Origin of the sequence: Mycobacterium paraseoulense (genome assembly GCF_010731655.1) — a bacterium.
In the GTDB taxonomy this organism is placed as follows: Bacteria; Actinomycetota; Actinomycetes; order Mycobacteriales; family Mycobacteriaceae; genus Mycobacterium; species Mycobacterium paraseoulense.
This window is the reverse complement of the sequence record NZ_AP022619.1, coordinates 2346749-2404419: the sequence shown is the minus strand read 5'-3', so window position 1 is coordinate 2404419 and position 57671 is coordinate 2346749. Positions and strand designations below refer to the sequence as shown.

Here is a 57671-nt window from a genome sequence, read left to right as displayed (position 1 = left end):
CCGTCACGCGCGGCGACATCGGCGAGCCCTACGCCATCGACGCCAGCGGCCCGGTGTACGACGCCGCGCGGGCGGCGTTCCGCCAGGCCTGGGGTACCGAGCCGATCGACATGGGCATGGGCGGCTCCATCCCGTTCATCGCCGAGTTCGCCGCCGCGTTCCCGCAGGCAAAGATTCTGGTGACCGGTGTCGAGGACCCAGGGACCCAGGCGCACAGCGTCAACGAGAGCCTGCACCTGGGTGTGCTGGAACGTGCCGCTGTCGCCGAGGCGCTGCTGCTGGCCAATCTGGCCTGACGTTGGCCTATATCGACAGGTCGCGGCGCAGCTTGGCGACGTGCCCGGTGGCCTTGACGTTGTACTGCGCGACGGCGATCGCCGTGAGTGTACGGTCAGCGCGGGGGGCCAAGAATGACCTGTCCGAACTTATCCGCTCCCTCAACCAAACGCGAGGGCGAAATTTCAAAACCTTCCGGACGTGGCATCGCCTTGTCCCGGCCGGAGTAGCGGAACATTCCTTCAATTCCTGCCGGTGTGTTGATCATCAGTAGATCTGCTGTCTTCGACGTGATGCGATAGGCGTGTGGAATGTTCTTGGGCAAGAACACAATCCCGCCTTCCGACAACTCCGTCTCCTGGTCGTCTACCCAGACCAACGCGGTTCCTTTTATCAACATGAACACTTCGTCTTCCCGCGTATGTTTGTGGTACGGCGGAGCTTCGCCTTCGCTCACATCGAAGCGCCCGATCATCAACTGGCCAGCTGTGGCCGCGCCGTCGAGCAAGATTGCCAGTGTGCCGCCGTCGAGCCATTCCAGTTGCTGCTGCTGCTCCGGTTGCGCCAGGTACGCCATACTCATGAGTCATCCCTCTTCGTCATCGGCGGGAGCACCAACTTCCTCCGGAGGGTCAGTTGGGTGACTTCAATGTCGAATGGTCAGAATAACGCGCTTGCGGGTCGGCACGGCAGTGGTGGAAACGCTCCCCTTAGCCCGTGGATTCACTCGGCAGATGTTCCTAGCTGGGCAATGATTTGCTGAATCTTTGTTGTCGTATGTGCAGCCTTGACGTTGTACTGCGCGAGGGCGATCTTGCCCTTTTCGTCGACCACAAAGGTCGAGCGGATCACGCCCCGCACGGTCTTGCCGTACATCTGCTTCTCGCCGTAGGCGCCCCAGGCCGTCAGGACCTTGCGGTCGGGATCCGACAGCAGGGGGAACGTCAGCTTTTCGGCGTCGCGGAACTTGGCCAGCTTCTCCGGCTTGTCGGGGGAGATGCCGATGACGTCGAGGCCGGCCTCGCCGAGTTCGTGCAGGTTGTCGCGGAAATCGCAGGCCTGTTTGGTGCAGCCCGGTGTGGACGCCGCCGGGTAGAAGTACACGATGACGCGACGCCCCTGGTAATCGGCCAGCGACACCGTGTTGCCTTCGGCGTCGGGCAGGCGGAAGGAGGGCGCTGTGTCGCCCGGCGCAAGCCGCGTGGTCTCGGCCAATTCGGGCCCCTTTCTGTTCACCGGAGCGTTGGGGTTATCGCCAGCTGATCTAGGGTAGTGCGTCAGGTGTATGAGGCCGACTGGGAGGACAGACACGTGGCGGACCGGGACCCCGAGGCGATCAAGCGGGATATCGATGTCGCCCGTGACCAGCTGGCGGCCACCGTCGACTCGCTCGCCGTGCGCGCCAACCCGCGCCGCCTGGCCGACGACCTCAAGGCGAAGGTGGTGGACTTCGTCAAGAAGCCCGCGGTGACGGTGACCCTGGCCGGCGTCGGCGTCCTCGTGGTCGTTGTGGTGGTGCACCGGGTGCGCAACCGCTGACGCGTCACGTCATGCCGGCGCCCGTGCCGCTCTGGACGTGCACCGGAATGTCGTCGGCCCAGGGCTGCGACGTGACCATGTCGTCGACGTCGACATAGCCGCGCTCGAATTCGCCGGTCGCGGCGTCGACGAGCCGGTACTCCTGGCGCTGGATGTGGATCGGCTGGGCGTCCAGAATGACCACCCGCACGTCGCCGGGCTGAAAATCGCAGCGCTGCTGTAGCGCCTCGATGAGGGATTCGTTGTGCATGTGCCCGTCGCCGAAGTTCCACCCGAGCACCATCGAGCACAGGACCTCGCCTTCGCACAGGTTGTAGTCGTCCTCGTCGTAGCCGGCCAGCGCGCGGTGCACCAGGGTGAACAGCGCGCGGCCGTGGGTGTTCATCCCGCGGAACGCCATCGCGAGGTGAAGGGGGACCAGGGTCGCCTCTTTGGAGCCGTAGAGGCGCTCGAGCTGCAGGTGTTGCATCGGACCGAGCGCGCGGGAGCCGGTGCGGAACTTCTCGTCGACCGAGGGCTTGACGCACCACACCGTGGTGTCCCAGTTGCCCGCGTAGTACCGCATGCCCGGCAGGAAGGACACCTTGCGCGGGTAGAGGTTTCCGACGACGACGATCCCGGCGATGACCGCGAACAGGATTACGACCGGCAACGGGTTGGCCAGATCGGACAATCCGAGGCGGGCATGCGCGACGAACAGCGACAAGACCCCGAAGATCATGAACACGTTCCACTCCAGGGGCACCCCCATCGGGAAGGCCAGCAGGATGTTCAGGTGGAAGACGATCATCACGAACGCGGCGATTGCCGTTGGCCAGCCGCCGTGGGAGAACAGCAGCGCCAGCGGCACCAGGCCTTCCACGGCGGTGGAGAAGTGGGCGATGAAACCCGCCAGCGCGCTGGGGCGCAGGTCGTCGGGATAACGCTTGAACATCGACCGTTTGAGCGGCCCGGACGGGATGAACGGGTTGTTCGCCAACATTGTCGAGATCACGAACGGAAAGTGCCTGTTGAGTTTCGAGGTGGCCGCCCCCAGCCAGATCACCATGAAGACCACCTTGGCCCCGATGATGCAGTCCGCCCCGGCGAACAGGAAGACCAGCGCCAACGGCGCGTAGACCTCGCCGCGAGCGGCCAGGAAGATCACCTTGTCGCGCAGGCCGACGACGGCCAGCACCGCCAGGATCGCGACGGTGTGCCAGGGCGCCAGCACACCAATCTCGGTGTGCAGGGCGGGAATTGGGCCGGCTCCGTCCGAGACCAGCGCGATCGCGAGCAACACCAGCAGCGCGGCGTAGAGCGCCGCGTCGATCGGGCTGCGGACGCTACCCCGGGTCAGCGGCACCCGATCGGACCATGGTGGCAACCGGATGGTGCCCGGCCGCAACCAGTACAGGATCGAGCCCATCGGCGGGAAGTACCGGCCGGCCAGTGGCCCGAAGCAGCAGCCCAGGCCGACGACTTCGAACAGCATCGTGTAGAGCACGGCCTTTTCGAACACGATCGGTTCCGACCACCACGCGGCGACGCCCGTGAAGCTGCCGATGCCGGTCGTGCACCAGCCGAACACCCAGCCGCCGAGGATGTACAGAGCGATCTTCACGCCGTACATCACGTGCATCACAAGCGGCGTGCCGAACCCGTTCTCGGCGATGTGGCGCACCATCGGCACGATCCGCTCGGCGCGGCTCTGCTTGCTCCATTCGGCAACGTCGACGACGGGCAGATTCGGCTGGATGAACCCCATGGCAGCTCCTTCGACGCAGCTTGTTTCAATGGGCGCCGGTGGGCCGTTGCGCCAACCGGTGCCAGCAAAAAGTACCTGGAAAAACAGCTACCGCGTGAGGATACGACGTCAACAATTTCCCGGTTTCCTGTTGCCCGGCCGTTGGCCTCGGTTCACCGCCTCCGTCATCGGGCGTCTCAGCATCAACGCCTCGAATTTTCAGCCCGGGCAAGCTGATCGCGATGGCGCGGTCGTTCGCCAGCAATGAAATCCGGCTCGCGCAGTGGCAAACGCCATTGTTCAGATGCAGCTAAGCGCCGCAAATCTCCTGTCCAGCTTGGGTTTCGGTCCCGGCCGTCCGGTTCGATGAAGGCGGCAACCCCCATCCGACTTTGATCGTTTTCACAGTTATCTGTGGGCTACCGCTCAAGTCTCGTCTTGTACAGTGCTGCCACTGTGGGCCTTGAGAGCGCTCTCGAGACTCGACGATGGCAGTCCATCGTCGCGGTCGTCGCCGCGCTGAGTCTGTTCACCGCCTTAATCGCGGGGTCCTCTCTGCGTCCGCAGCTCTCGGCGAGCGCACTCCCGGAGCCGGCGGCGTGGACCCACGAAACCCACAGTGGCCAAGCGCATGCCGGCCAGGTGCGGGATGCGGACCACATCATCAGCCACCTCAGCCATGGCCGATCGGCGGGCTCCACACCGACGGACGCAAAACCGTTCCACAGCATGTGGATGACGCGAGACCGACCGGCCAGTTGGCCTTCCATATCGCCGCAATCCGGCTGGTTCCTGCTGCCGACTTCGTTGGCCGCGCCATGCCATTGGCCGGACGGCGCCCACCCGGCGGTCCCTCTGGTCGCTCCCGCCGCCCGGGACATCTTGACCATGCTGTGCGTCATCCGTCGCTGAGGGGCCGGCGCCGCACTATCTGAGCAGGTTCCCGGGGAACCATCACCTCGCCTTGATGTTGCGCTTTCGGCGCGCTGCAGGCACTCACCGAGCGGTTCATGCCGTTCGGCCAGTTGCGACGCCACGCGCGTATGCCATTGATCCCTTCCCGTCCTTGAGGAAATTTCATGTTTGTAGGCATCCCCCTGCCCGCTCTCGCACATCGGGTGCGATGGCAATGAGTTCCCGTGCGCAAGAGCTTGGTTCACGGCGCATCCAACCGGATGGTCCGTTCGGCGGAGGCTCGTCCGGGAAGTTTCACCTACCGCGGTTAGAGCATTCGACGCTGCCGATGGCAGCTGATCGGGGTCTCGGATGGAAGACGTTGCGGGACTCCGGACCGGTCGTGTTCATGAACGGCGCCTACTACCTGACCCGTCGAGAAGACGTGCTGGCGGCGCTATGCCAACCCAACCTCTTCTCGGCGCAGTTGGCACTTCAACCTCCCGGCAGCCCGGTTCCGGTGCTGCCCTCGGGGTTCGACCCCCCTGAGCACACGCGCTACCGAAAGATTCTGCAGCCGCACTTCAGCCCGCATGCCTTGGCCAAATCCCGGCCGGTGATGGAGCGCCATGCCGTCGAGATGATCGGCGACCTCGCCTGCCGCGGTGAATGTGAGGTGATGGCTGATTTCGCGCGGCTCTATCCGTACCAGGTGTTCATGGACCTCTACGGGCTGCCGCTGGAGGACCGAGATCGCGTCATCGCCTGGAAGGACGCCGGGGTGGACGGCAAGCCTGCGGGCGGTGAGCTCTTCGCCTATCTCACCGACGCGATCTTGCGACGCCGGCAGAACCCAGGCTCGGACATGCTGTCACAAGTGATGACCGGTCCGGGCGAACTCACTGACCTGGAACTACTCGGGATGAGCCACCTGCTGGTTCTATCCGGACTGGACACCGTGGCCGCCGCGATCGGGTTCTCGCTGCTCGAATTGGCCCGCAGACCGCAGCTGCGCAAACAGCTTCGCGATGAACCGGAGCAGGTCAAGGTCTTCATAGAGGAGATCGTCCGACTCGAGCCGGCGGCCCCGCTAGCGGCGCGGGTTACCACCGACTTCGTCACCGTGGGGGGCATGACCCTTCCCCCAGGGACGCCGGTGCGGCTGTGCACCGCCGCCATCAACCGCGACGGGAGCGACGACATATCGACCGATGACTTGGTCATGGACGGAAAGGTGCACCGGCACTGGGGATTCGGCGGCGGGCCGCACCGATGCATAGGCTCACATATGGCGCGCATCGAACTGACGATCGTCATCGACGAGTGGCTCAAGCAGATCCCCGACTTCGAGCTGCCGCACGGGTACGTGCCGGAGATCAAGTTCCCTTCAAAGAGCTTTGCGCTCAAGTCGCTGGCTCTGAGCTGGGCCCTGCCGGGGGTCTCTGCGTCGTGACAGCCGGTCGCCGGCAGCCGAGACGGTCTCATCGCCGAGTTGCTCGAGAAACGACGCTTCTTCGTCCTTCAACGCAGTCCACTGTCGCTTCCCGTCGCCCCATCGCCTCATCGCTGTTTCGCCAGACGTCGACGGCGGTCTGGAGTTGCTGCTTGCACTCATCCAGCTCATCCAGCCGCGTCAGCGAGTCGCCACGGCGGCCGGCGGGTGCCGAAGCGAATAAGAAGCCGGCCCCGATCCGACCACCACAGGCAACCCGCCGCGAAACTGCGCGAGCGTGTATGACGGGGACCCGCAAAATCCCGATTGGCGACGATGCATGGGGATGCCGTCAGATTGAATTCGCTTGACGCTGAACTCATCCCGATTTCCGAGCGCGGCGGCGATGAATGGGCTAGCGCGAAATGCGCAGACGCAGTTCGCAAGTCGGATGTGCACATCGGGCGTTCGGGGTAGCGACCGGTCAAGAGATGACCGCGAGGGTTCGGTTGCGTTCGCACACGCCAGAAAGGGAATTTCACCAAGAACGCTCGGGTGATGTTCGCCTGGAAGTGGTCGGACCGCTTGGCCTGCGTCTGCCAGTACCGGCGTTCGCCGGGGTAAGGTCCGCGGATGTACGACCGGCGCCGGGATCGAAAGCCCGTTCGAGGCGGCGAGAACTCCACGTCGATGCGCTATTGCTCTCGCCGATCGTGAGGAATCTTCACCGAACAGTGCCCGGTATGGGAAAAACCGATGGTCAGAAAACTTCCTGACCATCGGTTTACAGGGTGTGCGCCGTCAGGGTTTCGAACCCCGGACCCGCTGATTAAGAGTCAGCTGCTCTACCAACTGAGCTAACGGCGCTTGCGACGGCCGAGACCGCGTACGCGACAATAACAGGCGTGCTGCCGCGGTGTGAAATCCCGGATTCCTTCCAGGATAGCTGCACCGGCCCCGGTGGGGAGGGACACCCGGCCGGTCGGCGGGCGCTTCAGACTCGGCGGTCACGGATCGGCCTGCAGCGCAGAGCACTCAGAACAGCGTCCCGCAGTACGGAGCCCGCTCGGTCTTGAAAGCGGCATCCAATTCGTGAAGCGCACCCGGCCGCTGTTCTGTTATCCGGCCCGCTCGGCGGAGTTCGGATGCGCTGTGCGCGCCCATGTAGATCGTGGCCAAGTCGGCCAGCCCGATCTCGACATCGGCGGGCCCGTCCTGCGGCGTGCACTTGCCTGCACCGTCGCGGGCCTGCAGCAAAAACCGTCCGCCGGCGAGACCAAGCGGGTCGGTGACGTCGAGTGCGATCTCGGCGTCCGCGGCGTATGCGCGGGCGCCGAGCACCTCGGGCACGTCGTTGATCCGCACCCAGAGAAAGTCGCTGACGCCGGTGGTTTCGGCGGCCCGCAGATCGGTGAGTTTGAGCGGCAGCGGATCGTCGACCGGCACGTCGATCTCTACGGTGTCGAACATCTCCAGGACCAATAACGTCTGCAGTAACTCGGTGTGCGCCTCGCCCGTAATGGGGCAGAAGTCGTCGACAACCACGGTGCCCAACGGTGGCCGGTAACCGTGAGTGGACCCACCGACCACGCGGTACGTCAGGTAGCCGTCCGGATGGATCGTGTAGTGCAACGCAGTTCCGTTGCCCCGCTGCGCCGGCCGGTCCTCGAGGTGGTCGGCCCACCAAGCGTCGCTGCGTGTTACGGCTCCCGGCGTTGCGGCGCACCAACGTTCGTAGAGCTCGGGCAAGTAAGACTTCGCCTCCGCGGCGTTGATCTCGCGCGCTCGGATGTCGCCCGGCGCGGCTTTTAGCTTTGCAAAGCGGCGGTCAATGGAGTAACTCCGCGTGTAACTCGCCACGCCCGCGCCAAAGCCGTCGTACATCGCGGTCTGGGTCGGTACACCGACGACGATGGGGTAACCCCGCTCGATGAGAATTCCCAGCCCCTGGGCGCTCAGCTGTCCCCATACGCCTTTGCCCTGATGCGTTGATGCGACGGCGATCATCGTCAGCCAGGCGGCTCGCAGGCTTTCGCTGTCCGGCACGGTCAGCTGGGTGGGATAGATGATCGAGGTTCCCACCATAAAGGGCCGTTGCGGGTAGGAGACGTCCTCGGCGACCAGGATGTCGTCGACCTTGACGCGACGTTTCCACGCTTCCACGCTGGGCGGGTCAGTCGGGTCCCCGAACGTTCGAGCCTGATTCTGGTAAACCGCCTGCAATTCGACCTCGGTTGGATGCCGCATGTTGATGGCGTTGTCCGTCGAGTTCATCGCTCATCCAATCCGCTTATCGCCCAGCCAAACCGGAGCCCCGCACTGCGAATGGCCCACTGATGGTGCCCCCTTCGTCCGGTACCCGGGTGGTGGATTGCCAAACGTCGCCGGCTGCCGTGTGGATGTGGGTCAGGCGAGCTGGCGCGGGTATAGGGCACAGCGGGGGTCTAGCGATGAAGGGACAACGATGCTGCAAGCACTTACCCGACTTGCCATCGCCGCGCCGCGACGCATCATCGCGATCGCCGTCCTGGTCCTGGTCGGGGCGGCGGTCTTCGGGCTGCCAGTGATCAACAGCCTGTCGGGCGGCGGCTTTCAGGACCCGACCTCGGAGTCCGCGCGGGCGACCACCGTGCTTCGCGACAAGTTCAACCAAACCGATCAGCAAATGCTGATCGTGGTAAGCGCCCCGGCAGGTGCCCAAAGTGGCCAGGCGCGCCGGGTCGGCACCGACATCGCTAACCGCCTGAAAACGTCGCCGTGGGTGTTGAATGTGTCGTCGGCGTGGACGTCACCGCCGCAGGCCGCCGCCCAGCTGCTCAGCAAAGACCGGAAATCCGGGATGATCGTGGCCGGCCTGAAGGGTGGGGAGAACGACGCCCAGAAATACGCGAGCCAGCTCACCGACGAACTGGTGCATGACCGCGACGGTGTGACCGTGCGCGCCGGGGGCATGGCGGTGGCCTATGCCCAGATCAACGACCAGAACGAACGCGACCTGCTGGTGATGGAGTCCATCGCGATCCCGCTGAGCTTCGCGGTGCTGGTCTGGGTGCTGGGTGGTGTGGTGGCGGCGGCGCTGCCGATCGTGCTCGGCACGCTCGCCATCGTGTGCACGATGTCGGTGTTGCGGCTGATCAGTTTCGCGACCGACGTGTCGACGTACGCGCTGGACCTGAGCATCGCGATGGGGCTTGCCCTGGCGATCGACTACAACCTGCTGATCATCAGCCGCTACCGCGAGGAGCTGGCCCGCACCGGCGACCGGGAGCGGGCGCTGGTGCGGACCATGGCGACCGCCGGCCGGACCGTGCTGTTCTCGGCGACCACCGTCGGACTGTCGATGGCCGTGATGGCGGTGTTCCCGATGTACTTCCTGAAATCGTCGGCCTACACCATCGTGGCCACCGCGGTCCTCGTGGCGGTGGCGGCGGTCGTGGTCACCCCCGCGGCGATCGCGCTGCTGGGACCCCGGCTGGACGCGCTGGACGCCCGTCCGCTGCTGCATCGCATCCTGCACGGGCAGCGGTCGTTCCGCGATCACGCGCACAGGCCGCTCGAGGAGCAGTTCTGGTACCGGTCGACCAGGTTCGTCTTGCGCCACGCGCTGCCGGTCGGCCTGAGCGTCGTGGCGTTCCTGCTGTTGCTGGGGGTTCCCTTCCTCGGAGTGAAGTGGGGCTTTCCCGACGAGCGCGTGCTGCCCCGGTCGGCGTCGGCGCGCCAAGTCGCCGACATGCTGGCTGGCGTCGCGGGGATCAACGCGGCGCGGTGCTTGCCAAGGAGGTCGCCGCCCGCCTCGGCGATGGCGGATGGGCGGTGATCCGGACCCCGGAGTTCTACGCCGCGATCCTGGTCATCGTGGGCGGTGTGGTGTGGAGCCAGTCGGCGTTCCGGGCCGGGCCCCTGACCGCGTCGATGCCCGCGCTACAGGTGTCGCAGCCGGTCGTCGGGGCCGTGCTGGGTGTCGTCGTGCTCGACGAGACGCTGGAGGCGGGTCGGGCCGGGACGGTCGCCTTGGCGGTGGCCGTTGTGGTGGTGGCGGCCGCGATCGTCAAGCTCGCCCGTGTCGAGGCCGTCACGACCCGCGATCGGGTGGAGGCGGAACTCCGCCACCCGGCCGGCCAACCGGCCTGACCGCGCTCCCCGAAACACCTGATCGCGGAGCGGCCGAGGTCGGCATGTAAGCGCCCAAAAACCCATTACAATGCATGCACTGTTTCTGGTCAGCGGTGACCAACTACATCGAGATTCATGGAAGGTCACTCGATGACGCCTTTGCGCAAACGACGGTTGTGGCTGGCTGCCGCGATCGCTTCGCTTGCTGTGTTCGGCGTTGCCTGCGGCGGCGGCCACACCGCCGCACCGGCGAAGGTCATCTTCGACAAAGGCACTCCGTTTGCCGATCTGCTCGTCCCCAAACTCACCTCCTCGGTGACCGACGGCGCCGTCGGCGTCACCGTGGATGCACCCGTGACGGTAAGCGTGGCCGACGGGGTCCTGGCGTCGGTCACCATGGTCAACGAGAACGGCAAGTCGATCAGCGGGCAGCTCAGCCCCGACGGATTGCGCTGGTCGACCACCGAGCAGCTCGGCTACAACAGGCGTTACACCTTGAGCGTCAAAGCGCTGGGCATGGGTGGCGCGGCGAATCGGCAGATGACCTTCCAGACCAGTTCCCCCGCCCACCTGACCATGCCCTACGTCTACCCGGGTGACGGCGAGGTTGTCGGCGTCGGCCAGCCGGTGGCGATCCGGTTCGACGAGAACATCGCGGACCGCGCCGCGGCGCAGAAAGCCATCACCATCACCACCAACCCGCCCGTCGAGGGTGCGTTCTACTGGCTCAACAACCGCGAAGTGCGCTGGCGCCCAGAGCATTTCTGGAAATCGGGAACGGCCGTCGATGTGGCGGTCAACACCTACGGCGTGGACCTCGGTGACGGAATGTTCGGCGAGGACAGCGTCAAGACGCGCTTCACCATTGGCGACGAGGTCATTTCGACGGCCGACGACACCACCAAGACGGTGACCGTGCGCGTCAACGGCGAAGTGGTCAAGACGATGCCGACGTCGATGGGCAAGGACAGCACACCGACCGACAACGGGTTCTACATCGTCGGCGGCCGGTTCAAGCACATCATCATGGATTCGTCGACCTACGGCGTTCCGGTCAACTCGCCCAACGGATATCGCACCGAAGTCGACTGGGCCACCCAGATGTCCTACAGCGGCGTCTTCGTGCACTCCGCGCCGTGGTCGGTCGGCGCCCAGGGCCACACCAACACCAGCCACGGGTGCCTGAACGTGAGCCCCAGCAACGCCGAGTGGTTCTACGACCACAGCAAGAGCGGCGACATCGTCGAGGTGATCAACACCGTGGGGCCGACGCTGCCGGGCACCGAGGGATTGGGCGACTGGAACATCCCCTGGCCGCAATGGAAAGCGGGCAACGCCAACACCTGACGCGCGGTCAGTCGACCTCCTGCCGGGCGGTCGGGAAGCGGCATGCGCCGTCCCGCCGATTGGGGTGGCTGACGGGACTCGAACCCGCGACACCCAGGATCACAACCTGGTGCTCTACCAACTGAACTACAGCCACCATTGCCGCCGGCGGCCTCGAGGCCATCGAGCGGCGACGTCGATACTAGCCGGTCGGTGGCTCGGGGGCCGAATCGATTTCGTCCGGGGCGCCGCCGTCGCCGTCCAGATCGGCGACGACGGTCTCGATCTCGCTGGTAGAGGGCCCCGGCGGCGCGACGAAGGCGGTACGGCGGTAGAAGCGCAGCTCGCGAATGGATTCGTGAATGTCGGCCAGGGCCCGGTGCGTGAGCCCCTTGACCGGCTGACCGAAGTAGATGCGCGGATACCAGCGCCGGCAGAGCTCCTTGATCGAGCTCACATCGATCATCCGGTAGTGCAGGAACGAGTCCAGCGCAGGCATGTCGCGGGCGATGAACGCGCGATCGGTGGCGATGGAATTGCCCGCCAGCGGCGCCGTCTTGGGTTGCTTGACGTGCTTGCCGACGTAATCGAGCACCATGGCCTCAGCGGTCGCCAGGTCGACGGTGGACGCCCTCACCTCGTCGATCAACCCTGAACGCGTGTGCATTTCGGTGACGACGTCGATCATCGACGACAGGGACGCGTCGTCGGCGTGAATCACCACGTCGACACCGTCGCCCAAAACGTTCAAATCGGCGTCGGTGACCAGGGCCGCGATCTCGATCAACTTGTCCGAGCCGAGGTCCAGCCCGGTCATCTCGCAGTCGATCCACACCAATTCGTCACGCACAGCGCTCAGAGTAGGCCCACGCGGCGTCGACGCCGTCCGTCGCCCCCGACTCCGCCGGAGAAGTAGTGTGAGCGTTGCCGGACCGCATGCCGAACCACTGGAACGGGGGCGCAGCACGATGAGCACCGAATCGGCGGAGACGCCCGCGCGCCGGATCGCGAACGGCTACGCCGTCGACGGGAAGGCACTCGAATTGGGCACCGTCGTCGTCGACGGGGTGGCCGACCCGACGGCCCAGATACGCATCCCGCTGGCCACGATCAACAGGCACGGTCTGGTGGCCGGTGCCACCGGAACCGGCAAGACCAAGACGCTGCAACTGATCGCCGAACAACTCAGCGCGGCGGGGGTTGCGGTGATGATGGCCGACGTCAAGGGCGACCTGTCGGGTCTGGCGCGGCCGGGCGAGGCCACCGACAAGACCGCCGCGCGCGCCAACGACACCGGCGACGACTGGGCGGCGACCGGGTTCCCGGTCGAGTTCTTGTCGCTGGGCACCGGGGGAGTGGGTGTACCGGTACGCGCGACCGTCGCCAGCTTTGGTCCGGTTCTGCTGTCGAAAGTATTGGGGCTCAATGCCACTCAGGAATCAACGCTGGGTTTGATCTTCCACTGGGCCAAGCAGGCCAGGCGCCCGCTGGTCACCCTGGAGGATCTGCGCGGCGTCATCGGCCACCTGGCCGGCGACGAGGGCAAGGCCGACCTGAAAGACCTGGGCGGGGTGTCGCCGACGACGGCCGGCGTCATTCTGCGTGCGCTGGTGAATCTCGCTGCCGAGGGCGGCGATACGTTCTTCGGCGAGCCCAAGCTCGATCCGCAGGATCTGCTGCGCGTCGACAACGCGGGGCGCGGCATCATTTCCCTGCTCGAGTTCAGCGGTCAGTCATTGCGTCCGGTCATCTTCTCCACGTTCCTGATGTGGGTGCTCGCCGATTTGTTCACGGTGCTGCCCGAAGTCGGTGACGTCGACAAGCCGAAGCTGGTCTTCTTCTTCGACGAGGCGCACCTGTTGTTCGCCGACGCGTCGAAAGCGTTCCTCGAGCAGGTCGAGCAAACCGTCAAGCTGATTCGTTCCAAGGGCGTGGGGGTGTTCTTCTGCACGCAGTTACCCACTGACCTGCCCAATGACGTGCTCTCCCAGCTGGGTGCCCGAATCCAGCACGCTCTGCGGGCATTCACCCCCGACGATCAGCAGGCGTTGAGCAAGACGGTGCGGACGTATCCGAAAACCGATGTCTACGACCTGGAATCGGCGTTGACGTCGCTGGGCATCGGGGAGGCCGTCGTCACGGTGCTGTCTGAGAAGGGCGCACCCACGCCCGTCGCGTGGACCCGCATGCGGGTGCCGCGCTCGCTGATGGCCTCGATCGGTACCGACGCGATCGCGCAAGCCGCGAAAGACAGTCCACTGCAGCAGAAATACGGCCGTACGGTCGAACGACCGGCCCAACCCGAGGCCGACGCGCCGGGTAGGCAAGCCCAGCCGCCGCAGGCCCGGTCCGACTATCCGCCGGTTCCGCCGAACGAGCCGCCTCCGCCGATGCCACAACCTGCGGAGCCGCAGGGGCCCGCGATGTGGGAAGAAGTGCTGAACAACCCCACCGTGAAAAGCGGCATCAACACGGCGATACGCGAAATCACGAGGAACTTGCTCGGCACCGGCCGCCGGCGCCGCAAATAGCGGCTAGCCGCCGCCGAGCTTCTTGTAGAAGCTGCCCACGATCGGCGCGACGATAGCGCGGGGGGCGTATCCGCTGGCCACCGACATCGCCTTGGACGTCAGGCCCGGGACGACTCGCATCTTGTTGCGCGCCAACGCATCCAGCGACAGCTGGGCAGTGTGCTCGGTGGAGATCCACAGGAAGTCCGGCACCAGCCGTTCGACCAGCGACCGTTCGGCGTCGTCGGGAAGGTCGGTGCGCACCGGCCCCGGCGCCAGCAGGGTGACGTGCACGCCCGAGTGGCGCAGTTCGCCGCGCAGCGATTCGCTGAAGGTGTTCGCGAACGCCTTGGTGGCCGCATAGGTCGCGTTGTAGGGAATCGGCGAATTGCCCGCTGCGGAGCCGGAAATCAGGATGCCGCCGGCCCTGCGTTCGACCATGCCGGGCAGCACCGCCAGCGTAAGGTCATGCACGCCCAGCACATTCAGTTGCAGCTGGGCCTTTTCGACCGCAGGGTCCAGCGTCGCCACGGGGCCGAAGGTCGCCGTACCCGCATTGGCGCACAGGATTGAGATGGGCCGGGCGGCCAGTTCGTCGCACAGTTTCGCCCGTTCCCCGGGATCGGCCAGGTCGGCGGGTCGCACGTCGACCGCGACGCGGTACTTGTCGCTCAGGCGGGCCGCCAGCGCGTTGAGCAGGTCTTCGCGCCGGGCGGTGACGATCAGGCTGTGGCCGCGCGCGGCCAGTTCGGTGGCCAGGGCTTCACCGATGTTTTGCGAAGCCCCGGTAACGACGGCGCGCGCGTCCGGGTTGGGAGCGGGGATCGGCATGAGCCAATCGTAGACAGCCGCCGCGGCGAAGCCGGGCGCGGCGGGTCGGCTGCCAAACAAACCCGCAGCGATCGCGAGCGCGGCGAAGCCGGGCGCGGCGGGTCGGCTGCCAAACAAATAGAGTGCCGGGCATGGGCCAGCCGTCGTCGCGTTCGCTCACGCCCGTGCCATCCCGGGTGCTGGCATGGGCGCTGTGGGACTGCGGCTCCACCGGCCTGAACGCGATCGTGGCGACCTTCGTCTTTTCTGTGTACCTGACCAGCAGCGTGGGAGTGGGCATCTCCGGCGGCACCACCCCGGCGAGTTGGTTGGGGCGCGCCGCGGCCATCGCCGGGTTGACGGTCGCGCTGCTGGCGCCGGCCGTCGGTGTCTGGGTGGAGTCCCCGCATCGCAGGCGGGTGGCCCTCGGCGTCTTGACCGCCTTGGCCGTCGCGCTGACGTGCGCGATGTTCTTCATCCACGACCGCCCCGGCTACCTGTGGGCCGGGCTGGTGCTGATGGGCGCAACGGCGGCCTGCGGCGACCTGGCCAGCGTTCCGTATAACGCCATGCTGCGCCAACTTTCGACGCCGCAGACCGCCGGTCGGATCTCCGGATTGGGGTGGGCGGCCGGCTACGTCGGCAGCGTCCTGCTCCTGCTGGTGGTCTACACCGGATTCATTTCGGGGAAGGGTTCCGGGCCGGATGCGACGCGTGGCCTGCTGCGGGCGCCACTGCATGACGGCCTCTACGTCCGGGAGGCGATGCTGGTCGCCGCGGCGTGGCTGGCGATCTTTGCTCTGCCACTGCTTTTCGTCGCGCACCGGCTTCCCGACTCGGCGGAGGTGCACGAGCCGACGAGCATGCTCGGCGGCTACCGCAAGCTGTGGACCGAGGTCTCCGCCGAATGGCGGCGCGACCGCAACCTGGTCTACTTCCTGTTCGCGAGCGCGCTCTTCCGGGACGGGCTGGCAGCGATCTTCGCCTTCGGTGCCGTGCTCGGCGTCAACGTGTACGGCATCTCGCAGGGCGACGTGCTCGTCTTCGGTGTCGTGGCCAGCGTGGTGGCTGCGGTGGGAGCGGTGTTGGGTGGGTTCGTCGATCACCGGATCGGGTCGAAACCCGTCATCGTCGGGTCACTGGCCGCGATCGTCGTGCTTGGACTCACCCTGATGCTGCTGTCCGGTTCGGTCGCCTTCTGGATCTGCGGGCTGCTGCTGTGCATGTTCATCGGGCCGTCGCAGTCGTCCTCGCGCGCCCTGCTGCTGCAGATGGCCAAGCACGGCCGGGAAGGTGTCGCGTTCGGCCTGTACACGATGACCGGGCGGGCGGTGGCGTTCGTCGCGCCGTGGCTGTTCTCCGTATTCGTGGACATATTCGGCGCCGTGCGCGCCGGTCTCGGCGGCATCTCGCTGGTGCTGATCGCCGGGCTGCTCGCCATGCTGGCGGTTCGCGTTCCGGCGCGCGGCGCCCTCGCGGCCGAATTGTCGTAGGCGCTTAGCCCCTGGCGTCGCAGATCGTCAGGCCCACGCCGACGCGCTTGCTCATCTGGACGCCGTCGACGGTGACCGAGCAGGTGACGTTGTGACCGATGTTGACGATGGTCACGTTGGCCGGGTGCGCGGCCGTCTTGGCCAGGCTGACCTCTTTACTCCAGGGCAGCGCGACGTTGAATTCGGTTTGGATGAGGCCGCCGGTGTCGATGTACATGATGCTGATTGCGCGGCCGTCGCCGGCCACGCTGTAGACGATGTCCTGCATCGCCGCCGGGCCGGGCGACTCCGTGGGCGTCGGCGAGCCGCCGGTCGGCGGCACCGGGGCCGGGATGCGCGGCTGGGAAGTGCGGGTCGAGGGGCTCGGCATGGTCGGAGTGGTCTCCGGCATGGCGGGCAACGGTGGGACGGCGGTCTGAGTCTTGATGGCGTCGTTCACCAGCACCAGGGCGATGACCAGGGCTACCACCAGGAGCACGGCCGCGCCGGCGAGGATCCATAGCCATCGCGGGGGTGGTTTGGGGCCTCCGGGTGGCGGGGGAGCCGAGCCCTGCGGTAGCTGGCCCGACGTCGGCAGCTCGTGCTGCCAGTACGCCGGCAGCTGTCTGGTCGTGTTGGTGTCGTTCATGGTGGGTGCCCAGGGCGGAGCCTGCCCGCCATAGGAGGGCACGTAGGGCGCCTGATCGGCGTATGCCGGGTCGGCGGGTGGCGGGTACCACGGACCCCCCGGGGCCGATCCTGGCGCGGAGGTACTGAACCGGTCGGTGGGACGTGAATCGTTCATGTCCACCTCATGGATTGCAGAGTACCTGCGCCGGGCGGCCGAACGGCGAATCACCTCACAGCGGGGACTCAGGGGCACTCGTTGCCGGCCGTGAGCGCGGCGACCGTCATTGCCCGCATGACGGCGCGGGACCGCGCGGCGCGAGCGGGCTTGCTGCGCGAGGTGTCGGGGGATTTCATGCTGTGCGGCGTCGAGTTCAGCAGCCCGAACACCGCATGGGCGGTCAGCCGGGCATCGGCCTCGGCCAGGTGGGGGTTCAGCTCCCGCAGCACGCCGACCCACACCTCGACGTATTGGCGTTGCGCTTTGCGGACCTGCTTTTCGGCGGACTCGGGGAGGTGCGCGAGGTCGCGGTCCTGGATGCGGATCAGGTCCGGTTCGCCCAGCGCGAAGTCGAGATGAAAGTCGATCAATCCATCCAGGGCCGCGGCCGCGTCGGCGTGGCGGGCCCGCACGTCGCGGGCGCCGGCGAGCAGCCGCGCGCTGATGCCCACCAGCAATTCGACCAGCAGCGACTCCTTGTTGGGGAAGTGGCGGTAAATCGCGGGTCCGCTGACGCCGGCCGCGGCGCCGATGTCTTCCAGCCGGACGGCCAGGAAGCCGCGCTCGGCGAACAGCCGCTCGGCGGCCGACAGCAGCTGCAGCCGCCGATCGGATTTCAACTGGCTGCGACGTTTCGGGGCATCCGCGGGGCCGGGCTGGCCGTCGGCGGTGAGCGTTGTCATGACAAACCCCCGTCCAGTTGGTTAATCGTCACTAACTTAACACGAGTTATTCACGATTAACCTGCTGTAACCGGCCGCCGCGGCGCGGCGGCCTCGTCCCTGGACCGGTGGGACGGGCGATGGTATTCTCAGCGGCGAGTTAATGAGCATTAACTCAAAACACCGCCCGACGGCAAGGAGGCTGCTGCGGCGATGGACAAGGTGGTGGCGACGGCCGCCGAAGCGGTTGCCGACATAACCGACGGGTCGTCCCTGGCGGTCGGAGGCTTCGGGTTCTGTGGCATCCCCGAGGCGTTGATCGTCGCGCTGGTGGCCACCGGGGTGCGTGACCTGGAGACGGTATCCAACAACTGCGGCGGAAACGGTGTCGGGTTGGTCCACCTCTTGGAGCACAAGCGAATTCGCCGGGCCGTCGCCTCCTATGTCGGAGACAACAGGGAGTTCGCCCGCCAGTTCCTGGGCGGCGAGCTCGAAGTGGAGCTCACCCCGCAGGGCACGCTGGCCGAGCGGCTGCGCGCCGGCGGAATGGGAATCCCGGCCTTCTACACCGCGGCGGGGGTGGGGACCGCCGTCGCCGACGGTGGGCTGCCGTGGCGCTACGACGCGTCGGGCGCGGTGGCGGTCTTGTCGCCGCCCAAGGAGACCCGCGAGTTCGACGGCGTCACCTACGTTCTCGAACGCGCGATCCGAACGGATTTCGCCCTGGTGCACGCCTGGAAGGGCGACCGGCATGGCAACCTCGTCTACCGCCGGGCGGCCGCCAACTTCAACCCGGACTGCGCGCAGGCCGGCAAGATCACGATCGCCGAGGTGGAACACCTCGTCGAGCCGGGAGAGGTCGACCCCGCAGCGGTGCACACCCCGGGTGTCTTCGTGCAGCGGGTGGTCCACGTGCCCGAGCCCGTCAAGCCGATCGAGAAGATGACGGTGCGGTAATGCCTTGCGGGACAACGATGCAGTGGGGGCAACTCCCGCTTGCGGGGGACGAAGCGATGAGAAGTGGGGCCTGATGCCTTGGAGTAGAGAGGGTTTGGCCGCGCGGGTGGCTGCCGAGTTCGAGGACGGTCAATACGTCAACCTCGGCATCGGCATGCCGACGCTCGTGCCCAACCACATCCCAGCCGGAGTCACCGTCGTCGTGCATTCGGAGAACGGCATCTTGGGCGTGGGACCGTATCCGCGCCCCGGGGACGTCGACGCGGACCTGATCAACGCGGGCAAGGAGACGGTCACCACGCTCCCGGGTGCGGCCTTCTTCGGTTCATCGACCTCGTTCGGGATCATTCGCGGCGGACACCTCGACGTGGCCGTGCTTGGCGCGATGCAGGTCTCGGCGACCGGTGACCTGGCCAACTGGGTGATTCCCGGAAAGATGGTCAAGGGCATGGGCGGTGCGATGGACCTGGTCCACGGCGCCCGCAAGGTGATCGCGATGATGGAGCACACCGCGCGTGACGGCAGCCCGAAAATCGTTGCGCGGTGCAGTCTCCCGTTGACCGGCGCGGGCTGCGTGGACCGCATCATCACCGACCTGGCCGTCATCGATGTATGCGACGACGGTTTGCACTTGGTCGAGACCGCCCCGGGCGTCTCGGCCGACGAGGTGCTCGACAAGACCGAACCGCCGCTTGTGCTGGCGACAACCGGGAGGCATTCGTGAGTTCAGCTGTGATGACCGCGCCATCCTTCGCCGACGAACACCGCCGGCTGGTCGCCGAGTTGAACGCCAAGCTGGCGGCTGCGGCGCTGGGCGGCAACGAGCGCGCGCGCGAACGCCACGTCAGCCGCGGCAAGCTGCTGCCGCGCGAGCGGGTGGATCGACTGCTCGACCCGGGCAGCCCGTTCTTGGAGCTGGCCCCGCTGGCCGCCAACGGCATGTACGACGACGAGTCCCCGGGGGCCGGGATCATCACCGGGATCGGCCGGGTGGTCGGGCGCGAGTGCGTGATCGTCGCCAACGACGCCACCGTCAAGGGCGGCACCTACTACCCGATGACGGTCAAGAAGCACCTGCGCGCACAGGAGGTCGCGCTGCAGAACCGCCTGCCCTGCATCTACCTTGTGGACTCCGGCGGCGCCTTCCTGCCGCGTCAGGACGAGGTGTTTCCCGACCGTGAGCATTTCGGCCGGATCTTCTACAACCAGGCGACCATGAGTGCTCAGGAGATCCCGCAGGTGGCCGCCGTGCTCGGTTCGTGCACGGCGGGCGGCGCCTATGTGCCGGCGATGAGCGACGAGGCCGTCATCGTCCGCGAGCAGGGCACGATCTTTCTCGGGGGTCCGCCCCTGGTGAAGGCGGCCACCGGCGAGATCGTCTCGGCCGAGGACCTCGGCGGCGGCGACCTGCACTCGCGGGTCTCCGGTGTCACCGACCACCTCGCCGACGACGACGAGCACGCGCTACGCATCGTGCGCGACATCGCGGCCACCTTCGGCCCGCGCGAGCCCAGCCAGTGGGATGTCCGGCCCGTCCTCGAGCCCAAACACCCGCAGACCGAGCTCTACGACGTGGTGCCGCCGGACCCCCGGGTGCCCTACGACGTACACGAGGTGATCGTGCGGCTCGTCGACGGCGGCGAATTCAGCGAGTTCAAAACCAATTACGGCAAGACGCTGGTGACCGCCTTCGCCCGCATCCACGGCCACCCGGTCGGGATCGTCGCCAACAACGGCGTCCTGTTCAGCGAATCCGCCCTCAAAGGGGCGCATTTCATCGAGCTCTGCGACAAACGCAGGATCCCGCTGTTGTTCCTGCAGAACATCGCCGGGTTCATGGTCGGACGCGACTACGAGGCCGGCGGCATCGCCAAGCACGGCGCCAAGATGGTGACCGCCGTGGCCTGCGCGCGGGTGCCCAAGCTGACCGTCGTGATCGGCGGATCCTATGGCGCGGGCAACTATTCGATGTGCGGACGGGCGTACTCGCCGCGCTTTCTGTGGATGTGGCCCAATGCCCGCATCTCGGTCATGGGCGGCGAGCAGGCCGCCTCGGTCCTGGCCACGGTGCGTGGTGAGCAGCTCACCGCGTCGGGCAAACCCTGGTCACCCGAGGAAGAAGAGGCCTTCAAGGCGCCGATCCGCGAGCAATACGAGGACCAGGGCAACCCGTACTATTCGACCGCGCGCCTATGGGACGACGGCATCATCGATCCGGCCGACACCAGAACGGTTGTCGGGTTGGCCCTTTCGGTATGTGCCCACGCCCCCTTGGAGCCGGTCTCCTACGGCGTCTTCCGGATGTGATGGCGATGTTCGAAACCGTCTTGGTGGCCAACCGCGGCGAGATCGCGGTGCGGGTGATGCGGACGCTGCGCCGGCTGGGTATCCGCTCGGTCGCGGTCTACAGCGATCCCGACGCCAACGCCCGCCATGTCCAGGAGGCCGACACGGCCGTGCGCCTCGGGCCCGCCGCGGCCCGCGAGAGCTACCTCGATATCGGCAGGGTGCTCAATGCCGCGGCGCGGACCGGGGCGCAGGCGATCCACCCCGGCTACGGATTTCTTTCCGAGAACGCCGAATTCGCGGCGGCCTGCGAGCGCGCCGGGGTGGTGTTCCTCGGCCCGCCGGCTCCAGCGATCCAGGTGATGGGCGACAAGATCACCGCCAAGAACGCGGTGGCCGCCTTCGACGTCCCGGTGGTGCCGGGGGTGGCCAAGCCGGGACTGAGCGACGACGAGCTGGTCGCGGCCGCCGAGGAGGTCGGATACCCGGTACTCATCAAGCCGTCGGCGGGTGGCGGCGGCAAGGGCATGCGCCTGGTGGACGACCCGGGCCGGCTGCGCGACGCCCTGCTGGGCGCCCGGCGCGAGGCCGCCTCGTCGTTCGGCGACGACACCCTGTTCATCGAGCGATTCGTCCTGCGGCCCAGGCACATCGAAGTGCAGGTACTCGCCGACACCCACGGCAACGTGGTGCACCTCGGCGAGCGCGAATGCAGCCTGCAGCGGCGCCACCAGAAGGTGATCGAGGAGGCGCCCTCGCCGCTGCTCGACCCGCAGACCCGCGCCCGCATCGGGGCGGCGGCCTGTAACACCGCCCGCAGCGTCGACTACGTCGGCGCGGGCACGGTCGAATTCATCGTCTCCGCCGACCGGCCCGACGAGTTCTTCTTCATGGAGATGAACACCCGGCTGCAGGTGGAACACCCGGTCACCGAGGCGATTACCGGTCTGGACCTGGTCGAGTGGCAGCTCCGGGTGGCCGCCGGAGAGAAGCTGGGGTTCGCGCAGGACGACATCACACTGCGCGGGCACGCGATCGAGGCCCGGGTCTACGCCGAGGATCCCGCGCGGGGCTTCCTGCCCACCGGCGGCCGGGTGCTGCAGGTCGCCGAACCCTCCGGCGCCGGGGTCCGTGTCGACTCGTCGCTGCTGGCGGGCACGCTGGTCGGCAGCGATTACGACCCGATGCTCAGCAAGGTGATCGCCCACGGGGAGGATCGCGACGAGGCGCTGGCGAAACTCGATGCGGCGCTGGCGCGGACCGCGATCCTGGGGGTGCAGACCAACGTCGAATTCCTCCGGTTCCTGCTGGCCGACGAGCGTGTGCGCGCCGGCGACCTGGACACGGCGCTACTGGACGAGCGGGTGGCGGACTTCGCGCCGTTACCGGCGCCCGACGACGTGCTCGCGGCCGGCGGCCTCTATCGCCAGTGGGCCCTGGACCGTCGGGCCGCGGGCGACCTGTGGGCCGTGCCGACCGGATGGCGGGTCGGGGGTGCGCCGGCGCCCGTGCGCACCGAGATGCAGACCCCGCTGGGCAGCGACACCGTGTCGGTGTGGGGAACCCCCGCCGGCGCGCGGGTACAGGTGGGTGCGGGGGAGATCCGTTCGGCCAGCGTGCACGTCGACGGCGCCCGCATGGACGTCACGCTGGACGACGTGCGCCGCGAATACCGGTGGGCGGAGGCCGACCGGCACCTGTGGATCGCCGACGAGCGGGGCGCCTGGCACCTGCGCGAAGCCGAGGAACACAAGATCCACCGCGCCGGCGGCGCGCAGCAGGCCGAGATCCTCAGCCCCATGCCCGGCAGCGTGATCGCGGTCCAGGCCGCCTCCGGCGCTGAGGTATCCGAGGGCGACGTGGTGGTGGTCGTGGAGGCGATGAAGATGGAACACTCGCTCTCCGCGCCGGTCGCGGGACGGGTGGAGCTATTGGTGTCGGTTGGCGATCAGGTCACCGTCGACCAGGTGCTGGCCCGGCTGGTGCCCGAAGAGCCCGACACGCCAGTCGATTCGAGTAAGGACGAGACATGACGACATCGATTACCGCGGGAACGCTGCCCAAGGAATACCAGGATCTTCGCGACACGGTGGCCGAGTTCGCGCGCACGATTGTCGCGCCCGTCGCGGCGAAACACGATGAGGAGCACAGCTTCCCGTACGAAGTCGTCGCCAAGATGGGCGAGATGGGGTTGTTCGGCCTGCCGTTCCCCGAGGAGTACGGCGGGATGGGCGGCGACTACTTCGCGCTGTCACTGGCGCTCGAGGAACTCGGCAAGGTCGACCAGTCGGTGGCCATCACGCTGGAGGCCGGCGTCGGCCTCGGCGCGATGCCGATCTACCGGTTCGGTTCCGAGGAGCAGAAAGCCAAGTGGCTGCCGGACCTGACGGCCGGCCGGGCGCTGGCCGGCTTCGGGCTCACCGAGCCGGGCGCCGGCTCGGACGCGGGTGCCACCCGCACCACGGCCCGACTCGACAACGGCGAGTGGGTGATCAACGGCAGCAAGCAATTCATCACCAACTCCGGCACCGACATCACCAAACTGGTCACCGTCACCGCGGTCACGGGAACGATCGGTGACGGCAAAAAAGAGATCTCGACGATCATCGTGCCTAACGGCACACCGGGATTCACCGTCGAGCCCGTCTACAGCAAGGTCGGCTGGAACGCCTCGGACACCCACCCGTTGAGCTTCGCCGACGCCCGCGTCCCGGAAGAGAACCTGCTGGGCCCCCGCGGCACCGGTTACGCGAACTTCCTGTCCATCCTGGACGAGGGCCGCATCGCGATCGCCGCCCTGGCGACCGGTGCCGCCCAGGGCTGCGTCGACGAGAGCGTCAAGTACGCCAAGGAGCGCCAGTCGTTCGGCCAGCCGATCGGCTCCTACCAGGCGATCAGCTTCAAGATCGCGCGGATGGAAGCGCGCGCCCACGTCGCCCGCACGGCGTATTACGACGCGGCGGCAAAGATGTTGGCCGGCAAGCCCTTCAAGAAAGAGGCGGCCATCGCGAAGATGATCTCGTCCGAAGCGGCCATGGACAACGCCCGCGACGCCACCCAGATCCACGGCGGGTACGGGTTCATGAACGAGTACCCGGTGGCGCGTCACTACCGCGACAGCAAGATCCTCGAGATCGGCGAGGGGACCACCGAGGTTCAGTTGATGCTCATCGCGCGGTCGCTGGGGCTGTCATGACCGAAGGCAAGTCAGTCATCCAGCGGGGCCTGTGGTTCGAGGAGTTCGAGATCGGCACGACGTACCTGCACCGGCCGGGCCGAACCATCACCGAGGCCGACAACGTCTTGTTCACCACGCTGACGATGAACACCCAGTCGTTGCACCTGGACGCGGCGTGGGCCGCCGAGCAGCCGGGCTTTCGGGGCGAGCGGTTGGTCAACTCGATGTTCACGCTGTCCACGCTGGTTGGGCTGTCCGTCTCGCAGCTGACGCTGGGCACCATCGTGGCCAACCTGGGCTTCTTCGAGGTGTCGTTCCCCAAGCCGGTCTTTCACGGCGACACCCTGTACGCGGAGACGGTGTGCACCGGCAAGCGCGAGTCGAAGAGCCGGCCCGGGGAAGGGATCGTCACCCTCGAGCACACCGGGCGCAACCAGCACGGCGACGTCGTCGCGCGCGCGGTGCGCACAACCCTGGTCCAGAAGCGCCCGAGCGAGGAGGCCAAGTGAACCTGCGAGCCGCCGGCCCGGGTTGGCTGTTCTGTCCGGCCGACCGTCCCGAGCGCTTCGCGAAGGCCGCCGCCGCGGCCGACGTGGTGATCCTCGACCTCGAGGACGGGGTGGCCGAATCCGACAAGCCCGCCGCCCGTAAAGCGCTGCGGGAGGCCCCGCTGGACCCCGGGCGCACCGTGGTGCGCGTCAACGCGGCCGGCACCGAGGAGCACGCCCGCGACCTGGACGCCCTCGCCGAGACCCCCTACACGACCGTGATGCTCTCCAAGACCGAGTCGGCCGCGCAGGTGTCCGCCCTGGCGCCGCGCGACGTCATCGCACTGATCGAGACGCCGCGCGGGGCGGTGTTCACCCCCGAGATCGCCGCGGCCGAGGGGACCGTCGCGATGATGTGGGGCGCCGAAGACCTGGTCGCCACGTTGGGTGGCAGCTCCAGCCGGCTGGCCGACGGCACCTATCGCGACGTCGCCCGCCACGTACGGTCGACGGTCCTGCTGGCGGCGTCCGCCTTCGGCCGGATCGCGCTGGACGCCGTGCATTTGGACATCCGCGACATCGACGGCTTGCGGGCCGAAGCCTACGACGCCGTGGCGGTGGGATTTCACGCGACGGTCTGCATCCACCCGAGCCAGATCCCGGTGGTGCGTGACGCCTATCGCCCCAGCGAGGAGAAAGTCGACTGGGCGCGAAGGGTATTGGCGGCCGCGCGGTCCGAGCGCGGCGTGTTCGCGTTCGAGGGACAGATGGTGGACTCGCCGGTGCTCAAGCACGCCGAGATGCTGGTGCGCAGGGCGGGGCAGTCCGACGCCGGGTGAGCTTGCAAACCCGCCCGGGCCGCCTGGTCGGCGGGCGCGACACGTTCGCGATCAGCGCTGTCTCTTCTCTTTCGAGCGCATAATGGTGGATACGCCAGTGTCGCGGCGAGCGGAGTCTTTCGTGTAGCTGGCGATCGACTTCGGCTCGCGGTGGGTCCCGGTTGAGCGCTTGCTGTGACCCCTGCGGCACCGAAGTAGGGAGACGGTATGGCGATGGTGCCCCAACTGCCGATGACCGTCGACCTCGAGCCTGTGCAACTCGTCGCCGCCGATGGCGCACCGACCACCGAACTCCGTTACGGCCGCGACCTTCCGGCTGAGACACTGTGCTGGCTCTACGAGATGATGGTGGTCACCCGAGAGCTGGACACCGAGTTCGTCAACCTCAAGCGCCAGGGCGAGCTGGCGTTGTTCGCCTCCTGCCGTGGGCAGGAGGCCGCCCAGGTGGGCGCGACGGCGTGCCTGCGCAAGACCGACTGGCTGTTTCCGCAATACCGCGAGCTCGGTGCGTATCTGGTGCGCGGCATCCCGCCCGGCCACGTCGGCGCCGTGTGGCGCGGAACCTGGCATGGCGGACTGGAATTCACCAAGAAATGCTGCGCGCCCACCTCGATTCCGATCGGCACCCAGACCCTGCACGCCGTCGGGGCGGCGATGGCCGCCCAACGGCTCGGCGAGGATTCGGTGACGGTGGCCTTCCTCGGCGACGGCGCCACCAGCGTGGGGGACGTGCACGAGGCGCTGAACTTCGCGGCCGTGTTCGCCACGCCGTGCGTGTTCTTCGTGCAGAACAACCAGTGGGCGATCTCGGTGCCGGTCCACAAACAGACCAAGGCACCGTCCATCGCGCACAAGGCAATCGGCTACGGCATGCCGGGGATCCGGGTGGACGGCAACGACGTGCTGGCCTGCTACGCGGTGATGGCCGAGGCCGCCGCGCGCGCCAGGGCCGGCGGTGGACCGACGCTGATCGAGGCGATCACCTACCGGCTGGGCCCGCACACGACCTCCGACGATCCCAGCCGCTACCGGACCCAGGAGGAGGTGGACCGCTGGGCGGCGCTCGACCCGATCCCGCGCTACCGCACCTACCTGCAGGGGCAGGGCCTGTGGTCGAACCGCTTGGAGGACCGCGTCGCTGCCCGCTCGAAGCGGATGCGCGCCGAGTTGCGCGACGCGGTTTTCGGCGCACCCGATTTCGACATCGACGAGGTGTTCACCACGGTGTACGCCGAGATGACGCCGGGTTTGCAGGCGCAGCGCGACCAGTTGCGGGCCGAGCTCGACCGCATCGACGAGGAGGCGTGAATGACTCAGCTCGCCGATCGTCCGGCCGGCCCCGCCGAAACACTGCCCGCGGCAACGGAAAACACCGGTCTCGGTACGCAGTCCCTGACCATGGTGCAGGCGCTCAACCGAAGCCTGCATGATGCGATGGCCGCCGACGACCGGGTACTGGTGTTCGGCGAGGACGTCTCGGTCGAGGGCGGGGTGTTCCGGGTCACCGAGGGGCTGGCCGAAACATTCGGCGAGAAACGCTGTTTCGATACCCCGCTGGCCGAATCCGCCATCATCGGTATCGCGGTGGGACTGGCGTTACGCGGATTCGTGCCGGTGCCGGAGATTCAATTCGACGGGTTCTCCTATCCCGCTTTCGATCAGGTGGTCAGCCACCTGGCGAAGTACCGCACCCGGACCCGCGGCGAGGTCAACATGCCGGTGACCGTGCGCATCCCGTCCTTCGGCGGGATCGGCGCGGCCGAGCATCATTCGGATTCGACCGAGTCGTATTGGGCGCATACCGCAGGACTGAAGGTGGTGGTTCCGTCCAGCCCGGCCGACGCGTACTGGCTGCTTCGCCACGCGATCGCCTGCCCGGACCCGGTGATGTACCTCGAGCCGAAGCGCCGCTATCAGGTCCGCGGAACGGTCGACACCGAGCGACCCGAGCCGCCGATCGGGCGGGCGATGGTGCGCCGGCCCGGCTCCGACGTGACGGTCGTGACCTACGGCAGCCTGGTCGGCACCGCGGTCGGCGCCGCGGAAGAGGCCCAGCGGCAACGTGGTTGGAGCCTGGAGGTCATCGACCTGCGGTCCCTGGTCCCGTTGGACTTCGATACTTTGGCGGCGTCCATTCATCGGACCGGCCGCTGCGTGGTGATGCACGAAGGGCCGCGCAGCCTGGGATACGGCGCCGGGTTGGCGGCACGGATCCAAGAGGAGATGTTCTACGAGTTGGAGGCGCCGGTGTTGCGCGCCTGCGGCTTCGACACCCCGTATCCGCCGGCGCGGCTGGAACGGTGGTGGCTGCCGGGCCCTGACCGGCTGCTGGACTGCGTCGAGCGCGCCCTGGGGCAGCCATGAGCGCCCACCAGCGGGTGAAGTCCTTCCGGGTTCCCGATCTCGGTGAGGGATTGCAGGAAGTGACCGTGACGCACTGGAACGTCGCAGCCGGGGACGACGTCGAGCTGAACCAGGTGTTGTGCTCGGTGGAGACCGCCAAGGCGGAGGTGGAGCTGCCCAGCCCCTACGCGGGGCGGATCGTCGAAACGCACGGCGGCGAAGGCGATGTGCTCGCCGTGGGCGCGGTGCTGGTCCGCATCGACACCGCACCGGTCAACGGCGACGCACCCGCGACCGCTGAGGAGGTTCCCACACTCGTCGGCTACGGCGCGGACGCCGGCATCGACGCCAGCCGGCGCACCGGCCGGCCGCTCGCCGCCCCTCCGGTGCGCAAATTGGCCAAGGAGCTGAGGGTCGACCTGCGCTCGCTGCAACGCGACCCAGACAGCATCATCACCCGTGCCGACGTGCTGGCGGCCGCCGACCACAACGGCGTCGACGTCCGACCGGTCCGTGGCGTGCAGGCCCGAATGGCAGAGAAGATGACGTTGTCACACCGGGAGATCCCGGCCGCGAAAGTCGGCGTCACCGTCGACTGCACCGAACTGATGCGGCTGTCGGACCGTGCGTCGGCGGATCAGAAGATGACGCCGTTCGTCCTGACGATGCGGCTACTGGTCATTGCGCTGCGCCACAACGAGATTCTGAACTCGACATGGATTGACTCGCCCGAGGGCCCGCGGGTTCGCGTCGAGCATCGGGTGCACCTCGGATTCGGAGTGGCCACCCCACGCGGGCTGCTGGTCCCGGTGATCACCGACGCGCACGACAAGACGACCCGCGAGTTAGCAAGCCGCGCCGCGGAATTGATCACCGGCGCGCGGGACGGCACGCTCACGCCGGCGGAGTTGCGCGGCTCCACCTTCACCGTGTCGAACTTCGGGGCGCTGGGCGCCGACGACGGCGAGCCGGTGATCAACCATCCCGAAGCGGCCATCCTGGGAATGGGTGCCATCAAACCGCGCCCGATGGCGGTCGGTGATCAGGTCGTGGTGCGCCCGACGATGACCATCACCTGCGTGTTCGATCACCGCGTCGCCGACGGCGCCCAGGCGGCCGGGTTCGTCACCGAGCTGAGGGATTTGATCGAGTCACCCGCGACCGCGCTGCTCGACCTCTGAGAGCTCAGGGGTGCGGCGGTACGGGGCACCAGAACAGGCCGCAGTTGAAATTCGGCGCGCGCGAAGGAGGCGGGGGTGGGTGGTTCGGCGGGTTATCGGTGTCCCAGCACTGATTCCAGTACTTGTTCTCGCCCCATGCCGGGTTCCACGGTTGATTGGGGCACCAGTAGACCTGCGGCGCTGGGTTTGGCTGGGCGTGGGCGGTGCCGGCAGCCAATGCGAATCCGGACGTGGCGAGTCCGCCGGAGAGCAGAGCCCCGGCGGCGATGCGGGTGAGGGTGGTGTTCACGCTATGTGTCCTTTGTCCATGCGCCAGGTCGGTTGGCGTCGTCGCAGCAAGCACACAGCGTTCGCTCTGCTACCGATCCCAACCTGCTAAGCCATGATGGCACTAGCGGCGCTGCGCCGCGGCCAATCGCTGAGCAAACTCCGGCGACTGGATGGAGTAGGCCTGCGGGCCGAGCTCCGTGCGCATGGCGAACACGTGTTGTTCGTGATCCAGCGATCCCGGGCTGGCGGTGGCGCGCATGGTCGCCTTCGTCGCCAGCACGACCTCGCGCGGGGCGGCCGCGGGTCCGGCCGCCAGCTCCAGCGCCGCGGCGACCGGGTCGTCGGCGGTGCAGAGCGCCAGCCCGTGGTGCACGGCGGCGTCGGCGTCGAAACGCATGCCGAAGAGCAGCGCCGCGCGGGCGACCTGGGGTCCGACCGCGCGCTGCAGCATCCACGTCGCACCGCCGCCGGGGTGTAGCCCGAGCTTCTGGAATCGGGCGTCGAACAACGCCGCCGGCCCGGCGATGCGCACGTCGGCCGCCAGCGCGAGATTCAGACCCGCGCCGACCGCCGCGCCGTTGACCGCGGCGATGGTGGGCAGCCGGCAGCTGCCGACGGCCATGAAGCCGTCGTAGAGCTGTTGCAGACCCGTCTCGGCTTTGTCGCCGCCCGCGGCGCCGAGTGCGCTCAGATCCGCGCCGGCGCAAAAGGCCTTGCCGGCACCGGTGATCACCACGGCGTGGACGTCGGGATCGGCCTCGGCCCGCTCGACGGCGGCGCGCAGAAGCGCCGACGTCTCGGCGGTGACCGCGTTGCGCCGGTTGGGGTCGTTGACGGTGATCAGCGCGACGCGCTTGTCGACGGTGAACAAGACGAGATCTGACTGGGCCATCGGGTACCTCCGTGGCTTGGAGTGTGACGGGTCCGGGTGACGCACCATTTGTGTGCCGTCAGCTGTGATTCCGGGGCAGGGTAAGGGTACTGCGCGTGTGCGCGCGAGTTTCGCCCAGTCGGCAACAGCCGCTCTTGCCGACGACTAACGCATTTCCCAAACAATGGTTGGGTACCTGCGAATGCGTGAGCGTTTAGGCGCTCGAGCCGACGCCCATGAGAGCGCTCAGGCATTCATCCGGAGTAAGCGTGCGCCGGCACGACCGCTAATTACAGGCCCAGAATTCAGCGAGTCAACGGGCGCTGCGGTCAAACTCGAGGGCGGCGGGATCATCATGCGTTACGTCGCGATCTCCGCGATTTTGCTCGCACCCGAATTCGGGTCGTGCCAACTTCTTGGCGAGCTGGTCGAGCGCCGCTTGACGCCGTCGGACCGCGCACGCCCGTTGGTCGCGCTGCGTTTCCTGGAGCACGGTGGCCGGCAACGCGTCGTGGCGCACCCTCGTGTTCGCGTAATGGATTGCGGCGTCGAGCATTTCGATGTAACGCTCGGCTTCATCGAGGGCGCAGGTGCCTTCGATGCGCTGGACCTCATCCCAACACGGATAGGAGGAGTACCGGGCATCGAGGCGTTGCTGCGATACCTGCGAACCGAAGTAGCCGCGCCAGTCTCGGCTTAGCCACCCCCGTGTCTTGACCTCAACTTTGATCCTGTTCCCAAGGCCGGCTACGAACTTTGGTTCCCCAACTCGCACCACCGGTTGCCAGTCGTCCGACGTCATCATCGACCACCCCTCGAATAGAGACGCCCTAAGTCATAATCCCCCTGCTAGCGTCATCTGCTCGCACGACACGCCAATTGTGGTTCCCCAACGGTCTAATAGGCAAGCGTTGGGGACAACAGCGCGTGTTAAGAACCATTCACACCGCGTGTCTACGACGCTCCGGAGCGAAGGCGAAGCCGGGCTATTGCACGCCCAGACACGATGGGTGAAGCTTGGGCGATGGCAAAGGTTCTGTTCGTAGTGACCGGCGCAAGTTATTGGACACTCAAGGACGGCACGAGGCATCCGACTGGCTATTGGGCCGAGGAGTTCGCGGCGCCGTACCGCGAGCTCACCAAGGCCGGTCACCAGGTCGTCGTCGCCACCCCGAAAGGGGTTGTCCCGCATGTCGATGTGATGAGTCTGCGTCCGTCGATGGCCGGCAGCGAAGAGATCGCGCGGGAACTAGAGGACATCCTGCGATCCGCAGAGGAATTGCGCCGCCCGATCGAATTGGCCGACGCCCGCCTCGAGGACTATGACGCCGTCTACTACCCGGGCGGGCACGGCCCGATGGAGGACCTGTGGCAGGACGCCGACTCCGGCCGGCTGCTCACCGCGGCGCTCGCCTCCGGCAAGCCACTGGCCATCGTCTGTCACGCGCCGGTCGCCATGATGGCCACCCGGCGAAACGGGGTTTCGCCGTTCGCCGGCTACAAAGTCACGGCCTACACCAACGACGAAGAGGATGCCGTGGGGCTGCGTGAGAAGGCCCGGTGGACCGCCGAGGACGAACTGGTGAAGATGGGCGTCGACTTCTCCCGCGGCGAAATCTGGAAGCCCTACACGGTGAAAGACCGCAATCTCTTCACGGGTCAGAACCCGGCCTCCGCCGGACCTTTGGCGAAAGAGTTCATGAAGGAACTCGGTTAAGGCAGTGCCGCAGGCCATCCGGGTCCACACTTGTGGGATGAACGTATGTGATTGCATTGCCGACGCGCTGAGTGCAGCGCCCCTGTCCCCGGCGCGGGTTGCATGAACATGGGTGGGCCTGAGCCGGGTCGGGTATTGAACGGCCTCTCGGACGTACGCGCGTTCTTCCACACCAACAAGGTGCCGCTGTACTTCATCTCGCCGACCCCGTTCAACCTGCTAGGTGTTGACCGCTGGATACGAAACTTCTTCTACCTGACCTACTTCGACTCTTTCGAGGGCACACACTCGCGCGTTTTCGTGCCCCGGCGACGCGACCGCCGTGATTTTGACTCCATGGACGAGGTGTGCAGCCACCTGCTGTCCGATCCCGAGACGCTCGAGTTCATCGCGGGTAAAGGTCCCGGTGGCAAGTGCTGCTTTGTGATGATGAACGCCGAAATTCAGGCCCTCGCGCGGTCGGCAGGTCTCGAGGTCATGCACCCGCCGATCGAGCTGCGCGAGCGCCTGGGCTCCAAGATCGTCATGACGCGCCTGGCCGACGAGGCGGGGGTGCCCAGTGTGCCCAACACGATCGGGCGGGCCGGTTCCTACGACGAATTGCTGGCGCTCGCACAAGGCGCCGGATTGGGGGACGATCTCGTCATCTCGATCGCTTATGGCAACGCCGGCAGCGGGACGTTCTTTGTCCACGGTCAGCGCGACTGGGACCAGCACGCCGGTGACCTGGTCGGGCAGGACCTCAAGGTTATGAAGCGGATCCGCAACGTCGAGGTGTGCCTCGAGGGTGCCGTGACCCGCCACGGCACCGTCGTCGGCCCCGCGATGACGAGTCTCGTCGGTTATTCGGAGCTGACGCCGAGCCGGGGCAGCTGGTGTGGCAATGACATCTGGCACGAGGTGCTGCCGCCCGCCCAGACGCGCGCCGCCCGAGAAATGGTGACAAAGCTGGGCGACGTCATGCGCCGCGAGGGTTACCTCGGCTACTTCGAGGTGGACCTTCTGCATGACCTCGACTCCGACGAGCTCTACCTCGGCGAGGTGAACCCGCGGCTGAGCGGCGCCAGCCCGATGACCAACCTGACCACCGAGGCCTACGCCGACATGCCGCTGTTCCTCTTTCACCTGCTCGAGTACATGGACGTGGAGTACGAGCTCGACATCGACGAGATCAACTCGCGCTGGGAACGCGGCTACGGCGAGGACGAGGTCTGGGGCCAGGTGATCCTCACCGAGACGTCGCCGGATATCGAGATCTTCACCGCGACACCACGCACCGGGGTCTGGCGCATCGACGACGACGGCCGGGTCTCCTTTTCGCGGACCGCCAACGACTGGGCCACGCTGCTCGACGGGTCCGAGGCCTTTTACATGCGAGTCGCCGCGCCCGGCGACTTACGGTCCGAGGGCGCCCAACTCGGCGTGCTCGTCACTCGCTCACACCTGCAGACGGACGACTATCAGCTGAGCGAGCGATGCCAGCGCTGGGTCAAGGGTATGAAGGCGAAGTTCACCTCGACGCCCCTGACGCCCGCCGCGCCGATCGTCTCGCGACTCGTCGCCCGCGCGTGAGCGTCCCGGCGGGAATCTCACTGGACAACTGGCTGTCGCCGCCGTATTCGCGGTGGTCGTTCCAGCACGTCGACGACATGGTGCCGACGGCGCTGATCTCGCGGGGGACCGGGCCGGCCGCTGAGCTGCCCGCGGTCCCCGCTCCGGTGGCCGAGATCGCGTTGACCACCACCGACGGAGCGCCCACCACGGTCGGGGCGGTGATGGCTGCCACCGTTACCGACGGCTGGGCCGTCGCCCACCGCGGGTCGCTGGTGGCCGAGGAGTACCTCGACCACCTCAGGGCGGACAGGCGACACCTACTGTTCTCGGTGAGCAAGTCGATGGTGGCGGCCGTCGTCGGCGCGCTGCACGGCTCCGGCGCGATCCAACCCGACGCGCCGGTGACGAAATACGTTCCCGCCCTGTCGAATTGCGGGTACGCCGGCGCGACGGTGCGCCACCTGCTGGACATGAGGTCGGGCATCGCTTTCTCGGAAGACTACGACGATCCGGCCGCCGAGATACACCGCCTCGACCAGGCGATGGGCTGGGCGCCCAGGAGGGATCCGAACGCGCCCGCAACCCTGCGTGACTTCCTGCTGACGCTGCGGCGGAAGGCGGCTCACGGCGGGCCATTCGAATATCGCTCGTGCGAAACCGACGTACTCGGCTGGATCTGCGAGGTCGCCGGCGGCCGGCGGATGCCCGAATTGATGTCCGAATTGCTGTGGAGTCGCATCGGCGCCCAGGGCGACGCCACCATCGGGGTCGATGGCGACGGCACCGGGTTTTTCGACGGCGGCATCAGCGCCTGCCTGACCGACATGATCCGGTTCGGGTCACTGTTCTTGCGCGACGGCGCCTCACTGACCGGCGAGCAGGTGGTGCCCGAGGCGTGGATCGTCGACACGCTCGACGGCGGCCCGGACTCGCGCGAGGCGTTCGCCGCCAGCCCCGACCACGACACCGACCTGCCCGGTGGGATGTACCGCAACCAGATGTGGTTCCCGTATCCGGGCAACGACGTGGTTTTGTGCCTGGGCATGTGCGGTCAGATGATCTACGTCAACCGCGCCGCCGAGCTGGTCGCCGCCAAGCTGTCGGCCCAGCCGCACTCGCACGAGCCGCACATGCTGGACACGCTGCGCGCATTCGACGCGGTGGCACACGAACTGGCGAGAATCGCCGGTTAGCCCGTGGCGGCCCGCTCGTCTTTGCTTGCGCTACAACGGTTGTGGCCAAGACTCGGTACCGGTGAGAACCCCGCCGCGCGTGGGTTAGAGATGGCTCGCCACGAAAGTCGCGGCCTGACTGGGCATCCCGGAGTGCGCATAGGACAGGTGTGCCGCCGAGAACATCTCGTCATGCGTCGGCAACGACAGGCCACCGCCCGGTGAGCAAATCGGGTCGCCGGGTGCACACAAGTCAATGGCCTTGGCCCCATACCAGGGGCTGGCCTCGTTTATCGGGCCCACAATTCGGTCCGTCATATTCCCGAAGACGGCCACGGCGGCAACGTGATCCGCCTCGTCTGCCGATAGCGTCGCGGCGTTAAAGCCCGCAATCGACGCTCGGGCGATGGTGATCAGATCTATGACCATCGCGCCTTGGGAATATCCACCGAGCACCAGCTTGGTGTTGGGGCAGTTCGCGACCATGGATTGAACATGAGCGTTGGCATCGCCGGCGCCGGCGGATGCAGATGGGGGCCAATCTTCGGTCGCCGGGTAGTTGACGGCATACACCCCGAGCGACCGGCCGCCAACCTGCGACCGCAGCGAATCGACGAAGGCCTGTCCGACCCCACCAATGCCGGCTGGCTCGTTGGTGCCCCGGGCGAACGTCACCTCGACATCAGGGCAGGGAGCAGCGGACGCGGGGGCGATGAGGATCGGTGCGCTCAGCAGCGTCGCGCAAGCTATCACCATCGCAGCACCCAACCAGCGATGAAATTGGCGCGCTTCCACGTCCCAATGCTGACACATCGTGACCCGGGCGCACCGCTCAAATTGCGCCGCCCGGCGCAAGAGATGACCGTGCGGGCACCTGTGCGGTGGCGGCGTCAGGTGTGGACGATCCAGCCCGCTTCGGTGTAGGGAGCGGGCTGCGCGGGATCGTTCATCGTGATGTACAGGTCGCCTCCCGTCGGCATAGCGAAGCCGACGAATCCATGCGCGGTCTGCCCGTCCTGAAGGCCGCCCGATTGCAGCGGGGGCATCTTGTCGAGCCTCTGGTAGTCGACCGCCAACGTTGCCGGTCGGGGCGCATCGTCGGGATGGGTCCATGGCTGATTGCCGCCGCCGTACCCGGCGAATATGTAGTTCTCGTCGAACTGGAAGAACCGGTGGGACGTTGCGGTGATAGTCAGTTCCACCACGTTGCATGCGGAGCCATACGTCGGAGCCGCAAAATGAGAAGTGCACCCCGGCGGCAACCACGTTGCACTGTTGACCGTGATGTCGGCGGTGGCGCCGTCGGCCGCCTGTGCATGCACGGGCACGCCCATCTGACCGATCGGGAACGGAGGGTTGTCGGACGTGGGGTCAGCCGAACCGGTGGGACACAAGCATGCGGCAACGGCCACGGCGACCGCGGCTGCGGCAATTACAGATTCCGCGCGCACCCCGGAAGGTTACCGCGGGCGGCCGCGAAAACGCGCGATATCCACGGGCCATCGGCGCAGCGGACCGCCCCGGTTCTCCCCGGCTGCGGCCGGTGCTTAAGACGACAACGGCGGGGTAATCCGATGCAATGAGGCGCGAGGATCTCTCATTGGGCGGACGAAAGGCCGCACCGGCCCGCGTACGCGACCTCGAGACCATCGATGGCGAGCTGCGATTGGTGGCAGCTCTCCGCCGTGCCGCTCGGGAGCGGGGCGCGCCGCTGCCGTCCATCGAGGATGCGGATGCGCTGCTGGATGAACGGCGCGCCCTGACCGGGAGTCGGGCGCGCTAACCCTTTTGCCCTCCTGCTGACGTAGTTCGACGCTAGGCTCTGCTCAGTGTCAGGGTGAGGTTGCCGCTTGGTGCGGTGGTTGGATCCTGATCACCTGGTGTTTGGCTCGTAGGCTCGTTGCCGCTTTCGGGTTGGCGTTCATGCGTTTTGTCGGCATCAGGTGTGAAGGACCGGCCGGCGTGACTTGATAGGAGCGTGGCATCGCCCCCACTGAGATGTGTCCGCCGACCGGCCCAACCGTCACCTCACAGTGAAGGAGGCAACCACCATGGTTGTTGTTGGAGCCGATGTCCACAAGCGCACGCATACGTTTGTCGCCGTGGATCAGGTGGGCCGCAGAATCGGCGAGAAGGTCGTCGAGGCCACTACGGTAGGTCATCGCCAGGCGATCCGATGGGCTCGCACCCAGTTTGGTGTCGAGCTGGTGTGGGCGATTGAGGATTGCCGACATTTGTCGGCGCGATTAGAGCGCGATTTGTTGTCCGCCGATCAGAAGGTGGTACGAGTCCCGTCGAAGTTGATGGCCCAGACCCGGGCCTCGGCTCGTACGCGGGGCAAGTCTGATCCGATTGACGCGTTGGCTGTCGCGCGGGCGTACCTGCGTGAGCCCGATCTTCCGGTGGCTTCCCACGATGAAGTGTCGCGGGAGTTGAAGCTGCTGGTGGATCGGCGTGAAGACCTTGTGGGGCAACGCACTTCGACGATCAACCGGTTGTTGTGGAGAGTGCACGAATTAGATCCTGGCCAGGCGCCGAAACCGGCGTCGCTGGATCTGGCCAAGCACCGCAGGACGCTCGGTGATTGGTTGGCCGCCCAGCCCGGTCTGGTGGCCGAGTTGGCCCCGAGGAGTTGGCCGACATTACCCGACTCACCGAGGCCATCAATGTTTTGGCGAAACGGATCGGCGAGCGTGTCCGCGCGATCGCTCCGGCGTTGCTTGCCATGCCCGGCTGCGGCGAGCTCACCGCCGCCAAGATCATCGGCGAAACCGCCGGGGTCGCCCGCTTCAAAAGCGAGGCGGCGTTCGCCCGGCACACAGGCGTGGCGCCTATCCCGGTGTGGTCAGGCAACACCGTCGGCCGCGTCCGGATGACCCGCACCGGCAACCGCCAACTCAACGCCGCTCTGCACCGCATCGCGGTCACCCAGATCCGTCTCGACGGCCTCGGACAGGCCTACTACCGCAGCCGTCTGGCCGCCGGCGACTCCAGCACCGAGGCCCTGCGCTGCCTCAAACGCCGCCTCGCCAGAGTGGTCTTCCATCACCTCCACACCGACCACAACATCCGAACAAAGCCTTGCCAACCGGCAGCGGCTTGACATAGGAGAAACGGATGCGTATCAGGCACCTGTTGGCAGGATCCGCCCTCGCTGGTGCGCTGTGCACGGCCGCGCTCGGTGGTGGCGGCGGCGTGGCACAGGCGGACCCGCCAGCTCCGCCGCCACTACCGGGGGAACCCGGGCTGGCGGCACCGCCCTGGGAGGCTGGGTCGTTATTGCCTGCGCTGCTGGGGCCCGGGTCGCCACTGCCTGAGATGTTCGCGCCCGGATCGCCAGCGCATGAGATGTTGGGGCCGGGCTCGCCATTGCCTGAGATGTTGGGGCCAGGGTCGCCCCTGCCTCAGATGTTGGCACCTTCACCACAGCCCCAGCCGTGGGGACCGCCCCTAGAGTCCCCTCTGCCCTCGTCACTAGCGGGCTAGCACCCGAGTCTTGCCGAGCGAGGTGCGACCCACCCGAAGTAATTCTCACAAATCGTTGTGTGAGTAAGCCGTGTGGGCGCATATGCAACGGATCAACCGAAACCGCTGTAAAGGATCAGCCGAAACACTGTCAAGCCTCACCCGGAACCGAAATGTCAAGCATCAGCCGAGGTCATACAACCTCAGACGTGCCCCCGGCACGACTCGAACGTGCGACCTAGGGATTAGAAGGCCCTTGCTCTATCCACCTGAGCTACGGAGGCAATGTGCAGGTCAGTCTATTCCAACGGCGTGTCGTAACCCGACTCGCCGCCGCGCCGTGCGCGAAAAGCGTTCCGGCTCCGAAAGTATCGGCTATGGTTGGCACCCTCGACACACGTACAACATCGGCCGGTAATCGGCCGTTTACCGCAACGAGGCGTGTGCAAACCGTCGAGGGGTGGCGTTGCTATGAGCGTGACCACGCACGTGACTTCCCGGTGCTCGTGGGCCGGTAGCCAGGCATTGCGCCTGGCGGGCGACGCGAAGGACGCCTATCGATTCGGCACGCTGTTGCTGCGGGGCTCGCCGTTCGCCCTGGGCTGCCTCGCCGGCTGGCTGTCGACGGAGTTTCCCCCGCACGTCGTGACCGGACACGCGTTGTCGCGCGTCGCGCACCCGTCCATCGGCCGCGTCGGCACCACCTGGGCGGCGCAGCGGGCGGATCGGGCCCTCAGCGCCGCGCTCGAGGAATCGCTCGGCCCGGACTTCCGCGAGCAGGTGTGTCACCCGGCCGGCATCGAGCCCGTCTGCGCCCCGCGCGGCGGCGTGTTGAACCGGCCCGGCCCGCACCGCCGGTACGCGGCGCAGACGTCCGACATCCCCTACGGCCCGGGTGGACGCGACAACTTGCTCGACATCTGGCGGCGGCACGATCTCGCGCCCGGGCGGCGGGCCCCGGTGCTGATCCAGGTCCCCGGCGGGGCGTGGACCGTCGGGGACAAACGAGTGCAGGCCTACACGCTGATGAGCCGCATGGCCGACCTCGGCTGGATCTGCGTCGCGATCAACTACTCCAAGAGCCCGCGTTCCGCATTTCCCGCGCACCTCATCGACGTGAAGAGGGCGATCGCCTGGGTCCGCCAGAACATCGCCGACTACGGCGGCGATCCCGACTTCATCGCGATCACCGGCGGGTCGGCGGGTGGGCACCTGGCCTCCCTGGCCGCGCTCACCCCGAACGATCCGGCGTTCCAGCCCGGCTTCGAAAGTTCCGACACCACCGTCCAGGCCGTCGCGCCCTACTACGGGGTGTACGACTTCACCGACTTCGACAACATGCACGAGCTGATGCTGCCGTTCCTGGAGCATTTCGTCATGAAGGCCCGCTACGCCGACGAGCCCGAGCGGTTCAGCGCGGCGTCACCGGCCTCCTACGTGCACAGCGACGCGCCGCCCTTCTTCGTGCTGCACGGCGAGAAGGACGAATTGGTTCCCAGCGGCCAGGCCCGGGCCTTCTGCGCCGCCCTGCGCGCGGCCGGCGCCCCCACGGTGGTCCACGCCGAACTCGCCAACGCCCACCACGCGTTCGACATCCTCTCGACGGTCCGCTCGCGGCTGGCCGCCGATGCCGTCGCGGATTTCCTGGGTGTCGTCTACGGCCGGCGGGTCAGCCCGCTGCTGGACTTCGTCCCGCTGGCGGCCACGTCGGCCAGCTGAGCCGGGCCACCGGTAACCTGCGCCCGGGCCCCGACCGCTCCTTTCACCAGCGCGGCAACCCGACTAGCGTTGTGTTGGCGATGGGGTTGGTGGTGGGTCCGAGGCAGGAGGCTTGATCTTCGGTGACAGGGTTGGCGCGTCGGTCGGAGAGCCATGACTGAGTCCGATGGGGTCGTGAAATTGTCCGACCAGCTGGGACCGGTCGACTATCTGATGCATCGGGGCGAAGCCAATCCCCGGACCCGGTCGGGGATCATGGCGCTCGAGCTCCTGGACACCACGCCGGACTGGAACAAGTTTCTGGGCCGGTTCGAAAACGCCTCCCGACGGGTGTTGCGGCTGCGGCAGAAGGTGGTCGTGCCGACGCTGCCGACGGCGTCGCCGCGCTGGGTGGTGGACCCCGACTTCAACCTCGAGTTCCACGTCCGGCGGGTGCGGGTGGCCGAACCCGGCACGCTGCGCGACGTCTTCAACCTCGCCGAGGTGATGCTGCAGTCGCCGATGGACATCTCCCGGCCGCTGTGGACGGCCACCCTGGTCGAGGGTCTGGCCGGCGGAAAAGCCGCGACGCTGCTGCACGTCAGCCACGCGGTCACCGACGGCGTCGGCGGGGTGCAGATGTTCGCCGAAATCTATGACCTCGAGCGCAACCCTCCCGCCAAGCCGACGCCCCCGCTGCCCATCCCGCAGGACCTCACGCCCAACGACCTGATGCGGCAAGGCATTAACCACCTGCCCACCGCCGTGGTCGGCGGCGTCCTGAGTGCGGTTGCGGGGGCGGTATCGGCGGCCGGACGGGTGGTCCTCGAGCCGACGTCCACGGTGTCCGGTATCGTCGGCTACGCGCTCTCGGGCATGCGGGTGCTCAACCGGGCCGCCGAGCCGTCGCCGCTGCTGCGGCGGCGCAGCCTGGCCACCCGCACCGAGGCGATCGACATCCCGCTCGCCGATCTGCACCGGGCCGCCAAGGCCGGTGGGGGATCGATCAATGACGCCTACCTCGCCGGCCTGTGCGGCGCCTTGCGGCGCTACCACGAGGCGCTCGGCGTGCCGATCAGCACGCTGCCGATGGCGGTGCCGGTGAACCTGCGCGCCGAAGCCGACACCGCCGGCGGCAACCGCTTCACGGGCGTCAACCTGGCCGCGCCCGTCGGCACCGTCGACCCGGTTTCGCGGATGAAGAAGATTCGCGCGCAGATGACGCAGCGCCGCGACGAGCCCGCGATGAACATCATCGGTTCGGTCGCCCCACTGCTCAGCGTCCTGCCGACCGCCGTTCTCGAGGGGATCACCGGTTCGGTGATCGGGTCCGACGTGCAGGCCAGCAATGTCCCGGTCTACCCCGGGGACACCTACATCGCCGGTGCAAAAGTGTTGCGGCAGTATGGCATCGGCCCATTGCCGGGAGTCGCGATGATGGTCGTCCTGATCTCGCGCGGCGGGTGGTGCACCATCACCGTGCGCTACGACAGGGCGGCGGTGCGCAACGAGCCACTGTTCGCCCAATGCCTGCTGGAGGGCTTCGACGAAATCCTGGCGCTGGCCGGTGATGGCGCGCCGCGCGCTGTGCCCGCCTCGTTCACCGAACCGGCGACCTCGGCGCGGACGGTGTCGGGCTCATGAGCACCGAGAAGGACCAGGGAGGCGAGCGCGGAACGACCGGGGCGGACATGCGGCTGCCCGGTTCGGTCGCCGAGATCATGGCCAGCCCACCGGGTCCGAAGATCGGGGCGTTCTTCGACCTCGACGGGACGCTGGTGGCAGGCTTCACGGCGGTGATCCTCACCCAGGAGCGGCTGCTGCGCCGCGACATGGGCGTGGGCGAGCTGCTCGGCATGGTTCAGGCCGGCCTGAGCCACACGCTGGGGCGCATCGAGTTCGAGGACCTCATCGGCAAGGCCGCCGCCGCGCTGGCCGGCCGACTGCTGGACGACCTCGAGGAGATCGGCGAGCGGCTGTTCGTGCAGCGGATCGAGTCGCGGATCTACCCGGAGATGCGCGAGCTGGTGCGGGCGCACGTCGCGCGCGGGCACACCGTGGTGCTCAGCTCGTCCGCGCTGACCATCCAGGTCAACCCGGTGGCGCGGTTCCTGGGCATCTCGAACATGCTCACCAACAAGTTCGAGACCACCGAAGACGGGATACTCACCGGCGGGGTGCAGAAGCCGATCCTGTGGGGGCCGGGCAAAGCCGCTGCGGTGCAACGGTTTGCGGCCGAGAACGGCATCGACCTGAAGGACAGCTACTTCTACGCCGACGGCGACGAGGACGTCGCCCTGATGTACCTGGTCGGCAACCCGCGCCCCACCAATCCCGAGGGCAAGATGGCCGCCGTGGCCAAGCGCCGCGGCTGGCCGATCCTGCGATTCAGCAGCCGCGGCCCGGTGGGTCTGCGGCGCCAGCTGCGCACCCTCGCCGGCTTCGGCTCGATGTTCCCGGTCGCCGCCGGCGCGGTGGGCATCGGCGTGCTGACCCGCAACCGCCGGCGCGGCGTCAACTTCTTCACCTCGACCTTCTCCCAGCTGTCGCTGGCAATCACGGGTGTGCACCTCAACGTCATCGGCCAGGAAAACCTGACCGCGCAGCGGCCGGCGGTGTTCATCTTCAACCACCGCAACCAGGTTGACCCCGTCATCGCCGGCGCGCTGGTGCGCGACAACTGGATCGGCGTAGGCAAGAAGGAGCTGCAGAAAGACCCTGTCATGGGCACCCTCGGCAAGCTGCTCGACGGCGTGTTCATCGACCGGGACGATCCCGTCGCCGCGGTCGAGACGATGCGCGAGGTCGAAGACCGGGCCAGGAAGGGGCTGTCGATCGTGATCGCCCCCGAAGGCACCCGGGTCGACACCACCGAGGTCGGGCCGTTCAAGAAGGGGCCGTTCCGGTTGGCCATGGCGGCCGGAATCCCGATCGTCCCGATCGTGATCCGCAACGCCGAACTCGTCGCCGCCCGAAACTCCACCGTCATCAACCCCGGGACGGTCGATGTCGCGGTGTTTCCGCCGATTTCGGTGCAGGACTGGACCGTCGAGAACCTGCCGGAGCGGATCGCCGCGGTCCGGCAGCTGTACCTGGACACGCTGGCCAACTGGCCTGTGGACGGCGAGCTGCCCCAGCCCGACCTGTACGCGGAGCAGCAGGCGGCGTCAAAGGCCAGGCCGCCAGCGAAAAAAGCTGCAGCCAAAGGTATTTCGAAGGCGCCGGTAAAGAAGACGGCGGCAAAGAAGGCCCCGGTGAAGAAGTCGCCGGTGAAGAAGGCGGCGCCGAAAGCCGCGCCGGCCAAGGCTAATCCGCACGAGTCGCAGGCCGTCCTCAACGACGGCGAGTCGCACCGGCCGGCCGGGGCGGCCGTCAACCCCGAACCGCCCGAAGGGCAGCCGTGACCGAACCGGCCGCGGATACCACCGCGGTCCTCACCGGCGAAGACGCGCTGGTGTTGGCGTCCATGGCCTCGCCGGTCGAGCGGGAACTGGTGACGGCCTGGATGGCTCAACAGCGCGGCGACAAGCCGGAGGCGAGGTTCGACGTCCTCGAACTGCCGCCGCCGAACGCGGCGCCGGCTGCGCTGAGCGCGCTGATCGAGCAGCTCGGGGCCGGCGACGCCGCTACCAACGACGCTGCCGACGACCGCTCCATCGTGCCGGTGCGGGTGTTCTGGCTGCCGCCGCCGGATCGCGGCAGGATCGCCAAGCTGGCCGGCCTGCTCCCAGGGCGGGATCCGTATCAGCCCAACGAACGTCAGCAACTGCACATCGTGCGGACCGCCCCACGGCGGGCGCGCGTGGTGGCCGGCGAGCCGGCGAAGGTTTCCGAACTGCGCCAGCAGTGGCGTGACATCACCGTCGGCGAGAACGAGAGCGACTTCGCCCGGTTCGTCATCCGCCGCGCCCTGCTGGCGCTCGAACGCGTCGAATATCGAATCCTGGGCCCGCAGTACAAGTCCCCGCGACTGGTGAAGCCGGAGATCTTGGAGTCCACCCGGTTTCGCGCCGGACTGCAGAAGATCCCCGGCGCAACCGTCGAGGAAGCGGGCCAGATGCTCGACGAGCTCTCCACCGGCTGGAGCCGGGTGTCCGTCGACCTGGTCTCCGTTCTCAGCAGGATGATCAGCCGCGGATTCGACCCGGAGATCGACTACGACGGGTATCAGGTGGCGGCCATGCGCACTGCCCTGGAAACCCACCCGGCGGTGCTGTTGTTCTCGCACCGGTCCTACATCGACGGGGCGGTGGTCCCGGTGGCGATGCAGGAAAACCGGCTGCCGCCCGTGCACGTGTTCGCCGGGATCAACCTGTCGTTCGGCGCGATGGGTCCGTTGTTGCGCCGGTCCGGCGTCATCTTCATCCGCCGCAACATCGGCGAAAACCCGCTCTACAAATACGTCCTCCGCGAATACGTCGGCTACATCGTCGAGAAGCGGTTCAACCTGAGTTGGTCCATCGAGGGCACCCGGTCGCGCACCGGCAAGATGCTGCCCCCCAAACTCGGCCTGCTCGCCTACGTCGCCGACGCCTACCTGGACGGCCGCAGCGAGGACATCCTGCTGCAGCCGGTGTCGATCAGCTTCGACCAGCTGCACGAGACCGACGAGTACGCGGCCTACGCCCGGGGCGGAGAGAAGACGCCCGAAGGCGTTGGCTGGCTGTACAACTTCATCAGGGCGCAGGGCGAACGCAACTACGGCAAGATCTACGTCCGCTTCCCCGAGGCCGTTTCGATGCGCCAGTACCTGGGTCCGGCGCACGGTCCGCTGGCCCACGACCAGGACGCCAAACGCCTTGCGCTGCAAAAGATGTCGTTCCAGGTCGCGTGGCGGATCTTGCAGTCGACGCCGGTGACGGCTACGGGTCTGGTCTGCGCGTTGCTGCTGACCACTCGCGGCGCGGCGTTGACCCTCGATCAGCTGCACCACACCCTGCAGGACTCGCTCGACTATCTGGAACGCAAACACACCCCGATGTCCACCAGCGCGCTGCGGCTGCGCTCGCGCGACGGGGTGCGCGCGGCGGTCGACGCGCTGTCCAACGGGCATCCGATCACCCGTGTCGACGGCGGCCGGGAGCCGGTGTGGCACATCGCCCCGGCCAAACAGCACGAGGCGGCGTTCTACCGCAACTCGCTCATCCACGCCTTCCTGGAGACCTCGATCGTCGAGCTCGCGCTGGCACACGCCCGCCACGTCGAGGGCGACCGCATGCAGGCCTTCTGGGATCAGGCGATGCGGCTGCGCGACCTGTTGAAGTTCGACTTCTACTTCGCGGACTCGGCGGCGTTTCGGGACAACATCGCCGCAGAGATGGCCTGGCACGACGACTGGGAAGCCCACGTCGCCGCCGGCGGCGACGAGATCGACGCGCTGCTGTTCGCCAAGCGTCCGCTGATGGCGGACGCGATGCTGCGGGTGTTCTTCGAGGCCTACGAGATCGTCGCCGACGTGCTGCGAGATGCGCCGCCCGACGTCGGTCAGAAGGAGTTGTCGGAGTCGGCGCTCGGCGTTGGCCGTCAATACGTGGCGCAGACCCGCGTCCGTAGCAGCGAATCGGTGTCGACCCTGCTGTTCGCCACCGCGTACCAGGTCGCTGGCGATCAGGACCTGATCGCACCGGCGGCCGATCTCGCCGAACGGCGGAGCGCGTTCCGGCATGAGCTGCGCGACATCCTGCGGGATTCCGATCACGTCGGGCGGATCGCCCGCGACCAGTTCGTCGCCCGCGAGGTCAAGGCGCGTCAGGAACGCCTGCCTCGGTAGTCGCCGGGTCGCGCCCATACCCTGGCTGTATGACGGTCGACCGGTCCGAGACCAGACCCCGCGCGGCGGTGGGGCCCATGCTGGTCGGCGTCGCGGTGCTGGCGGGCTGCACGGCGGCGGGCATCGGGGCGCTGTCGCTGGCCGACGCGCTGACCGCCACCGGCCTGCCGAACCCGGGCCCCGCCACCACGCTGGGCTTGCCGTTCGTCCGGGCGGCGGGGGAGATCGCCGCGGTGCTGGCGGCCGGGTCGTTCCTGTTCGCGGCGTTCTTCGTGCCGCCGCAACGCAGCGGTGTCCTGGACGCCGACGGCTACCGGGCGCTTCGGCTGGGGACGGTGGCGTCGGGCGTGTGGGCCGTGTGCGCCGCCCTGCTGGTCCCGCTGACGATTTCCGACGTGTCGGGCCGACCGGTGGCCGCGCTGCTCAACCCGGCGCGGATCTGGTCGGTGGCGGGCTTGGTCACCACCGCCTCCGCGTGGCGCTGGACCGCCGCGCTGGCCGCGCTGGTGATGCTGGCCAGCCTGTCGGTGCTGCGCTGGTCGTGGACACCGCTGCTGTTCGCGGGCTCGTTGCTGACGCTCATCCCGCTGGCGCTGACCGGCCACTCGTCCGCGGGTGGTTCGCACGACCTGGCGACCAACAGCCTGCTGATCCACCTGATGGCCGCCGCCCTGTGGGCCGGCGGCCTGCTGGCGTTGGCCGCCCACGGGTTGCGCGGCGGTGGGCACCTGGCCCTGGCGGTGCGGCGGTTCTCCGCGGTCGCGTTGTGGTGCTGGGTCGCGATGGCGCTCAGCGGGGTGATGAACGCCGTGGTGCGGGTGCTGCCCGGCGACCTGATGACCACCGATTACGGCCGCTTGGTGCTCGCCAAGTTCGTCGCGCTGTGCGTGCTGGGAGTGATCGGGTGGCGTCAGCGGCGCTCCACGGTCGCCTGGTTGGTAGCGGAGCCGACGCAATCCGCGGCGCGCCGCTCCCTGCTCCGGCTGGGCCTCGCCGAGGCGGCCGTCTTCGGCCTGACCTTCGGTGTCGCCGTCGGGCTGGGCCGCACCCCGCCGCCGCCACCGCCGGGCCGGCTGCCCTCGATTCCCGAAGCCGAGATCGGCTACGACTTCAACGGGCCGCCCACCCCGGCGCGCATCCTCTTCGACTGGCGCTTCGACCTGATCTTCGGCAGCGCCGCGATTGTCTTCGCCGCCCTCTATGTGGCCGCCGTCAGGCGGCTGCGCCGCCGCGGGGATGCGTGGCCGCGGGGCCGCACCGCGGCGTGGCTGCTCGGCTGCTTCACGTTGCTGTTCGTCACCTCGTCGGGCATCGGTCGCTACATGCCGGCCATGTTCAGCGTGCACATGGTCGCCCACATGGGGCTGTCGATGCTGGTGCCGATCCTGCTGGTGCTGGGCGCGCCGGTGAGCCTGGCCCTGCGGGCGTTACCCGCCGCCGGTCGGGACGACCCGCCCGGAATGCGGGAATGGATCTTGGCGGCGCTGCACAGCCGCTTTTCCCGATTCGTCACCAACCCGGTGGTGGCCACCGTGTTGTTCGTCGCGGGCTTCTACGGGCTGTACCTCTCGAACCTGTTCGACACCGCCGTCAGCAGTCACGCGGGCCACCTGGCGATGAACGTGCACTTCCTGGTCAGCGGCTACCTGTTCTATTGGATCGTCATCGGAGTCGACCCCACCCCGCGCCCGCTCCCCCCGCTGGCCAAGGTGGGCGTGGTGTTCGCGTCCCTGCCTCTGCACGCCTTCTTCGGGGTGGTGCTGATGGGCACCCGCAGGGTGCTCGGCGCCGACTACTACCGATCGCTCGGATTGAGCTGGCACACCGACCTGCTGGGGGACCAGCGACTCGGTGGTGGCATCGCCTGGGCGGCGGGGGAGGTGCCCCTGGTGATCGTGATGCTCGCGCTGTTGGTGCAGTGGGCGCGCAGCGACGAACGCACGGCCCGCCGGCTGGACCGCGCCGCCGACCGCGACGACGACGCCGAGCTGGTCGCCTACAACGCGATGCTGGCCGAGCTGGCGCGACGGGAAACGCCGGGCCGAAGCGGTAGCCCGCGAGCGTAACGCCACTGCGAAATCCCCAAGAAATTTTCGCATTGAGGTTACGCTCGCGCGCCGTGACGGGACCTAGTCGAGACGGTTGTGGAGACACGCGGCGGCCTGCACGACCGCACCGTCGCGCGTCGTGGCGCACCCCGGGCTGGGGCGCGGGATCCCACCAGCCGGCGGACCGATCCACAGTCACGGTTCCCTGCACATGGGCAGCAGGTTGGACGTCGTTTCAACGCGGAGTCCGTCGGTGGCGCCGAGCTGAATGGCGATCGGATCAGGCGGTGACGTGTTCACCAAGCCATGACATACAAACCGAGAAGGGATCATTCCAATGTTCGAGACACCGCTAACGGTCGTCGGCCACATCGTCAACAACCCCGAGCGCCGACAGGTCGGCACACAAGAGGTCATCAAGTTCCGCGTCGCCAGCAATTCCCGACGGCGCGCCGCCGACGGCGGCTGGGAGCCGGGTTACTCGCTGTTCATCAACGTCAATTGCTGGGGCAAGCTGGTCACCGGCGTGGGCGCGGCGTTGGGCAAGGGTGCACCGGTGATCGTGGTGGGTCACGTCTACACCAGCGAGTACGAAGACCGTGACGGCAACCGCCGCTCGTCGCTGGAGATGCGTGCGACCTCCGTCGGGCCCGATGTGTCCCGCGCGATCGTGCGCATCGAACGGCCGGGCTATACCGGACCGACCGCCGGCGACCCCACCACGCCCGCGACGGATGCGACCGACACCCCTGGTGAGGACGCCGATGCCGGCGACAGCGGCGGGGCCGCCGAAACGGGTCCGCTGCCGCTGTCGGCTTAGCTGCGGGACCCGGCCAGTCGGGCGGTGCCTAGGATGGTCCGCGAGATCACTCTGCAGAAAGGCATAACCGCGGCATGGCTGAGTTCATCTACACGATGAAAAAGGTCCGCAAGGCGCACGGCGACAAGGTGATCCTGGACGACGTCACGTTGAGCTTTTACCCGGGCGCCAAGATCGGTGTCGTCGGCCCCAACGGTGCCGGCAAGTCGAGCGTCTTGCGGATCATGGCCGGGCTGGACAAGCCGAACAACGGCGAGGCCTTTCTGGCCACCGGCGCCACCGTCGGCATCCTGCAGCAGGAGCCGCCGCTCAACGAAGAGAAGACGGTGCGCGGCAACGTCGAGGAGGGGCTCGGCGACATCAAGGTCAAGCTGGACCGCTTCAACGAGGTCGCCGAATTGATGGCCACCGACTACTCCGACGAGTTGATGGAGGAAATGGGCCGGCTGCAGGAGGACCTCGACCACGCCGACGCCTGGGACCTCGACTCGCAGATCGAGCAGGCCATGGACGCCCTGCGCTGCCCGCCGCCGGACGAGCCGGTGACGACTCTGTCCGGCGGTGAACGGCGCCGCGTGGCGCTGTGCAAGCTGCTGTTGTCCAAGCCCGACCTGTTGCTGCTCGACGAGCCGACCAACCACCTGGACGCCGAAAGCGTGCAGTGGCTGGAACAGCACCTGGCCGCCTACCCGGGTGCCGTGCTGGCGGTGACCCACGACCGGTACTTCCTGGACAACGTCGCCCAGTGGATCCTCGAGCTCGACCGCGGTCGCGCGTATCCCTACGAGGGCAACTACTCGACATACCTGGAGAAGAAGGCCGAGCGGCTCTCGGTGCAGGGCCGCAAGGACGCGAAGCTGCATAAGCGGCTCACCGAAGAGCTGGCCTGGGTGCGGCAGGGGGCCAAAGCGCGGCAAGCGAAGAACAAGGCGCGCCTGCAGCGCTACGAGGAGATGGCCGCCGAGGCGGAGAAGACGCGCAAGCTCGACTTCGAAGAGATCCAGATCCCGGTCGGGCCGCGACTGGGCAACGTCGTCGTCGAGGTCGACCACCTCGACAAGGGCTACGACGGGCGCACCCTGATCAAGGACCTGTCCTTCACCCTGCCCCGCAACGGCATCGTGGGCGTCATCGGCCCCAACGGTGTCGGCAAGACGACGCTGTTCAAGACGATCGTCGGGCTCGAACAGCCGGACAGCGGGACGGTCAAGGTTGGAGAGACCGTAAAGCTCAGCTACGTGGACCAGTCCCGCGCCGGCATCGATCCCAAAAAGACCGTGTGGGAAGTCGTGTCGGACGGCCTCGATTACATCGAGGTCGGCCAGAACGAGATTCCGTCACGCGCCTACGTCTCGGCGTTCGGGTTCAAGGGGCCAGATCAGCAGAAGCCGGCCGGCGTGCTGTCCGGCGGCGAGCGCAACCGGCTGAACCTGGCGCTCACGCTCAAGGAAGGCGGCAACCTGATCCTGCTCGACGAGCCGACCAACGACCTCGACGTCGAGACCCTGGGTTCGCTGGAGAACGCCCTGGAGAAATTCCCCGGCTGTGCGGTGGTGATCTCTCACGACCGCTGGTTCCTGGACCGCACCTGCACGCACATCCTGGCGTGGGAGGGCGACGAGGACAACGAGGCCAAGTGGTTCTGGTTCGAGGGCAACTTCGGCGCCTACGAGGAGAACAAGGTCGAACGACTCGGCGTCGATGCGGCGCGGCCGCACAGAGTGACCCACCGGAAGCTCACGCGCGACTAGTGTCAGCTGCGCAGCCCCGACGAAGCGGCCCACATGGCCGCTGTGGGGGCGCCCCCTCGCGGGGGAGAGTGGGCGGTTGAGCACAGTGGCATCTGTCACGAGTTGGGAGCCATCGGCATGACGATCGATCCCGGAGCTAGGCAGGCCCTCAAGCCGTGGACCGCCTTCAACCAGCCGCAGGACATACCGGAGTGGATCGCGAAGGCCTATGTCGAGAGCTATCGCGGTCCGCACGGCGACCGACCCGGGGCGGCGGAATCCGGTCCCATCGACCCGACCGTCCCCACCGCCATCCTGACTCCCGGCATGCTCGGCGCCCACTACCGGCTCGGGCAGCACCGCCCGTCCGGTCAAAGCCGGGTCGCGGTCTACCCGCAGGACCACCCCGCCGGATTCGGGCCCGCCCTGCAAGTCGTCACCGATCACGGCGGCATGCTGCTGGACTCCGTCACGGTGCTGCTGCACCGGCTCGGCGTGTCCTACACGGCCATCATGACCCCGGTGTTCGAGGTGCACCGCAAACCGACGGGCGAGTTGGCCAGCGTGGACCCCAAACCGCCCGGCGCACCGCAATACGAGGGCGAGGCGTGGATCCACGTGCAGCTGCTGCCGTCGGTTGACAGCAAGGGCCTCGCCGAAGTCGAACGGCTGTTGCCCAAGGTCCTGTCCGACGTGCAACAGGTCGCCAGCGACGCGGACGCGTTGATCGCCACCCTGAGCGGCCTGGCCGCGGACGTCGAAACCAACGCGCAGGGCCACTTCACGGCCCCCGACCGCGAGGACGTCGCGGCGCTGCTGCGCTGGCTGGGCGACGGTAACTTCCTGCTGCTCGGCTACCAGCGCTGCGGCGTGCACGACGGCCTGGTCTCCGGCGACGGGTCACCCGGCCTGGGCGTCCTGCGCACCCGCACCGGTTCCCGCCCCCGGCTGACCGACGACGACACACTGCTGGTGCTCGCGCAATCGGTCGTGGGCAGCTACCTGCGCTACGGCGCCTACCCGTACGCCATCGCGGTTCGGGAGCACGTCGGCGGCGAGGACGGTGTCATCGAGCATCGCTTCGTGGGGCTCTTCACCGTCGCCGCGATGAACGCGGACGTCCTGGAGATCCCGACGGTCTCAACCCGGGTGCGCGAGGCGCTCGCCCTGGCCGACAGCGACCCGATCCACCCCGGCCAGCTGCTGCTTGACGTCATCCAGACCGTCCCGCGCTCGGAACTGTTCACGCTGAGTGCCGAACGGCTGTTGACAATGGCCAAAGCGGTGGTGGACCTGGGATCCCAACGGCGGGCGCTGCTGTTCCTGCGGGCCGACCGGCTCCAATACTTCGTCTCCTGCCTGGTCTACCTGCCCCGCGACCGCTACACCACGCAGGTGCGGCTGCAGATCGAGGACATCCTGGTCCGGGAGTTCGGTGGCACGCGGCTGGAATTCACCGCTCGTGTCAGCGAATCACCCTGGGCCCTCATGCATTTCATGGTCCGGCTGCCCGAACACGCGGTACCGCCGGACGTCTCCGAGGATAACCGGATCCGCATCCAGGGGATGCTGAGCGAGGCCGCGCGCACCTGGACCGACCGGTTGATCGCCGCGGCCGCGGAAGGCTCGGTTGACCAGGCGAACGCCGAACACTACGGGACCGCCTTCCCCGAGGTCTACAAGCAGGCCGTCACCCCGGCCGACGCGATCGAGCACATCGCCATCATCGAAGAGCTGCAGGACAATTCGGTCAAGCTGGTGTTCTCCGAACGCGGTGAGGAGGGCGCCGCCCAGCTCACCTGGTTCCTGGGCGGGCGCAGTGCCTCGCTGAGCCAGCTGCTGCCCATGTTGCAGAGCATGGGCGTGGTGGTGCTCGAGGAGCGGCCGTTCACGGTGACCCGCCCGGACGGGCTGCCGGTGTGGATCTACCAGTTCAAGATTTCGACGCACCCCACCATCGCGCCCGCCACGACGACGGCCGACCGCGAGGCGACCGCGCAACGGTTCGCCGACGCGGTCACCGCGATCTGGCAGGGTCGCGTCGAGGTCGACCGGTTCAACGAGCTGGTCATGCGGGCACGGCTGACCTGGCAGCAAGTCGTGCTGCTGCGCGCTTACGCGAAATATTTACGGCAGGCGGGCTTTCCGTACAGCCAGTCCTACATCGAATCGGTGCTGGGCGAGCACCCCTCCACCGCGCGATCGCTGGTCGCCCTGTTCGAGGCGCTCTTTGATCCTCGCCCGTCACGCGCGTCGGCGAACCGCGACGCCCAGGCGGCGGCCGCCGCGGTTGCCGCCGACATCGACGCGCTGATGAGCCTGGACACCGACCGCATCCTGCGGGCGTTCGCGTCGCTGGTCCAGGCGACGTTGCGCACCAACTACTTCGTCACGCGAGACGGCTCGGCCCGCGCACGAAATGTGCTGGCCCTCAAGCTCAACGCTCAGCTCATCGACGAGCTTCCGCTGCCGCGCCCCAAGTACGAGATCTTCGTCTATTCGCCCCGCGTGGAAGGCGTGCACCTGCGCTTCGGTCCGGTGGCGCGGGGCGGGCTGCGCTGGTCGGACCGGCGCGACGACTTCCGCACCGAGATCCTCGGCCTGGTCAAGGCGCAAGCCGTCAAGAACGCCGTCATCGTGCCGGTCGGCGCCAAGGGGGGCTTCGTCGTGAAGCGGCCGCCGATGCCGACCGGCGACCCGGCGGAGGACCGCGAGGCCACCCGCGCCGAAGGCGTCGCCTGCTACCAGCTGTTCATCTCCGGGCTGCTCGACGTCACCGACAACGTGGACCACAAAACGAAAAAGGTCAGCCCGCCACCCGAGGTGATCCGGCGCGACGGCGACGACGCCTACCTGGTGGTGGCCGCGGACAAGGGCACCGCCACCTTCTCCGACATCGCCAACGACGTCGCCAAGTCCTACGGATTCTGGTTGGGCGACGCGTTCGCGTCGGGCGGATCGGTCGGCTACGACCACAAGGCCATGGGCATCACCGCCAGGGGCGCGTGGGAGGCCGTCAAACGACACTTCCGGGAGATGGGCGTCGACACCCAGGCCGACGACTTCACGGTGGTCGGCATCGGCGACATGAGCGGCGACGTGTTCGGCAATGGCATGCTGCTGTCCAAACACATCAGGTTGATCGCCGCCTTCGATCACCGGCATGTCTTCCTCGACCCCGCCCCCGACACCGCGGCCTCGTGGGAGGAACGCCGACGCATGTTCGACCTGCCGCGCTCCAGCTGGGACGACTACGACAAGTCGTTGATCAGCGAGGGCGGCGGGGTGTACAGCCGCGAGCACAAATCCATCCCCGTCAGCCCGCAGGTGCGCGAGGCGTTGGGCATCGACGGCGAGATCACCGAGATGACCCCACCGAATCTGATCAAGGCGATCCTGCAGGCGCCGGTCGATCTGCTGTTCAACGGCGGCATCGGCACCTACATCAAGGCCGAATCCGAGTCCGACTCCGACGTCGGCGATCGCGCCAACGACCCGGTGCGGGTCAACGCAAGTCAGGTGCGCGCCAAGGTGATCGGCGAGGGCGGCAACCTGGGGGTGACCGCCCTGGGGCGGGTCGAGTTCGACCTGTCGGGCGGGCGCATCAACACCGACGCGATGGACAACTCCGCCGGCGTGGACTGCTCGGACCACGAGGTCAACATCAAGATCCTGATCGACTCGCTGGTCACCGCGGGCAGGGTCGATCGTCAAGAGCGCAAGGAGCTGCTCGAGTCGATGACCGACGAGGTCGCAACGCTGGTGCTCACCGACAACGAGGACCAGAACGACTTGATCGGCACCAGCCGCGCCAACGCGGCGAGCCTGCTGCCGGTGCACGGCAGGCAGATTCAGTATCTGGTCGACGAGCGGGGGCTCAACCGCGAATTGGAAGCTTTGCCCTCGGAGAAGGAAATCGACCGGAGGTGTGAGGCCGGCATCGGTCTCACCTCGCCCGAGCTGTGCACCCTGATGGCGCACGTCAAACTCGGGCTCAAAGAGGAGATGCTGAACACCGAACTGACCGAGCAGGACGTGTTCGCATCCCGGTTGCCGCAGTACTTCCCGACGCCGTTGCGGGAACGATTCGGTAGCGAGATCCGTACGCATCAGCTGCGCCGCGAGATCGTCACCACCATGCTGATCAACGACCTGGTCGACACCGCCGGCATCAGCTACGCGTTCCGGATCACCGAAGACGTCGGTGTCGGCCCGGTCGACGCGGTGCGGACCTACGTCGCCACCGACGCGATCTTCGGCGTCGGCGAAATCTGGCGGCGGATCCGCGCGGCCAATCTGCCGGTGGCCCTGTCGGATCGGCTCACGCTGGATACCCGGCGGTTGATCGATCGCGCCGGCCGCTGGCTGCTCAACTACCGTCCACAGCCGCTGGCCGTCGGCGCCGAGATCAACCGGTTCGCCGCGAAGGTCAAAGACCTGACCCCCCGCATGTCGGAGTGGCTGCGCGGCGACGACAAGGCGATCGTCGAAAAGGAAGCCGCCGAGTTTGCGTCGCAGGGAACCCCCGAGGACCTGGCGTACACGATCGCCGCCGGCCTGTACCGCTTCAGCCTGCTGGACATCATCGACATCGGCGACATCAACGACATCGCCCCCGCCGAGGTCGCGGACACGTACTTCGCCCTGATGGATCGGCTGGGCACCGACAGCCTGTTGACGGCGGTCTCCGAACTGCCTCGCAACGATCGATGGCATTCTCTGGCGCGCTTGGCGATTCGCGACGACATCTACGCTTCGGTGCGATCGTTGTGCTTCGATGTGCTCGCCGTGGGAGAGCCGGACGAAAGCGGCGAGGAGAAGATCGCCGAATGGGAACACCTGTCCGCGTCCAGGGTGGAGCGGGCCCGCCGCACCCTCATCGAAATTCAGGAATGCGGGGAGAAGGATCTTGCGACGCTATCGGTGGCCGCGCGTCAGATCCGGCGCATGACCCGCACCAGCGGAAGAGGATCGTCGAGTTGAGCGTCGGCTTCGTGGCCCCCGTACCGGTGCGCTGGTCGGACATCGACATGTATCAGCACGTCAACCACGCGACGATGGTCACGATCCTCGAGGAGGCCCGAGTCCAGTTCCTGCGCGAAGCGTTCGAGGTCGACATCTTGACCATCGGGTTGCTGATCGCCGAAGTCAAGGTGACCTACAAAGGTCAACTGCGGCTGGTCGATTCGCCGCTGCAGGTGACGATGTGGACCAAGCGACTGCGGGCGGTGGACTTCACGCTGGGCTACGAAGTGCGCTCGGTCGGCGCCGATCCCGAGTCTAAGCCCGCGGTCGTCGCCGAGTCGCAGCTGGCCGCCGTTCATATCGAGGAGGAGCGCTTGGTGCGGCTCTCCCCGCACCATCGGGAGTATTTGCAGCGGTGGATTCGGTAGCTGACCGCGGGCTTTGGCTGGGGCCGCGAGACCGGGCCGCTCAGCGCAGGGACTTGGCCGCGTTCGTCGGTCACGCGCAGCGTCTTGACGACGCCGCGGTCGTTCGCCTCCGTAGCCGAGCGGCCGGGTTGCTCACGGCCTGGGTGGCAACGGGTTTCGACGTCCTGGCCAGCCGGGTGGTGGGTGGCGAGGTGCGGCCGGAGGATCTGTCGGTCGGCGCGGACGCCCTGGCGCGGGGCCTGGCCGCCATGGACGACTCGGGTTATGTCGATCCCGGCTTCGCGATGGACTCCGCGTGGCGCGGAGCGTTGCCCCCGGACACCGGCTTCACCCACCTCGAGGACATACCCGCCCGCGTGATCCTCGACCTGGCGCAGCGTGGCGCGCGACTGGCCAAGGAGCACGGCAGTTCTCACGGCCCGCCCGTGTCGCTGCTCGACCAGGAGGTCATTCAGGTGAGTTCACCCGACGTCAATGTGGGGCTGCCTATGCGGTGTGTGTTCGCCCTGACGGCAATGGGTTTCCTGCCGCAGTCTCCGGATGCCGTCGGCGCTGACGAAATGATCCGCGTCCGAATCCTGCCGACCTGGCTGCGCATCGACGCCCGGTTCGGCTCTGTGTACCGCCGCCGCGGCGACCCGGCGCTGCTGCTGCGATGACGCGTCGACCGCCGCGCGCCCGGATTCTGAAATCTGCGATGTCGGACACGGTTGTCGTCACGTCCCGTAGACCATCCACAGTGGAAGGACCGCGTCGAGGTAATCCATGAACTTCTTGAGGCCCACCCGGTATTGCCCGTAGCCGTAGGGGTCTTCGGCGTACTCGGGAAACGCGATGCCCAGCCCGAACAGGCCGGGGGCAAGGATTCCGTTCATCCGGTTGTATTGCAGCGGGCCCCATTGCGGCGTCTCGGGCAGCTTCCGCGCCTCGAAGCCGACGGTATAAACGACATGGTCGCACTCGGCGACCTTCTCTTCGAATTGCGGGCTCGAAACCAAGCACCTCTCCAACCGCTCGGGATGCACCCCGTCGATGTTCTCGCGGGCCCACTCGGCGGCGCGCCCCTTGAGGCCGGTGTCGTCGAACAGGATCCAATCATCCAGATAGACGGCGTATTTGAGTGGGCTGCGGTAGAAGTTGATCACCTTGCCGACCGGAAGCCGCAGCAGGTGCGGCAGCACGATCATCGACGAGTGCGATGAGCCGAAGACGGCAACCGTCGCGCCTTCCAGCGGCAACTCGGCGAGTTTGTCGGCATCGAGGGCGACCTCGACCGGAATCTCGTCGAGAGGGTAGTCGAGCCTCCTGGGCACCGCGCCGACGGCGAGAATCACGTTGTCCGAGGCCAGATCCGGGTCCAACGTTTCGACCCACCACTGCCGTCGCCGCAAGGTCAGGGTGGTGGCCGTCGTCTCGAACACGTGCACCCGCTCGCGCAGCCGCGCGGTCACCCACACCAGCGGTTCGGCGACCAGGGCAAGGGCGCAGGTCTCCTCCGGGTCGACTTCGGCCAGCGGCGACGGCGGTGCTTGTGAGAACCGAAAGGATGCAGAGCCGTTCAAATAACTCATAAACGTGCCGGCGATGGTGTTGCTGGACACCGACCTCCACTTGCCGCCCAGGTCTCCCGCGGCGAAGGCGGGATCCACCCAGGCGATCTTGTCGGGCGGTATGCCCCGATCGAGCAGCCTTCCCACCGCGGCAATTCCCGCGGGCCCGGCTCCGATCACTGTCCACGCGTAGGTCGCCATGTACTAGGTATAGATCAGCGACTCGGATCACACGATGTCGGCGAACATCAGCGCCGTGCCGGCGGCGGTGACCGCCTGAGTCACGATTTGCGCGTACGTGAGTCGAACGGTGCGCGGCATCAGCCTCGTCCAGTGCTGCGCTAACCAGCGGTACGCCCATAAAATCGCCACCGCGCCGAACCCAAGGGCCGCGGCCCAGTTCACTATGCTGACCCAGTTCGCCGCGGCCTGCGGCAGGCGGTGTGCGGCGTGCTGCACCCCCGACGCGGCGCTGGGTGCGGGCATGTTCATCCCGTCCATGCCGGTGTGCTCCGGGTGCCCCGGCCAGCTGCCGTTCATGGCCCCGTACATCCAGGCCATCGCCACCATCATCAGGGCGTAGTAGTAGTTGGTGAGCCTGCCGTCGGCGGCCCAGGGCGCACGGCCGGCGATGCCGACGAACCAGGCGCCACCGAGCAAAAAGCATGTTGCCGCGACGATGGTCGGCAGGCTCATGCCCACCCCCCAGGCCATCGAGATCATCACCGCCGACA

At 67.4% G+C, this 57671-nt stretch carries 44 protein-coding genes, 3 tRNA genes and 5 pseudogenes (2 of these 52 running past the window's edge); 33 read left to right on the top strand and 19 right to left on the bottom strand.

Going from position 1 to position 57671, the window contains the following annotated elements:
- Window positions 1-296, top strand: the end of a protein-coding gene (locus G6N51_RS11020; protein ID WP_083170415.1) for a dipeptidase. Its footprint begins 1030 nt before the window's first position; the window shows 296 of its 1326 coding nt (coding positions 1031-1326); its start codon lies off the left edge, out of view; it ends in the stop codon at window positions 294-296.
- Window positions 297-303: 7 nt separating this feature from the next.
- On the opposite strand, the pseudogene G6N51_RS11015 reads toward G6N51_RS11020, so the two are convergent.
- From G6N51_RS11015 to bcp, 3 genes and pseudogenes are all read right to left on the bottom strand, one after another.
- Window positions 304-375 (bottom strand): annotated as a pseudogene (locus tag G6N51_RS11015) (peroxiredoxin); the annotation flags it as partial.
- Window positions 376-391: 16 nt separating this feature from the next.
- Window positions 392-859 (bottom strand): cupin domain-containing protein, encoded by a 468-nt coding sequence (locus tag G6N51_RS11010; RefSeq protein WP_083170417.1) that lies wholly within the window; start codon window positions 857-859, stop codon window positions 392-394.
- A gap of 140 nt (window positions 860-999) precedes the next feature.
- On the bottom strand, window positions 1000-1491 hold the full coding sequence (bcp, locus tag G6N51_RS11005; protein WP_083170528.1) for a thioredoxin-dependent thiol peroxidase: 492 nt from the start codon (window positions 1489-1491) through the stop codon (window positions 1000-1002).
- A 96-nt stretch (window positions 1492-1587) separates the two neighbouring features.
- On the opposite strand from bcp, the gene G6N51_RS11000 reads away from it, so the two are divergent.
- Window positions 1588-1815: a DUF3618 domain-containing protein gene (locus G6N51_RS11000; RefSeq protein WP_083170530.1), complete on the top strand. Its 228-nt coding sequence runs from the start codon at window positions 1588-1590 to the stop codon at window positions 1813-1815.
- 4 nt (window positions 1816-1819) lie between these two features.
- Here the strand turns inward: G6N51_RS11000 and G6N51_RS10995 are convergent, their stop codons facing one another.
- Window positions 1820-3562, bottom strand: coding sequence for a DUF3556 domain-containing protein (locus G6N51_RS10995; RefSeq protein WP_083170419.1), 1743 nt, complete (start codon window positions 3560-3562; stop codon window positions 1820-1822).
- Here G6N51_RS10995 and G6N51_RS10990 point away from each other — a divergent pair.
- On the top strand, window positions 3552-3809 hold the full coding sequence (locus G6N51_RS10990; protein WP_142274890.1) for a hypothetical protein: 258 nt from the start codon (window positions 3552-3554) through the stop codon (window positions 3807-3809). The genes G6N51_RS10995 and G6N51_RS10990 overlap by 11 nt on opposite strands.
- Before the next feature lie 975 nt (window positions 3810-4784).
- Window positions 4785-5888, top strand: coding sequence for a cytochrome P450 (locus tag G6N51_RS10985; protein WP_232078330.1), 1104 nt, complete (start codon window positions 4785-4787; stop codon window positions 5886-5888).
- A gap of 773 nt (window positions 5889-6661) precedes the next feature.
- Here the strand turns inward: G6N51_RS10985 and G6N51_RS10980 are convergent.
- Together G6N51_RS10980 and G6N51_RS10975 are read right to left on the bottom strand one after the other, a co-directional pair.
- Window positions 6662-6734: transfer RNA gene (locus tag G6N51_RS10980), tRNA-Lys, on the bottom strand.
- Between the two features lie 168 nt (window positions 6735-6902).
- Window positions 6903-8141, bottom strand: coding sequence for a GNAT family N-acetyltransferase (locus G6N51_RS10975; protein ID WP_083170435.1), 1239 nt, complete (start codon window positions 8139-8141; stop codon window positions 6903-6905).
- A gap of 190 nt (window positions 8142-8331) precedes the next feature.
- On the opposite strand from G6N51_RS10975, the pseudogene G6N51_RS10970 reads away from it, so the two are divergent.
- The 3 genes and pseudogenes from G6N51_RS10970 to G6N51_RS10960 all read left to right on the top strand — a co-directional run.
- Window positions 8332-9603, top strand: a pseudogene (locus G6N51_RS10970) (MMPL family transporter); the annotation flags it as partial.
- Window positions 9604-9629: 26 nt separating this feature from the next.
- Window positions 9630-9998 (top strand): annotated as a pseudogene (locus tag G6N51_RS10965) (DMT family transporter); the annotation flags it as partial.
- 117 nt (window positions 9999-10115) lie between these two features.
- Window positions 10116-11327 carry a L,D-transpeptidase gene (locus G6N51_RS10960; protein WP_083170436.1) on the top strand — a complete coding sequence of 404 codons (1212 nt, stop codon included), beginning with the start codon at window positions 10116-10118 and terminating at the stop codon, window positions 11325-11327.
- Between the two features lie 60 nt (window positions 11328-11387).
- On the opposite strand, the gene G6N51_RS10955 is transcribed toward G6N51_RS10960, so the two are convergent.
- Window positions 11388-11463 (bottom strand) — tRNA-His (locus G6N51_RS10955).
- A 45-nt stretch (window positions 11464-11508) separates the two neighbouring features.
- Window positions 11509-12156, bottom strand: coding sequence for an oligoribonuclease (orn, locus tag G6N51_RS10950; protein WP_083170437.1), 648 nt, complete (start codon window positions 12154-12156; stop codon window positions 11509-11511).
- A gap of 118 nt (window positions 12157-12274) precedes the next feature.
- On the opposite strand from orn, the gene G6N51_RS10945 reads away from it, so the two are divergent.
- A complete protein-coding gene (locus G6N51_RS10945) occupies window positions 12275-13837 on the top strand; it encodes a helicase HerA-like domain-containing protein (RefSeq protein ID WP_083170438.1) in 1563 nt (520 codons plus the stop codon).
- 3 nt (window positions 13838-13840) lie between these two features.
- On the opposite strand, the gene cmrA is transcribed toward G6N51_RS10945, so the two are convergent.
- On the bottom strand, window positions 13841-14647 hold the full coding sequence (cmrA, locus tag G6N51_RS10940) for a mycolate reductase (protein ID WP_083170532.1): 807 nt from the start codon (window positions 14645-14647) through the stop codon (window positions 13841-13843).
- A 131-nt stretch (window positions 14648-14778) separates the two neighbouring features.
- On the opposite strand from cmrA, the gene G6N51_RS10935 reads away from it, so the two are divergent.
- The gene (locus tag G6N51_RS10935; protein ID WP_083170439.1) at window positions 14779-16119 is read left to right on the top strand and encodes an MFS transporter; all 1341 of its coding nucleotides are present in this window, start codon (window positions 14779-14781) and stop codon (window positions 16117-16119) included.
- A gap of 4 nt (window positions 16120-16123) precedes the next feature.
- Here the strand turns inward: G6N51_RS10935 and G6N51_RS10930 are convergent, their stop codons facing one another.
- Together G6N51_RS10930 and G6N51_RS10925 are read right to left on the bottom strand one after the other, a co-directional pair.
- The gene (locus G6N51_RS10930) at window positions 16124-16909 is read right to left on the bottom strand and encodes an MmpS family transport accessory protein (protein ID WP_083170440.1); all 786 of its coding nucleotides are present in this window, start codon (window positions 16907-16909) and stop codon (window positions 16124-16126) included.
- Between the two features lie 62 nt (window positions 16910-16971).
- Window positions 16972-17628 (bottom strand): SACE_7040 family transcriptional regulator, encoded by a 657-nt coding sequence (locus tag G6N51_RS10925; protein WP_142274892.1) that lies wholly within the window; start codon window positions 17626-17628, stop codon window positions 16972-16974.
- Window positions 17629-17820: 192 nt separating this feature from the next.
- On the opposite strand from G6N51_RS10925, the gene G6N51_RS10920 reads away from it, so the two are divergent.
- From G6N51_RS10920 to G6N51_RS10875, 10 genes are all read left to right on the top strand, one after another.
- Window positions 17821-18564: a CoA transferase subunit A gene (locus G6N51_RS10920; protein WP_083170441.1), complete on the top strand. Its 744-nt coding sequence runs from the start codon at window positions 17821-17823 to the stop codon at window positions 18562-18564.
- A gap of 73 nt (window positions 18565-18637) precedes the next feature.
- Window positions 18638-19288: a CoA transferase subunit B gene (locus G6N51_RS10915; RefSeq protein WP_083170442.1), complete on the top strand. Its 651-nt coding sequence runs from the start codon at window positions 18638-18640 to the stop codon at window positions 19286-19288.
- 11 nt (window positions 19289-19299) lie between these two features.
- Window positions 19300-20871, top strand: a complete 1572-nt coding sequence (locus tag G6N51_RS10910; RefSeq protein ID WP_083170443.1) for a carboxyl transferase domain-containing protein — start codon at window positions 19300-19302, stop codon at window positions 20869-20871.
- Between the two features lie 5 nt (window positions 20872-20876).
- Window positions 20877-22883, top strand: coding sequence for an acetyl-CoA carboxylase biotin carboxylase subunit (locus tag G6N51_RS10905; RefSeq protein WP_083170536.1), 2007 nt, complete (start codon window positions 20877-20879; stop codon window positions 22881-22883).
- The gene (locus G6N51_RS10900; RefSeq protein WP_083170444.1) at window positions 22880-24046 is read left to right on the top strand and encodes an acyl-CoA dehydrogenase family protein; all 1167 of its coding nucleotides are present in this window, start codon (window positions 22880-22882) and stop codon (window positions 24044-24046) included. Before G6N51_RS10905 ends, G6N51_RS10900 begins: the two co-directional genes overlap by 4 nt.
- Window positions 24043-24537: a MaoC family dehydratase gene (locus tag G6N51_RS10895; RefSeq protein WP_083170445.1), complete on the top strand. Its 495-nt coding sequence runs from the start codon at window positions 24043-24045 to the stop codon at window positions 24535-24537. Before G6N51_RS10900 ends, G6N51_RS10895 begins: the two co-directional genes overlap by 4 nt.
- On the top strand, window positions 24534-25355 hold the full coding sequence (locus G6N51_RS10890; RefSeq protein ID WP_083170446.1) for an HpcH/HpaI aldolase/citrate lyase family protein: 822 nt from the start codon (window positions 24534-24536) through the stop codon (window positions 25353-25355). The genes G6N51_RS10895 and G6N51_RS10890 overlap by 4 nt, the downstream gene beginning before the upstream one ends.
- Before the next feature lie 207 nt (window positions 25356-25562).
- Window positions 25563-26663, top strand: coding sequence for a pyruvate dehydrogenase (acetyl-transferring) E1 component subunit alpha (gene pdhA / locus G6N51_RS10885; protein WP_083170448.1), 1101 nt, complete (start codon window positions 25563-25565; stop codon window positions 26661-26663).
- Window positions 26664-27719, top strand: a complete 1056-nt coding sequence (bkdB, locus tag G6N51_RS10880; RefSeq protein ID WP_083170462.1) for a 3-methyl-2-oxobutanoate dehydrogenase subunit beta — start codon at window positions 26664-26666, stop codon at window positions 27717-27719.
- Window positions 27716-28879, top strand: a complete 1164-nt coding sequence (locus G6N51_RS10875; RefSeq protein ID WP_083170464.1) for a dihydrolipoamide acetyltransferase family protein — start codon at window positions 27716-27718, stop codon at window positions 28877-28879. The genes bkdB and G6N51_RS10875 overlap by 4 nt, the downstream gene beginning before the upstream one ends.
- 4 nt (window positions 28880-28883) lie before the next feature.
- On the opposite strand, the gene G6N51_RS10870 is transcribed toward G6N51_RS10875, so the two are convergent.
- The 3 genes and pseudogenes from G6N51_RS10870 to G6N51_RS10860 all read right to left on the bottom strand — a co-directional run.
- On the bottom strand, window positions 28884-29168 hold the full coding sequence (locus tag G6N51_RS10870) for a hypothetical protein (RefSeq protein WP_142274893.1): 285 nt from the start codon (window positions 29166-29168) through the stop codon (window positions 28884-28886).
- Between the two features lie 102 nt (window positions 29169-29270).
- Window positions 29271-30041, bottom strand: coding sequence for an enoyl-CoA hydratase (locus G6N51_RS10865; protein WP_083170466.1), 771 nt, complete (start codon window positions 30039-30041; stop codon window positions 29271-29273).
- Between the two features lie 376 nt (window positions 30042-30417).
- Window positions 30418-30822, bottom strand: a pseudogene (locus G6N51_RS10860) (hypothetical protein); the annotation flags it as partial.
- A gap of 222 nt (window positions 30823-31044) precedes the next feature.
- On the opposite strand from G6N51_RS10860, the gene G6N51_RS10855 reads away from it, so the two are divergent.
- The 3 genes from G6N51_RS10855 (at window position 31045) to G6N51_RS10845 (ending at window position 34484) form a co-directional block, all read left to right on the top strand.
- Window positions 31045-31737: a type 1 glutamine amidotransferase domain-containing protein gene (locus G6N51_RS10855; protein ID WP_083170468.1), complete on the top strand. Its 693-nt coding sequence runs from the start codon at window positions 31045-31047 to the stop codon at window positions 31735-31737.
- Between the two features lie 102 nt (window positions 31738-31839).
- The gene (locus tag G6N51_RS10850) at window positions 31840-33309 is read left to right on the top strand and encodes a biotin carboxylase (RefSeq protein WP_083170470.1); all 1470 of its coding nucleotides are present in this window, start codon (window positions 31840-31842) and stop codon (window positions 33307-33309) included.
- Complete coding sequence (locus tag G6N51_RS10845; protein WP_232078326.1) at window positions 33306-34484, top strand: serine hydrolase domain-containing protein; 1179 nt, start codon at window positions 33306-33308, stop codon at window positions 34482-34484. The genes G6N51_RS10850 and G6N51_RS10845 overlap by 4 nt, the downstream gene beginning before the upstream one ends.
- An 84-nt stretch (window positions 34485-34568) precedes the next feature.
- Here the strand turns inward: G6N51_RS10845 and G6N51_RS10840 are convergent, their stop codons facing one another.
- The gene (locus G6N51_RS10840; RefSeq protein ID WP_269475040.1) at window positions 34569-35258 is read right to left on the bottom strand and encodes a cutinase family protein; all 690 of its coding nucleotides are present in this window, start codon (window positions 35256-35258) and stop codon (window positions 34569-34571) included.
- Between the two features lie 95 nt (window positions 35259-35353).
- Window positions 35354-35914, bottom strand: a complete 561-nt coding sequence (locus G6N51_RS10835) for a hypothetical protein (protein ID WP_083170478.1) — start codon at window positions 35912-35914, stop codon at window positions 35354-35356.
- A 582-nt stretch (window positions 35915-36496) separates the two neighbouring features.
- On the opposite strand from G6N51_RS10835, the pseudogene G6N51_RS10830 reads away from it, so the two are divergent.
- Window positions 36497-37566 (top strand): annotated as a pseudogene (locus G6N51_RS10830) (IS110 family RNA-guided transposase).
- Between the two features lie 572 nt (window positions 37567-38138).
- Here G6N51_RS10830 and G6N51_RS10825 read toward each other — a convergent pair.
- Window positions 38139-38212, bottom strand: a tRNA-Arg gene (locus G6N51_RS10825).
- Between the two features lie 187 nt (window positions 38213-38399).
- Between G6N51_RS10825 and lipQ the strand changes: the two genes are divergently transcribed.
- From lipQ to G6N51_RS10775, 10 genes are all read left to right on the top strand, one after another.
- Window positions 38400-39647: an esterase LipQ gene (gene lipQ / locus G6N51_RS10820; protein ID WP_083175017.1), complete on the top strand. Its 1248-nt coding sequence runs from the start codon at window positions 38400-38402 to the stop codon at window positions 39645-39647.
- A 153-nt stretch (window positions 39648-39800) separates the two neighbouring features.
- Window positions 39801-41270, top strand: coding sequence for a WS/DGAT/MGAT family O-acyltransferase (locus tag G6N51_RS10815; RefSeq protein WP_083175014.1), 1470 nt, complete (start codon window positions 39801-39803; stop codon window positions 41268-41270).
- The gene (locus tag G6N51_RS10810; protein ID WP_083175011.1) at window positions 41267-43030 is read left to right on the top strand and encodes an HAD-IB family hydrolase/lysophospholipid acyltransferase family protein; all 1764 of its coding nucleotides are present in this window, start codon (window positions 41267-41269) and stop codon (window positions 43028-43030) included. Before G6N51_RS10815 ends, G6N51_RS10810 begins: the two co-directional genes overlap by 4 nt.
- The gene (locus tag G6N51_RS10805) at window positions 43027-45396 is read left to right on the top strand and encodes a glycerol-3-phosphate 1-O-acyltransferase (RefSeq protein WP_083175008.1); all 2370 of its coding nucleotides are present in this window, start codon (window positions 43027-43029) and stop codon (window positions 45394-45396) included. The genes G6N51_RS10810 and G6N51_RS10805 overlap by 4 nt, the downstream gene beginning before the upstream one ends.
- A gap of 29 nt (window positions 45397-45425) precedes the next feature.
- Window positions 45426-47462 carry a cytochrome c oxidase assembly protein gene (locus tag G6N51_RS10800; protein WP_083175005.1) on the top strand — a complete coding sequence of 679 codons (2037 nt, stop codon included), beginning with the start codon at window positions 45426-45428 and terminating at the stop codon, window positions 47460-47462.
- 319 nt (window positions 47463-47781) lie between these two features.
- Window positions 47782-48264 carry a single-stranded DNA-binding protein gene (locus tag G6N51_RS10795; RefSeq protein ID WP_083175003.1) on the top strand — a complete coding sequence of 161 codons (483 nt, stop codon included), beginning with the start codon at window positions 47782-47784 and terminating at the stop codon, window positions 48262-48264.
- 74 nt (window positions 48265-48338) lie between these two features.
- Window positions 48339-50015 (top strand): energy-dependent translational throttle protein EttA, encoded by a 1677-nt coding sequence (gene ettA, locus G6N51_RS10790; protein ID WP_083175000.1) that lies wholly within the window; start codon window positions 48339-48341, stop codon window positions 50013-50015.
- Between the two features lie 117 nt (window positions 50016-50132).
- On the top strand, window positions 50133-54977 hold the full coding sequence (locus tag G6N51_RS10785) for an NAD-glutamate dehydrogenase (RefSeq protein ID WP_083174997.1): 4845 nt from the start codon (window positions 50133-50135) through the stop codon (window positions 54975-54977).
- Entirely contained in the window at window positions 54974-55387 is a 414-nt protein-coding gene (locus G6N51_RS10780) for an acyl-CoA thioesterase (protein WP_083174995.1), read from the top strand. Before G6N51_RS10785 ends, G6N51_RS10780 begins: the two co-directional genes overlap by 4 nt.
- Window positions 55375-56046, top strand: a complete 672-nt coding sequence (locus G6N51_RS10775; protein WP_083174992.1) for a hypothetical protein — start codon at window positions 55375-55377, stop codon at window positions 56044-56046. Before G6N51_RS10780 ends, G6N51_RS10775 begins: the two co-directional genes overlap by 13 nt.
- Before the next feature lie 57 nt (window positions 56047-56103).
- Here the strand turns inward: G6N51_RS10775 and G6N51_RS10770 are convergent, their stop codons facing one another.
- Together G6N51_RS10770 and G6N51_RS10765 are read right to left on the bottom strand one after the other, a co-directional pair.
- Window positions 56104-57117, bottom strand: coding sequence for an FAD/NAD(P)-binding protein (locus tag G6N51_RS10770; RefSeq protein WP_083175028.1), 1014 nt, complete (start codon window positions 57115-57117; stop codon window positions 56104-56106).
- A gap of 48 nt (window positions 57118-57165) precedes the next feature.
- Window positions 57166-57671: the 3' portion of a DUF5134 domain-containing protein gene (locus G6N51_RS10765; RefSeq protein ID WP_142275196.1), read on the bottom strand. Its footprint extends 127 nt past the window's final position; only the last 506 of its 633 coding nucleotides appear in the window; its start codon lies beyond the right edge, outside the window — the gene reads right to left on this strand; its stop codon occupies window positions 57166-57168.

Coding starts and splice junctions, on each gene's coding strand:
- G6N51_RS10815 (WP_083175014.1), top strand. CDS start 39,801: ATGACTGAGTCCGATGGGGTCGTGAAATTGTCCGACCAGCTGGGACCG.
- G6N51_RS10800 (WP_083175005.1), top strand. CDS start 45,426: ATGACGGTCGACCGGTCCGAGACCAGACCCCGCGCGGCGGTGGGGCCC.
- G6N51_RS10925 (WP_142274892.1), bottom strand. CDS start 17,628: ATGACAACGCTCACCGCCGACGGCCAGCCCGGCCCCGCGGATGCCCCG.
- bkdB (WP_083170462.1), top strand. CDS start 26,664: ATGACTCAGCTCGCCGATCGTCCGGCCGGCCCCGCCGAAACACTGCCC.
- G6N51_RS10855 (WP_083170468.1), top strand. CDS start 31,045: ATGGCAAAGGTTCTGTTCGTAGTGACCGGCGCAAGTTATTGGACACTC.
- G6N51_RS10850 (WP_083170470.1), top strand. CDS start 31,840: ATGAACATGGGTGGGCCTGAGCCGGGTCGGGTATTGAACGGCCTCTCG.
- G6N51_RS10945 (WP_083170438.1), top strand. CDS start 12,275: ATGAGCACCGAATCGGCGGAGACGCCCGCGCGCCGGATCGCGAACGGC.
- G6N51_RS10920 (WP_083170441.1), top strand. CDS start 17,821: ATGGACAAGGTGGTGGCGACGGCCGCCGAAGCGGTTGCCGACATAACC.
- G6N51_RS10995 (WP_083170419.1), bottom strand. CDS start 3,562: ATGGGGTTCATCCAGCCGAATCTGCCCGTCGTCGACGTTGCCGAATGG.
- G6N51_RS10910 (WP_083170443.1), top strand. CDS start 19,300: ATGACCGCGCCATCCTTCGCCGACGAACACCGCCGGCTGGTCGCCGAG.
- G6N51_RS11010 (WP_083170417.1), bottom strand. CDS start 859: ATGAGTATGGCGTACCTGGCGCAACCGGAGCAGCAGCAGCAACTGGAA.
- G6N51_RS10865 (WP_083170466.1), bottom strand. CDS start 30,041: ATGGCCCAGTCAGATCTCGTCTTGTTCACCGTCGACAAGCGCGTCGCG.
- G6N51_RS10905 (WP_083170536.1), top strand. CDS start 20,877: ATGTTCGAAACCGTCTTGGTGGCCAACCGCGGCGAGATCGCGGTGCGG.
- G6N51_RS10900 (WP_083170444.1), top strand. CDS start 22,880: ATGACGACATCGATTACCGCGGGAACGCTGCCCAAGGAATACCAGGAT.
- G6N51_RS10785 (WP_083174997.1), top strand. CDS start 50,133: ATGACGATCGATCCCGGAGCTAGGCAGGCCCTCAAGCCGTGGACCGCC.
- G6N51_RS10960 (WP_083170436.1), top strand. CDS start 10,116: ATGGAAGGTCACTCGATGACGCCTTTGCGCAAACGACGGTTGTGGCTG.
- G6N51_RS10915 (WP_083170442.1), top strand. CDS start 18,638: ATGCCTTGGAGTAGAGAGGGTTTGGCCGCGCGGGTGGCTGCCGAGTTC.
- cmrA (WP_083170532.1), bottom strand. CDS start 14,647: ATGCCGATCCCCGCTCCCAACCCGGACGCGCGCGCCGTCGTTACCGGG.
- G6N51_RS10975 (WP_083170435.1), bottom strand. CDS start 8,141: ATGAACTCGACGGACAACGCCATCAACATGCGGCATCCAACCGAGGTC.
- pdhA (WP_083170448.1), top strand. CDS start 25,563: ATGGCGATGGTGCCCCAACTGCCGATGACCGTCGACCTCGAGCCTGTG.
- G6N51_RS10990 (WP_142274890.1), top strand. CDS start 3,552: ATGAACCCCATGGCAGCTCCTTCGACGCAGCTTGTTTCAATGGGCGCC.
- G6N51_RS10795 (WP_083175003.1), top strand. CDS start 47,782: ATGTTCGAGACACCGCTAACGGTCGTCGGCCACATCGTCAACAACCCC.
- G6N51_RS10935 (WP_083170439.1), top strand. CDS start 14,779: ATGGGCCAGCCGTCGTCGCGTTCGCTCACGCCCGTGCCATCCCGGGTG.
- G6N51_RS10985 (WP_232078330.1), top strand. CDS start 4,785: ATGGCAGCTGATCGGGGTCTCGGATGGAAGACGTTGCGGGACTCCGGA.
- ettA (WP_083175000.1), top strand. CDS start 48,339: ATGGCTGAGTTCATCTACACGATGAAAAAGGTCCGCAAGGCGCACGGC.
- lipQ (WP_083175017.1), top strand. CDS start 38,400: ATGAGCGTGACCACGCACGTGACTTCCCGGTGCTCGTGGGCCGGTAGC.
- G6N51_RS10810 (WP_083175011.1), top strand. CDS start 41,267: ATGAGCACCGAGAAGGACCAGGGAGGCGAGCGCGGAACGACCGGGGCG.
- G6N51_RS10875 (WP_083170464.1), top strand. CDS start 27,716: ATGAGCGCCCACCAGCGGGTGAAGTCCTTCCGGGTTCCCGATCTCGGT.
- G6N51_RS10895 (WP_083170445.1), top strand. CDS start 24,043: ATGACCGAAGGCAAGTCAGTCATCCAGCGGGGCCTGTGGTTCGAGGAG.